The following is a 50,741-nucleotide window of genomic DNA, read 5'->3' as shown; positions in this document are numbered from 1 at the left end:
CGCGCGTTGACAAGCTCCGTCGGCCGCACCCAAGATCAGCCATCGCGTCCCCTCGAGCTCCATACGCCTCGGCCCTGCTCCTCCTCGCCCTCTGCGCGCTCCCTGCGTGCGGCAAGCGCGACGAGCGCGTCGACCTCACCGAGTGGATCTGGATCGACCCCGGCCCGGCGGTGGTTCGCCTGCCCGGCCCCAAGGCCTCCGTGCGCGTCCTGGTGCGCAACCTGCGCGAGCAGCCGCTGCACCACCTGCGGCTCGCGGTGGAGAGCCCCGCGTGCGAGGCGGTAGTCCATCCCGCGGCCCTCCCCCTCCTCGGCCCCGGGGACCGCACGACCTTCGCGCTGGAGCTCACGCGACGCCCGAAGCTCGCGGAGCCCCGCTACCCCTTCGAGCTCACGCTTCGCGCCGACGAGCTCCCGGTGGCGGCAGGGCTGGACCTCTCGGTGGACCTCACGCAGGCCAAGGACGAGGGCTGGATCGAGGTCGGCCAGGTGAAGATCGTCAACCGCTCCGGGGCCAAGTCGGTCCCGTACCTGCTGGCCGCGCTCCCGCTGGCGGTACTCGCGGGCTGGCTCCTCTATCGCGTGACGCGGCGCCGCCGGGAACGGAAGCCGCGCTAGCACCACGCGCGATCGAAGGGCCCCGCGCCTCATTGCGCCAGCATCTCGAGGAAGGCCTCGACGCGGTTCTGCAGCACCCCGGAGTCCTCCTCGCTGTATTCGGTGTAGACGTTGAGCAGGGGCAAGGCCGCCCCCTTCAAGGCCGCCGCCACCGTCGGCAGCTCCAGGTCGTAGAGCTGGCAGAGGTGGAGCGTGTGGTGCACGACCCCCCGCGCGGCGCTCTGCCGGGCGAGCTCGAGGAGCCGCGTGATCCGGTCGTCGCTCGAGACGAAGCAGGGGCAGGTGCAGGGGAGCAGGGTGCGCTCGGCCGCCGCGCGCAGCAGCCCGTCCACCGTCCCCTCGTCCGTCACCGTCGGATGGTAGAGCCGCTCGGTCCCCGAGCAGAGCTCGTCGGCGATCACCACCGCCCCCGCCTCCTCGACGACGTGCAGGAGCTGAAAGTCGGGGAAGTAGATCGGCGAGCCGGTGAGCAAGACGCGCGTGGGCTCGGCACCGCCTGCGGGGTGCGCGCTCCGCGCCTCGAGCTCGGCCAGGAGCGCCTCCACCTTCTGCACCCACCACGCCACGTCGGCGAGGAAGCTCGCCTGCATCACGAGGAAGGTGTCCCGGCCCGAGAGGGCGTGCGGGTCCTTCCACCTGAGCGCGTTCAGGCGCCGCACGAGCGCGCTCCGCCGGTTGTACTGCGCGACCGCATCGCGTAGCGGCCCGCGCTTCAGCTTTCGCCCGGTGAGCCCCTCCACCTCGCGCACCAGCTCCCGGATCCGCTCGACCCAGAGCGCGCGAACGCGTCGGTCGCGCTTGCCCTGCGGCAGCTCGAGGGGCACGACCCGTCGCCCTCCGAGGAGCCCCGCGAGCTTCTTGCGCCCGTCGCACGAGGTGGGCACGACCAGGAGCTTGGCCAGCCGGTAGAGCGGCATCCCCGCCACGTGGGCCCCCACGACCGACTTGATCTCGGGGCAGACGTCCACCGGCAGGCGCCGCGCGCCCACCTCCATGGCCTGCTGCTGGCCGAGGTCGAGCCGGAGCGGCACCGCCCCCGCGGCGACGATCAGCTCCTCCGGCACGAAGTTGCAGAGGAGCCCGACGACCGGCCGGTCGCCGCGCTCGAGCTCCTCGACCCGCCAGCCCTCGCGAAAGAGGCTCTCGAACGGCTCGAGCGCCCGCGGCCTGCCCGGTTGCCGGCCGAGCCGGTCGAGCGCCCGCAGCACCGCGGCGTGGTAGGCCGCCTCGAGGCCGTCGTCCTGGCAGGGCGCGATCGTCCCCCCGTAGCGACCGCAGCTCCCGCACGCGGCCTGGCGCGAGTCCTCCATCAGGAGCTCACCACCTTCCGCCCCGCGAAGGTGAACTCGAGGCAGCCCGGCTCGGGGCAGGCCTCGACGCAGCGCAGGCACATCACGCACTCGCAGGCGGCCACGGAGCCCGTATCGGGCCGCTCCTCGACGGTCAGGTTGTCCACCGGGCAGACCCGCGAGCAGGCTCCGCACTGCGTGCACTTCTCGGCCACCTTGAAGAGCCCCACGAGGCCGTAGCGGTTGAAAGGCGCGGTGAGCCCGCCGATCGGGCAGATGCGGCAGTAAAGCCGTCGCACGAAGAAGCCGAGGAAGAAGAGCGCGAGCGCCGAGAGGCCGAGCACGGTGAGCGTGGCCTGGATCGGGTTCGCGAAGTTGGTCCAGCAGACCTGCGCGCCGGTGAGGAGCGGCGAGGCGTAGCGCCCCAGACAGACCTGGCAGAAGGGCAGGAACAGATCCGGCCGGGAGCCGGCCAGCGCGGGGACCGCGGCCAGGATCGAGACCAGGAGGCTCGCCCCGAGCAGCGCGTACTTGGTCACCACGAGCCCGTCGCGCCAGCGCCTCGAGACGCGGAGGTGGTCGAGGCCCACAAGCTTGCGCAGCCCGATCAAGAGATCGCTCAGAAAGCCGAAGGGACAGACCCACCCGCACCAGAGGCGCCCACCGACGAACATGAGACTCAGGAGCAGGAGGAGCTGCGGCACGAGGTACGAAAAGGGGGTCAGCCAGCTCAGGTGCTCCGAGACGAAGGCCAGGCTGCAGGCGGCGAAGAAGCCCTTGTGCTGGTAGGTGCAGGAGGTCGCCGGGAGGTAGGCGTCCACCCGCACCTTCTCCCGCTCGACGAGCCGCACCCCTTTGCCCCGCTCGAACTTGCCGGAGAAGCCGGTCTCGTCGACGAACTCGCCGCGCCCGAGCTCGAGAACCTGCCCGACGGCGAACCCACCGTAGACGACGAACGCGAAGCAGAGGACCTGCACCGCGCGCCGGACGAGACTGATACGTCGCACGCAAGGTCAGTATACACGGGGCGTAAGCGCAGGGCCCGGAGAGACTCCGGGGTCTCGCAGTCGCGGCGCCCTTCTCCCGCTTCGTTATCAATCGACACGGGAAGACGCTGCGCTACACTGCCTGCGCATGCGGAACGCCTACATCGCCAACCAGAAGTCCGCCCACGGTCGCAAGGCCCTGGCCGTCCTGCCGATCCATTACCCAAAGGAGCTCCTCACGGCGCTCGACATCCTGGCCGTGGAGCTCTGGGGCCCGCCCGGCCCTCCGCGCGGACCCGACGCGGGACGGGTGCAGACGTACGTCTGCTCCATCGTGCGCAACGCCCTGGCCTTCATGGCCGCGGGCGGGGCCGACGCCGCCGACGGAGTGCTCTTCCCGCACACCTGCGATTCGATCCAGGGGCTGGCCACGGTCGCCCCCGACATGGGTGGCTGGACCAAGCCCGCGTTCACCTTCCAGCACCCGAAGGGCTCTTCGCGCCCGAGCGCGCGCACCTTCGTCGCGGCGGAGCTCCGGTCGCTGGCCGAGGAGCTCGCCGCTTTCGCCGGCCGCTCGCTCGAACCGGAGCGGTTGTGGGCGGCTCTCCGGCTGCACCGCGAGATCGACCGCCTGCGCGCCGAGCTGCTCGACGGCCGCACCCGCCTGCCGATGACCGACCCCGAGCTCTACCGCCTCCTCCGGCGCGGCGAGTTCCTCTGGCCCGAGGAGCACCTCGCCGAGCTCCGCACCGCGCGCGACGCGCTCGGTGACGACGCGGCCCAGAGCGGCGTGCCGGTGATGATCACGGGCTACGTCCCCGAGCCGCTCTCGCTCCTCGAGGCGCTGAACGACGCCGGGGCCTACGTCTGCGGCGACGACTACGCCGCCGTCGGTCGCCGCGTGCAGCGCGCGCTCCTCGGTACCGCCGGAGACCCGCTGGCCGAGCTCTCGCGCCAGTACTTCCTCGCCTCCCCCTGCTCCACGCGGTCGGCCGACCAGTCGGCGCGCCTGCGCTACCTGACCGACCTCTTCGACCGCAGCGGCGCCCGCGGGGTGATCGTGCACGTCCTCAAGTTCTGCGAGCCGGAGCTCTTCGACATCCCGGCCATCCGGCGCACCTTCGCCGCCCGGAAGGTGCCCGTGCTGGTCGTCGAAGGCGAGCTCGAGCCGGAGATCTCGGGGCAGCTCGTCACGCGGCTCGAAGCCTTCGTGGAGCTCCTCGGCCAGACCCGGAGGGCCGCATGATCACCCGTCGCCGCCTGGAGTACGAGCTCGTGAAGCACGTCGTGGGGCCCGCCACCCTGCGCTTCGACACGCTCCGAGGAGAGCTCAAGCGACGCAAGAAGAAGCCGCGCCCGGACAGCCCCTTCGGCCCGCCCCTCGAGGCGGCGCACAAGCTGAAGGAGCTGATGAGCCTGCACTACCTCGCCGGGCGCTACGCCGACGGCGCGGTGCCGGTGGCCTGGGTCACGAGCGGCTTCCCCGTCGAGTTCCTCCGCCCCTTCGGCTTCCACGCCGTCTACCCCGAGAACCACGCCGCGCTCTGCAGCGCGCAGAAGCAGGTCCCCGAGCTCGCCAGCGCCGCCGAGGCGGAGGGCTACGCGACGGACCTCTGCAGCTACGCCCGCTGCGACCTCGGGAGCGCGTTCACGGGGAAGACCCCCGTCGGGCGCTTGCCCAAGCCGGACCTCCTCTGCTGCTGCACCAACATCTGCCAGACCCTCCTCTACTGGTACCGGGCGCTCGCGACGCACTTCAACGTACCGCTCGTGCTGATCGACCCGCCCTTCGTCTACGGCAAGGCCAAGCCGCACCACCATCAGTACATCCTCGACCAGATGGAGGAGCTGCTGGCCGAAGCGGCGCGCGTGTCGAGAAAGCAGGTCTCGCTGGCCGAGCTGGTGGAGGTGATGCACCTCGCCCGCGAGGGGACGGCCCTGTGGGGGGAGTGCCTCGACGCCAGCCGCAACCGCCCCGCCCCGTGGACCGGCTTCGACGGCTTCGTGCATATCGGCCCCATCGTCGCGCTGCGCGGGACGAAGGAGTGCAACGCCTACTACCGCCTCCTGCGCGACGAGCTCCACGATCGCGTGAAGAAGGGGATCGGCGGCATCAAGAACGAACGTCACCGCCTGATGTGGGACAACCTGCCGATCTGGTACGGGCTGCGCGAGCTCTCGACCCTGCTCGCGGAGCGCGGCTTCAACTTCGTCTGCACGAGCTACACGAACGCCTGGGCCGAAGGAGGCGCGCTGGTGGATCCCAGCCAGCCGATGGCCTCCATGGCCCGGGCCTACAGCCACGTGCTGCTCAACCAGGACCTGAAGAACCGGCTCTCCGTGCTGGAGCGCCTCGCCCGGACCTACGAGGTGGAGGGCGCGGTGCTGCACAGCGACCGCTCGTGCAAGCCCTACTCCGTCGGACAGATCGACCTCAAGGATCGGCTGCAGAAGGCGCTCGGGATCCGGGTGCTGCTCTTCGAGGCCGACCACGCCGACCCGCGCGCCTACGCCAAGGAGCCGGCGGAGAACCGGCTGACCGCCTTTCTGGAGAGCTTCGCGTGAGCCGTCCCGTAGCCATCGGTATCGACGTCGGAAGCACCACGACCAAGGGGGTGCTCCTCGGGGACGACGGGGCGTTGCTCGAGTGTGTGCTCGAGCCGACCGCCCCGCGCATCGACGAACAGAGCCGCGAGGTGGTGGCGCGCCTGAAGCAGAAGGGGGGCGAGCTTCCCGTCGGAGCCACGGGCTACGGGCGCAAGCGGGTCCCCACGGCCCGCGCCGTCACCGAGATCACCTGCCACGCGAAGGGGGCCTTCTTCCGCCTGAAGCGGCAAGGGCTCCTGGTGGACATCGGTGGGCAGGACACGAAGGTCATCCACCTGGGCGCGCAAGGGGACGTGCAGGACTTCTCGATGAACGACAAGTGCGCTGCGGGCACGGGTCGGTTTCTCGAGGTCATCCTGGGCCGCCTGAACGTGCCGCTCGCCGAGGTCTCGGCCTACGCCGCCCGCGCGCCGCGCGTGGTCTCGATCTCCAGCACGTGCACCGTCTTCGCCGAGAGCGAGGTGGTCTCGCTGATCGCGGAAGGAGAGCCCGTCGAAGGGATCGTGAAGGGCCTGCACGCCTCGCTCGCCTCGCGCGTGCGGGCCCAGGCGGGCACGCTCTCTCCCTCGGCCGAGATCTTCATGAGCGGCGGCGTGGCGCTGAACCAGGCCATGGTCGCCGCGCTCGCGCAGGCCATGGGACGCGCCATCACGGTCCTCCCCGAGCCGCAGCTCATCGGGGCCCTCGGCGCCGCGCTCTCCGTCGCCGGCTGACCCGCGGCGCTGTTCGACGACCGGACGCCCCCCTTCGAAAGACAGAGATGTCCGGGGACGGGCAGCACGGCCCGGCCGCGATATCGCGGCGCATTTCCTCGCCGACCCACGCCCGGCGCACGGCACGCGCCTTGCTCTGCCGAGCTGGACCTCGAGGAGAGCGATCCGATGAAAGCTGCCATCGCAGGACTGGCCGTGCTGTTCGGAGCGTCCGCCGCGCACGCGCGGGAGAAGCACGTGCAGGTGACCAACCAGGCCTGGATCGACAAGGTGGGGATCTCCCCCGGCTCTCACGGGCTGCGCTACGTGAAGCCCTACCTCAAGGTGCAGGTCGCGCTGCTCGACGGACCGATCGCCGAGGTCGGCTTTCGCAACCGCGAGACCGGTGAGAACCAGGGTCAGCGACCCTACCTGCGCGACTGGCACAACCAGCGCGCCACCAAGCAGTACGGCGGGGACTATTTCGGCTTCGAGCTCGGGGTCTCGAGCGACTTCCACCAGGGTAGCTTCACGGGGCCCTTCTACGTCAAGACCACGAAGGGCACCTACTACTGGGTGAAAGCGCCAGGGGGCAAGGATTTCGTCATCGACCGCACCGCCTACGACAACGCCGCGTCGCTCCGCCGCCCCGGGTCGGCCGACTGGGATCCCGCGACGGCCATCCCCACCCAGCGCCGCGACGGCTTCGGCGGGTACTACAACCCGTTCCAGCTACGGTAGAGTACGGGCCTGCCGCTGGCGGCAAAGGAGGCTCTTCCATGTCCCGCTTCGCGCGGCGCCTCGGCGCCCTGGTCGCCTTCACCCTCGCTGCCGGCTGCGGTAGCTCCAGCACCACGCCCTCCGCCGACGGCCGCGTGACCGGCGACGCGCCGCACGCGCGCGCCGACGCGGGACTGAACGTGGCCGAGAAGGAGGCCGCCGAGCGCTTCTACGGCGGCCTGGTGGACGCCATCTGCGAGAACATCCTGCGCTGCTGCAACGCCGACGAGCTAACCTACGTCTACAAGAAGAACGTCTCCGACCTGGCCACCTGCAAGGCGCGGATCGGCCTCAGCTACGTCAGCTCCCGGTACAGTCTGGGTCGCCTCGCCGCGGTGGGGCGGCTCAAGGTCCAGCCGGACAAGGCCGAGGCCTGCCTGAGCGGGCTGAAGACAGCCACCTGCGCGACGCCGACGACCTCCAGCTCCTCGACCCCGCTGCCGCCCCTGCCCAAGGCCTGCGAGACGCGCCAGGCCTTCAAGGGCCTCGTTGCGCTCGGCGAACCCTGCACCTCGCCCAACGAGTGTGCCGCCGACGCCCGCTGCTCCTCGAGCCTGGGGGCCGGTGTCTGCATCCCGCTCTTCAAGGATGGGGAGCCCTGCGGCTTCTCCTCCGAGTGCCTCGACGAGCTGACCTGCACCAACGGGAAGACCGGGCCGATGGTCTGCCGGCCTCCCGCCAAGGAGGGTCAGTCCTGCGCGGAGGTCGGGTGCGACCCGGACGACCCCGCGATCTTCTGCGAATCGCAGCTCACGAGCACCGACAGCCCGGCCTGCGTGAAGCGGCGCGCCGTGGGCGGGAACTGCAAGGGGTCCTCGCACTGCGAGCCGGGGCTCTACTGCGACCTCACCGACCCCAAGGCCGGGCGCTGCGTCGAGAAGGGAAAGCTCGGCGGCCCCTGCCTCACCAAGGACAGCGCGCAGTGCGAGGCGGGGCTCTATTGCGATGCCCGCACGGATCCGACCAAGCCCGTCTGCGCGGCCAAGAAGAAGGAAAACGACCCCTGTGCCGGCTATACGGAGTGCCTTTCCGGCTCCTGCCAGGCGCCGGCCGCCGGGGGGGCCAACGTCTGCACCGGAAAGCCGGTACCGCCGGCGCCGATCTGCGACGGCAAGTAAACCGGGTCGCCTCGCCCGCGAGCCATCTCGCGGGGCTTCCTCGCGCGCTCCGGTGCTCGACGCGTCCGCACGAGGAGCGCCGCGAGCAGCGCCAGCATCCAGCTCGTCCGCCCGCCATCGTCCGCGGACGCGGCTAGCCGACAGGCGCACCCGCCCGTGTCGAAGGGCGGAGGCACGACCGCCGCCGTCGCCGCGTCCGACGGCCCCGCGTCTCGCCGCGCCGCCGAGCCGAGATCCCGCGGACCCGCGCTCCGCGCGTCCGTCGGCGCGTTCGGTCCGAGAACCTGCGCGATGAGCTCCACCTTCGCCCCCCCGGAGCCGCGATTGAAGGGGAGCACGAAGTAGCTCGCGCCCGGCACGAGCGGCGCGTCGGCATCGTCCACGCTGAGCGTCACTCCGGTCGCTCCCGGCGTCAGGGTTCGCACCAGCTCGAGCGGCGGCAGCGTCCCCCGGTAGAGCACGGGCCCCGCCCGCCGCAACCAGAAGCCGCAGGTCCCCGCCGGCCGCAGCACCACCCGCAGCGCCGGCGCGTCGCGCGGCACGTCGATCCGGTACTGCGCGAGGCCCGGCACCTCGGCAAACGACGACGGGAGGACCGACCGACCCGGGAGCTCGGTAGTCTGGATACTGTCGAGCGGCAGCGGCAGCACGCGCGAGCAGCCCTCGCCGAAGCCGCGGGCCTGGAGCGCCGCCTCGAGCAGGGGCGCCGCGCGCGGAGCCTCCCGGCCTACGAGGCCCTTGAGGAGCATCGTGGCGTCCACGAAGCCCGCGTGCTTCGGTAGCGAGACCATGAAGAGGTAGAGCGCGTCGTCGAGATCGCGCGGTCCCTTGAGCCGGACGCGCACCTCCCAGGCCGCCTGCATGAGCCCCAGCGCCCCGATGTGCGACTCGAGCGCGCGGTGGCTGGAGCAGGTGGCCGACCCGGCGAGCGAACGGTAGAACGGCTTATCTCCCGCGGCGTACTCGGCGATGTTCGGGTCGCCCGTGAAGATCGCCGCCCACAGGTCGGCGAAGCCCTCGTTCAGCGCCAGCGGATCTCCGTTGTAGCCGAGGGCGTCGATGGTGGGCTGGAGGTGCGAGGTGACGTCCACGACGCCGTGCGTGTACTCGTGGAAGATCACGTCGGCGTCGTAGGCCTTGTCCCGCGCGTCGCTCTGCATCAGCACGACATCTCGCTCGCCGTCCTGGTCCAGGTCCCCGTAATACGAGGACCCCGCGGCGGGACCTTTGGCGGTCTCCTCGTGCATGTTCACGAAGACGCCGAGCGGCAGGTCGCCGTCCCCGCGGCGAAAGCCGAACCGCTCCCCGAGCCACCGCCGGTAGCGGTCTACCTGGTAGTAGGCCTGCACCTCGGCGAAGGGGTCCTCGTAGCTCGGCTCCGTGGGGGAATACAGGAAGTCGCCGTTCGCGTCCGGCCGCGCGAAGCGGCTGCAGGAGAGGGCGCCGCCGAGGAGGCGCTTGCAGCTCGCCACGTCGGCGTAGCGACCGGAGAGACCACCCCCCTCCACCAGGCCGGGGAGCTCCACCTCGGCCAGGGCGCCGACCACCGGGTTCGTCGAGTAGACCTTGCCCCGCGCGCCCACCCAGCCCGGCTCCGCGCGGAGAGGCTGCCCGTCGTCACCCACCACCACGCGAGGCGAGCCGAGGGGCGAGCCGGGGACGAGGTCGAGGGCCCAGGCCCAGCGCGGCAGCCCCGGACCCGCCAGCACCCCGAGCTCCGCCGGTCGCCGCAGCCTCGCACCGGGAAGGCGCCGCAGCGCCTCGCCCTCGACGCGGCGCGTGCTCTCCGTCGGGGCGGGGCCGAGCGCGGTAAGCGGGACGAGCGAGCCGCTCACCGCGACCACCTGCCCGTCCAGCACGAGCACGCTCACCTCGGTATCGTGTACCGGATGGCCGTCCACGATCTGCGCAAAGCGCACCACCGCCCCTCGGGGCACCGGCGTGACGCGCTCCAGCCGCAGCGTCGCGTGGGGCTCGCCGAGCTCGCGTCGAAGAGAGAGCGCCGCGCGGGTCGCGCCTTCGACCGCCAAGGGTGCCGGCAGCTTCAAGCCCGTGACCGTGCGGGCCGCCGCGAGAGGGGAGTGAAGGAAGACGACCACGGCGAGGGAGGCGATCCACGAGACCGACCGAGCCGCAGCACTGCCTCTCGAAGTCACCTCCCGATCATATCACGCCGGCGCTCCGGGCCGTCGTCGGCGCGGGGCCCTCAGGCCGGATCGAGCAGCATCAGCGAAACCAGAGCGCTCCAGATGTAGTTCGGGTGCGAGGAGTTCTCTGCCGCCGGGTCGTCGGGGTGATAGAGCTCCATGAGCTGGTGCCGCAGCGAGAGCTGCTTCTTGACGCAGGCCACGGTCTTGTCCCGGAGCTCCCGGGCCAGCTCCGTGCGACCGGCCTCTCTGAGCGGGCGCAGAAAGAGGTATTGCCACTGCAGCCAGACCGGCCCGTCCCACCGGCTCGTCCCCGCCACGGTCGAATACGACGGATCCGCGGCCGACAGACTGGGCACGCCGCAGGCCCGCCAGAAGCGCTTCGGGTCGGTCAGCTTTCGGAGCAGCGCGTCGAGGCGGTCCGGCGGCACGATCCCCGCCCAGAGCGGCAGAAACCCCCACTGCTCCTCGCGCTTGAGGTCGTTCTCCTTGGCGAAGGTGAAGGTCTCGGTCTCCCGCTTCACGTTGTAGTAGAAGCCCGTCTCCGCGTCCCACATCACCTCGTTCACCCGCTTCGCGCGCTGGCGAGCGACCTCTTCCCACCGCAGAGCCTCCGCCGCACGTCCGAGCGCCGTGGCCATGGCCGCCAGGGACTTCTCCTCGCGCACCAGCATGGAGTTCAGGGCCACGCTCTCCACGGCATCCGGAGGCGCGACCTCTTTCCATACGATGTCGGTGGAGTCCGGCACCGGTTCGATCTGGGTCCAGCCCCCCCATTCGGCGAGGCCATCGCGGTCCGTATCCCGCTCGCGCTCCCAGAAGGCGTGCACGCGCGCGCCGGCCTCGTACGCCTCGCGCAGAAAGACGGGATCCTTCGTTATGCGGTAAACTTCTATAGCCGTATAGGCGAGCAGGGGTGCCGAAGCGGTCCGCAGCATCGTGACGGTGCTCTTCGGTCCGATGTTGTAGGGCAGGTATCCGTCCGGCTCTACCCGACGGAGAAAGACGCGCAGGGAATCCATAGCCAGGGTCGGCATCGCGTGCGCGAGCAGGATCAGGGATAGCCCCTCCTGGATATGCTGCCCGATGCGCGAGAAGTAGAAGAGTGGCTCGCGCGAGAAGAGGAAATACGGGGTCTCCAGCTTCCCCTCGGGAGGCATGACGAGCTGGTCCACGAGCGCCAGCCCGGCCCGATAGACCAGCCGGTCCTCGCGGCCTCTCCCGCGCAGCTCGGGCCAGGCGGCCAGCCGACGCTGCCCCTCCTCGAAGAGGGGGACGAGCTCCTGCCGTGCGACCGTGCCGAGCTCCGCCGTCAGGGCCTCGCCCTCCCCTGCGCCGTGGACGCCTCGGAGCACGCGCACCAGCGCTTCCTTTCGCGGCGGCAGCGCGACGGAGGTGCGTCCGACGACGACGGCCGCCTCGGAGGGAACGGCAGCCGCGGCAGCCAGCCGGCCCAGATCCTCGGAGAGCGAGCCGCCACAGGCCTCGGCTCCCGCGTAGCTCACCTCGACCGGAGACGGACTACCGTCGACCCGCAGCTCGTCGACGAAGGCCTCCAGAAACGACCCCGGGGCCGTGATCCGCGTGAGCGCGTCCACCGCCGAGGGGTGCGCGAAGCGAAGCGCGGGCCCCGCGACCTGAAGCTGCCGGTACGGTCCGCCGCAGCGGCGCACCCAGGGTAGGAGCTCGACGGTCCGGGACCCCTCGCCCGTGTTTCGCAGCACCACGTCGAGCCGCGCCACGCGCGAGGAGACCACGGCGAAACGCAGCTCGAGATCGAGCCCGGGGCCCAACCGGACCTGCGCCACGGCTCCGTCGCTCGCGAGGTAGCGAAGGCGCGTCTCGGCGTCCTTCGGGACGAGGAGGCGACCTCCTTCGCGCGCGGCGACTCCCCACGTCCCGCCCTGGTCGCTCTCGAAGGCCAGGGCGCCCGAGGCCTCGCGCACCAGGGCGTAACCCTCGTCGGGGAGGTAGCTGCTCCGCGGCCGGGCGGCGGCGAAGGTCAGGTAGACCGGATCGTCGAGCGTCGCGTCGAGCGAGGCCCCGAGCTCGAGCGGCGCCACCGGGGGCCCATCGGACCCGTCTGCCGTGCACCCCTGGCACAGGGCCAGCGCGAGCGGAAGCGCCAGGTGCGCGCGAACGCGCCGCAGCAGGTCAGAGCCCGTCGGGACCATCCGTTTCTCCCTGGGCGGCGGGCCAGGCCCCCCGCCTCGCCAGTCCGCTGGGGCTACGTGTCCCCACCGCGCCGTCGCAGGCTACCGTAACATCAACCGCGAGCCGGTGGCACGGTGCGTGCTTCGGCTGCATACCGGTGGTTGGGAGGCAGCGTCACATGGGCCGGTCGACACGTCGCACCCCCGCTCTCGCCGTCGCCCTCGTGGTCGGCTTGCCGGCCCTCGCCGGCGCCAAGCAGCCCGATCATCTGGCCCAGCAGGCGGGACGCCCCGTGCTGCAGGTGCAGCCGAAGGTCCGCGCGCCGCTCGGGGCCGCGTTCGGTCTGGCGAACCCGATCCTGACCTATCGCGCGGACTACGCCACACGACAACCCGCCGCGCGCCTCGAGGCGCCCTTCGCGCTCGCTTTCTGGGACGGCCCCTCCACGGTGGGAGCCATCTGCTCGGCGCTCGCGGGGATGAAGCAGGCGCTCGCCTTCGGGGCGCCGCTCGACGCCGGCGGGCACTTCCCCGTGCACCACACGGTCCAGCTCGCCCTCCCCGCGACGGCAGACGGCGGCCTCTGTCGCCTGAACGTCACCGTCGGCCCGACCCCGAAGCTCCTCGGGGGCCTCTTCCCCGACCACTTCGAGGTGCGCACCTGGCTCAACGTGGCCGCCCCCGGCCTCGCGCGAGGGACGATGGAGATCGCCGGCCCCACGATCAGCGGACGTCTGACCGGCGTCGCGTTCCAGGAGCACGTGGGCGGCATGATGGACCTCGTGCGGCAGCGCCTCGAGGCTTCGGGCCTCAAGGGGACGCGCCTCGACACCCTCCTCGGACAGAGCGTCGAGCTCTCGCCGCAGGGCTCCGCGAAGTCCACCGTCCGCCTCCACTGATCCGGTCCTCGCCCCTTGCTCCCTCCCCCTCGAGGCGGTTACAACTCCGCTCGCCGGGGCACCTCTTCCCCCCCGGCGCCGAGCGAGTCCTCCACCTCATGAGCTTCCTCCGCCGCGCGCGCATTCCGCTCATCATCTACTTCGTCTGCCTCGCCGCCTACGCGGGCACGAGCGCCGGCTTCCTCAAGCAGCACAGCCAGGACAATCACTATGTCTACCTGGCCGACAGCTTCCTGCACGGGCAGCTCTCGCTGCGCACCGAGCCGCCGCACCAGAACGACTGGGCCCTGGTCCACGAGCTCCAGCTTCGCGACGGCCGGAAGGTCCGCGGCACTTTCTTGCAGGTGGGCGGCCACGGAGACGACTTCAAGACCACCAAGGGCCAGCGGCTCGTCATCACGCCCGACATGATCACGTCGCGGCGGCACGCGTACTACGTCTCGTTCCCCTGGTTCCCGGCCGTCCTGATGATGCCCTTCGTGGCCCTCTTCGGCATGGGCATGAACGACGTGCTCTTCACCGTGCTCCTCGCGGCGTTCAATCCGGTGCTGGTCTACTTCCTCCTCCGGCGGCTGGCGGCGCTCGGGCTCAGTCAGCGGCGCCTCTCCGAAGACCTCTGGCTGGTAGCCCTCTTCGCCTTCGGTACGGTGCACTACTTCGTCTCGGTGAGCGGCCAGGTCTGGTTCACGGCCCACGTCGTGGGGGTGGGCCTGACGGCCTGCTACGCCATCGCCGCGCTCGAGGGGAAGCACCCGGTGCTCGCCGGTCTCTGCCTCGGGCTCGGCTTCGTCACCCGCACTCCGATCCCCTTCGCCTTCCCGCTCGTCGTGGGAGAGATCCTCCGGCGCAACCTCGCGCCGACCGCCGCGGACGCGCCGGCCCCCGACCCCTGCCACCGCCCCGAGCTCGTCCCCTGGCTCCGCGCGCTTTGGCCACGCCTGCAGAAGGGGCCCGCGACGAGGCAGCTCGGTCTGGCCGCGCTTCCCGCCGTGGCCGTGGCCGGCGTGGCCGGGATCCTCAACTTCCTCCGCTTCGATCGTTTCGGCGAATTCGGCCACTACTACCTGAATGTCCGCTGGGCCGAGCGCATCCAGCGCTGGGGGCTCTTCAACTACCACTACATCCCACGCAACCTGGCCGCGCTACTCACGCTGCTGCCTCGCATCTCGGCCCAGAAGCCCTTCGTGCAGGTGAGCATGCACGGCCTCTCGCTCTTCGTGACCACCCCGATGTTCGGCTTCCTCTTCTGGCCGCGGCGCCGGAGTGGCGTGCAGCCCTGGCTCTACCTCTCCTGCCTGCTGCCGATGATCGCCCACCTCATGTATCAGCACACGGGGTGGCAGCAGTTCGGCTTCCGCTTCAGCCTCGACTACACCGTTTTCCTGGTGGCGCTCCTGGCCGTCGGCGGGTATCGTATCGGGAAGCTAGCCAAGATCTTGATCCTCTTCGGCATTGCTGTGAACACCTTCGGCGCTGTCACCTATTACCGGATGTGGGACTTCTACTGGGACGGCATGTTTCCCGTGGAGTAGCCCCCCGAGGCAACCATCCTCTAGCGAGAGGTCACATCGTGAGCACGGGCACGCATACGAACGGGATGCTCTACACGGACGGCGACACGGGATCTCTGAAGGTCCGCCGCTGGGTCCTGCGCGTGATCGGGGGCCCCGACACGGGGCTCGAGCGGCCTCTCGACGCGGGCACGATCCTGATGGGCACGCACGAGAACAACGACGTGACCCTCAAGGACAACACCGTCTCGCGCTACCACCTGGAGATCCAGGTGCGCGCGGAGGGGGTGAAGGTCACCGACCAGGACAGCACGAACGGCACCTATCTCGGCAAGACGCGGCTCGGCAGCGTGATCCTCAACGCGCGCGCGAAGCTCAAGGTGGGCGGCGAGACGGAGATCGAGATCATCCCCGCCGACGAATCGGTCGAGGTCACCCCGTTCGCACAGCACCGCCTCGGCAAGGCCTACGGGGCGAGCCCGGCGATGCACGAGGTCTTCGCGCTGCTGAATCAGGTGGCCCCGACGGACAGCACGGTGCTCCTGCTCGGCGAGACGGGGACCGGCAAGGACCTGCTCGCGGAGGCTCTGCACGAGGCCAGCCAGCGGCGGAACAAGCCCTTCGTGGTAGTGGACTGCGGCGCGCTGCCGCGCGAGCTGATGGCCGCCGAGCTCTTCGGGCACACCAAGGGAGCCTTCACCGGCGCCACCGAGGCCAAGCGCGGCCTGGCCGACGAGGCCAGCGGGGGTACGCTCTTCTTCGACGAGATCGGGGAGCTGCCACTCGACCTCCAGCCCCAGCTCCTGCGGCTGCTCGAGAAGAAGGAAGTCCGGCCGATCGGCGAGACGCGCCCTCATACGGTGGACGTACGCGTCGTGGCCGCCACGAACAAGGACCTCTCGAAGCTGGTCAAGGCGGGCAAGTTCCGCGAGGACCTCTACTTCCGCCTGGCCGTGGTGAAGGTGCTCGTCCCCCCGCTGCGCAAGCGCCTGGAGGACATCCCGGCGCTCGTGCGCCTCTTCCTCGAGCAGCTCGGCAAGGTGGACTTCGACGTCCCCGACGTGATCATGCGCCAGCTCCTCGACCACGACTGGCCGGGGAACGTGCGCGAGCTCAGGAACGTGGTGGAGCGGGGCCTCTCCCTCGCCACGGCGCGCATCGCCAGCGACGACGACGACCTCCGGGACGACGACGAGCCGCTGGCCGCCGCGAGCTCGAGCATCTCCGGCGACATGATGGACATGCCCTTCAAGGAGGCCAAGGGGCTGCTCACCGAGGCCTTCGAGCGCGAGTACCTGACGCAGCTCCTGAACCGGCACAAGGGGAACATCTCGCGCGCGGCCATCGAGGCCGGGATCGATCGCAACTACATCCACCGGCTGGTGAAGAAGTACAACCTCGACGTGCAGCGGTAGCCTTCGCACAGAGGCGACGCCGCCTGCCGGGATGGATCGCAAGCCGACTTACGGGAGCTGGATGATCCCCGGCTCCAGATTCCCCCTGGGCGCCGACCTCTGACCGAGCAGCACCGCCGCGGCGGTGGCACCGCCGGCAGCGGCGACACCGAGCGCCGTCCAGAACCACCACCGTTTGTAGACCGGGCGTCGTACCTCGCCGGCGCCGAGGCCCCGCGCCTGGACCACCAGCGGACGCTGCGGCTCGCCCACGCGGGCCAGCACCACGCCGTCCTTGCCACGCACCTCGACGTAGTACTCCACGGTGTAGGCCGACTCGTCCTCGGGGAGGAGGAAGGCGCCGGTGAGCCGGCGCGCGTCGAGGGCCAGCCGGAGCTCGGCGTAGGCCCCGCCCCCCACCCGCCGCCACCAGAGCACGCCCCCCTTCACCTGCGAGAGCCCGCGCCCCACGCGCACCACGAACTCGACGGGCCGCCCGGCCGCGGCACCTGCCGGCGCCGCGTGGTCCACCTCGACCGGGGCCCCCCGCCGGTAGTCGGGGACGAGCGTCTCCTTCACCTGCTCGAAGAACTGGCGCAGCTTGGGGGACCCGCTCGGGTCCCGCAGGATGTGCGCCGGGTCGAGCCGAAGGAGCCGCTCGAAGGCCACCTTCGCGCGGTCGGCATCGCCGAGGATGAGGTGCGACAGACCCTCGAGCTCGAGTGCGTCCGTCTTCTGGCTCGAGGTCGCCGCGGGGCTCTGCACGATGCGCGTGACGAGCTGGATCGCCGCCTCGTACTCCTGGCGCGAATACTGGCGCTTGGCCTCGGCGAGCTGCTCGTCGAGCCCACCGCCGCGCGCGAACGCCGAGGACGACACGGCGATGGCGGTGACGCACACCGCGGCGCGCAGAACGAAGGTCGTCATCGGGGCTTCTGCTGCAGCCAGAAGGCGCCCTGGGGCTCACCCCCGAGCAGCACGTCGATCACCCCGTCTCCGTCCACGTCCGCCGCGGCGACGTTCGTCCCCCCCGGGGGATCTCCCGGCCCCCCCTCGAGCTCGACGAGCGACTCGGCAAACCGACCCGTGCCGTCGTTGATCAGGATGCGTGCGCCGCCGGGCCGCGGTCGCGCCAGCACCAGATCCGGCGCGCAATCGGCGTTCAGGTCCTGCGCGAGGATGTCCTTCGCGTCCGGGATGCCGAAGGTGTCGTGCCGCTCGAAGGCGTTCGTCCGCCCGTTCTTCACCAACACCACCGTGGCGTCGTCCTGACCGAGCACGAGGTCCGTCAAGCCGTCGCGGTTGAAGTCCGCCGCGGCCACGGAAGGAGTGGGGCGCTCGGGCGCCGCGGAGAGCGTCACGGCGCGGAAAGTGGGGTTCGGCTTCCCGTCGGAGAGCAACAGCACCGGCTTCTTCCCGACGGTCCCTTGCCCCAGCACGAGATCCGGCGCGCCGTCCCCGTCGAAGAAACCCGCGGCCACCGAGGTAGGCTCGCTCAGCGTCCCGGCGGCGAGCCCGAGCGACAGCTCCTCGAAGCTGCCTCCGCCCCGGTTCAGCAGCACGGCCAGCCCCTCCGTCGGAGAGACCAGCGCCAGGTCGACGCGTCCGTCGCCATTCAGGTCCGCCGCCGCGGCCGCCGAGTACTCCTTGCCGGTGATCGGCGCCGGCGCCGCGTCGAAGGTGCCGTCCCCGCGATGCCGCCAGATGAGCGGTCCGCTGCCGCGCAGAAGCAGAATGTCCAGGTGGCACTCGCCCCCTTCGCCGGCGGCGTGCAGGTCGAAGACCAGTACGCGGTGCAGGGCCCCCGCGGCACCGAGGACGGGGAGCCCCTCGGGGTGCCTCTCGATACGCCGGTTCGCGAGCGAATAGGCCAGGCGCACGGAGCCCTCCACCGACGGGACCACGAGCTCGGTGGGCGCGAAGGGGACGGGGATCGGCGCCACCGCGCCTTGCTTGTCGTGGAGCCGCCCGGCGAGCCGGAATCGGCCCGACCCGAGCACGCCGCTGCAGCGGGACGCCCCGCCGTCGGTGGGCTGCGTCGGGCCCACGTCGAGGTCTCGCCGCTCGACCGAATTGCTCGCAAACGCGATCTTCTCGCGCAGCCACGACACCTGTCGGCCAGCGCGCTCGCCGCGAAGAAGAACCTCGAAGTCCGTACCGTACTCCTGTCCAGGGAGCACGGTGAGCGTCTGGGCCTTGCCCACGCGGTCGGCCCCCATGGCGTACCGCCTGGAGAAGAGCGACTTCGCCCCCGAGGTGAGCTGCAGGCAGAGGGCGTCCAGCTCGTCAGGCACCCGCAGGTTGAGATGCACGACCAGCTCGACGGAGGTTTCAGCGCATCCTGTCCAGAACAGACAGAAAAGGAGGCTCAGGGCGGGAGATGAACGCAGCGTCAAGGTCCGTAGGCTCCCAGTGCGTGAGCTCCGCGCGAGTCCAGGTCGAGGCGCCCAGAAAGCGTGGGGACTCTACCACAGTGGACCGTCGGGAAGGGCCCGCCGGGGGGGCCGCGCTCTTCGCGCCGGGTGTCTCGCGAAACACGAAGTGTGGTATGTTGTGTGCATACGCCAGGGTGCAGCCGTGCGGCCGAACCGCCCGAGGCTGCAGCGAGGGGGCGTGCGGCCCTCGGGCGGACGTGCTGGTGCGGGACCGCCCGTTCCAGGCTGAGGAGCCATGAGTAGCGGGATCCCCTTCGGCAACTATCGCCTGCTGCGCCGGATCGCCCGCGGAGGGATGGCCGAGGTCTTCCTCGCCGCGCAGCGGGGCCCCGAGGGCTTCGAGCGCACGGTCGCGGTGAAGCGGATCCTGCCGCACCTGGCCGACCAGACCCAGTTCGTGGACATGTTCATGGACGAGGCGCGACTGGCGGCGCGGCTCAGCCACCCGAACATCGCCCACATCTACGAGTGGGGCCGCGTCGAGGACGCGTACTTCATCGCCATGGAGTACATCGACGGCATCGACCTCTCCGCCGTGATCCTCGACACCAAGACGCTGATCCCGCTCGAGCACGCGGCGCGGGTCGCCGCCGACGTCTGCGGCGGCCTGCACTACGCGCACGCCCAGAAGGCCCCCGACGGGACCCCGCTCGGGCTCGTGCACCGCGACATCAGCCCGCAGAACATCCTCGTCTCGTTCGACGGCGTGGTGAAGGTGGTGGACTTCGGCATCGCGCAGGCCGCTTTCCACATCAACCGCACCCAGCCGGGCGTGGTGCGGGGCAAGTACACGTACATGTCCCCCGAACAGGTGGAGGGGAAGCCGCTCGACGGACGCTCGGACATCTTCTGCCTCGGGATCGTGCTCTACGAGATGTGCACGGGCGACGCGCTCTTCCCGCGCACCGACGCGCTGAAGGCCATGCGCCAGATCCGCGCCGGCCAGATCCCTCCGCCCAAGCGAGGCGACCGACCGCTGCCGCCGGGGCTCGAACGCATTCTGCGCAAGGCACTCGCCAAGAAGCCGGACGATCGCTATCGGACCGCCGGCGAGATGCAGATGGACCTGGAAGAGTACCTGCGCTCCACGACGCTCATCTCGACCTCGATCCGCCTCGGCGAATACATCACCGAGCGCTACCGCAAGTACCGCCCCGAGGTGCTCATCACGCCCCCGTCTCCGGAGCGCAAGGCGCCCGGCACGGTGCAGGTGGACTTCCCCAAGACGCCGGGGGGGACGCGCCCCGTGGCCCCGAGTCCGCCGACCCCCTCGCAGCCCTCCGCCCCCGGAGGAACGCCCTCCGACCCGCTGGCGGAGCCGTTCCATTCGAGCGACGAGCGGACTCTCGGCCCGATGGATCTGCTCCAGCCGGAGAGCGCCGAGCGCTCGGTCCCCACCCAGGTGTCGGGGGTCATTCAAGGGCGGCTTCCGCCCCGGCCCGCCACCGATCGGCCGATGCGGGTTCCGCTCGCCTCGGGACCTACGGGGATGCCGGCGCTGCCCGCGTCGGCGCTCGAGGCGATCAGCGGCTCGAGCACGGTGGTGGACGAACATCCTCCGCTCTCGCTGGACCGGGGGATGGGCCCGATCGCCGACGTCGAATCGCTCGACACGGTGGTCGAGCCGCGCGGCGAGGCCGAGACCGAGGACGGGAACCTGGAGCTGACGCTGCACCACGAACGCTCCGACCCGGCGCCGCAACCGGCCCGAGGAGTGCGCACCGGTCGCGCCCCGCGCCCCGCGCTCGAGGACGAAGAGGAGGAGGCCGAGACGCGAATGCCCGTCGCGCGCCACCTGCACTCGGCCTACACCGCGGCGCGCACCCCCGGTGCCCCGACGGAGACCCGTCGCCCCCGCGGACAGAAGGTCGCGATCATCGGCACGGCGCTCGGGGTGCTGGCGATCGGCGGCGTCCTCGCCGGGTACTGGCTCGCGGCCCCCTCGGAGCCGGCGCCGACCGCGGGCGGCACGGCGGACACGGGACCCAAGGCCTCGAGCGGGCCACGCCCCGGAACCGGCCGCTCGGGGAGCGAGCTCGCAGCCATCGCGCCGCGGCCGACGGGCAGGCAGGCCGACGCCGCCGCCGCTCGCAAGGGAACGCCGATCGCGCCGCCGCGCCCCGCCCCCGAACCCACGCGCGGGGCCCTGCGCATCCACTCCACACCGCTCGGCGCGCGCATCACCGTCGACGGGAACGAGCTGCCGGGCTCGTCGCCCCTTCGGTACCCGGTCCGCCCCGGCACGCACAGCGTGCTGGCCGAGCTGAAGGGATACGAATCGAAGGAGCAGCAGGTGACGGTGCTCGCCGGGCAGGTGCTGCCCGTGCACCTCGTCCTCGAGCGCGCGGTGGACAACGAGCCGGTGATCTCGCCCGTCAAGCGCAGCGCCACCAACGGGACGGCGAAGAAGAAGCGGCGCAAGCCGCGCAAGACCACCAAGGTCGCGATCCGCGGCATGCCCCCGGCCGAGTCGCTCGAGCCCGAACCCGCGCGCCCGCCCCCACCGAAGATGGTCGAGACCGGCTTTCTCTCGGTCACGACCATCCCCTGGTCGCGTGTCTCCGTGGACGGCAAGGTCATCGGCGACACGCCGCTCGCCAACGTAAAGATCCCCGCCGGCCGCCACGTCGTGAAGCTGACGAACCCAGAGCGCGGTACGGTCTCGCGGGTGGTGCACATTCAGCCCGGACAGACGACCAAGCTCCGCCTGAATCTCTGACCCATTCGGCCAGCGCGCCGCACCTCCCGTCACCAGACCTTCGATTCTCAGTCGACCGCCTTTCGTCGGCGCCGAATTCCGCACGGCCAGCGCCCGCCATCTGACCGACTTGCCGTCGGAGAGCCCGCGGCACGAATCGTGCTGACTCGACCGCCGTCACTACATCACCAAGGCGGTTTGAACTCCCCAACTAAGATGGAGGAAGCAATGCTTCGTGCAGGACTGATGGGTATGGTGTTGGCTGCGGCGATGATGCTCACGGGGTTCGGTACGGCACACGCCACGGGTCGCCTGTCGAATAATCCGCAGCGGACGGCGAAGGCCGCTGCGCTCAAGGGCGCGGCCTTCTACCTGAACCACTTCGCGCTTGGCGGCGATCTCCGCGACTACTTCGGCCGCTCGATCGGCTCGAAGCAGCTCTGGAGCGTGAAGGTGCTCAGCACCTCCGCCACCGGCGTGCAGCGCTGGCTCGTCGCCACGCGCAAGCAGATCAAGATGCAGGGGGGCGAGAAGGCCGCCCTCGCCACCGTGAAGGTCAGCGTCAAGCAGCTCCCGAACGGCAAGTGGTCGGCCTACACCGGCGGCTCGGGCAACGGGAACATGACCCTCATCGTGCCGATGTCCGAGCTGGTGAACAGCCTTTAGAGCGCCGAACGGTTTCACCTCGGTTGTGAAATCGCCGATGTGCGTCGCATCGCTGCGTTGCTCCTCAGTCACATATTCCCGATATGCTCCCTCGTCGCGCCTTGCGCTGCTCGCATCTCGACGATTTCACTCGGTCGGCCAAACCGATCGGCGCTCTGGCGGACTTCACGCCGGCGCGCTCTCCACGACCTTGCGGAGCGCCGCCGGCAGCCGTCGCAGCTGCCCCTTCTCGTCGATGCAGGCGTGCGTGGTGTGCCCCTCTGCGAGGAGGTGCCCGTCGCTCTCTCGCACGACGCGGTAGGTGAACGAGAGGCGCACGGGCCCCGCCTCCTTGAGCGACGTCCACACCACGAGCTGGTCGTCGTAGGTCGCGGGAGACCTATAGCGCACGTAGGCCTCGACGACGGGCATGAAGATCCCCTCTCCCTCGAGCTCCTTGTACGAACGTCCACGCGCGCGGAGGTACTCCGCCCGACCCACCTCGAACCAGCGCAGGTAGTTGGCGTAGTAGACGATGCCCAGCTTGTCCGTCTCTCCGTAGCTCACGCGCAGGCGGGCGGGGGTCTCGCTCGCGGGGGGTGTGCTCTTTCTGGTCAAGGGAAGGGCTCCTTCGGCGGAGGCGCGTCGATGAGCTCCACCACGTCGCTGTCGTCCTCTTCGGTCTCGGGCGTGAACAGGTCCATCTCCGGCAGCGGAAGCTCTCCGCCCCCGCCGAGCAGCTCACCGAGAGCCGAAGCCCCCTCCTCGTCGTCGAGACCCAGGAGGTCCACGTCTACATCCACATCTACATCCACGTCGTCGGACGGAACCTCGGCAGCGACCTCACCCCCGGCCTCCATCTCCAGCTCCATTTCTGTCCCGGCCCCGGCCTCCATCTCCAGCTCGCCCTCGGCCTGCGCTTCGCCCACGGGGCCCTCCTCGGCCACGGCCTCCGCGGCGGGCTCGGCGGGCCCCCCCCGCACGAGCTCCAGCGCCTCGGGCTCGGGAAGGGCGATCCGCTCGCCGCAGCCGCGGCAGCGCGGTGGACGCGCGAGCGTTCCACAGGCCGGGCAGCGCACCTGGCGCTCGTCGTCGTCCGATCCCTGCGCCGAGACCGAGGGCGCCGCGAACTGCTGCACCGACATGCCGCACGCGTCGCAGAAGCGTCCGCTCCCCGGCGGCTGTTCCGCGCCGCAGTGAGGACAAAGCATGGATCGGCCTACGCCGGGCGTCGCCGAGCGAAGGCGCCCCACCCGCCGTAGATCGCGCTGTCGCCGAGCTCCTCGCTGATGCGCAGGAGCTGGTTGTACTTGGCCACCCGATCGGAGCGCGAGGCGGAGCCCGTCTTGATCTGCCCGGCGGCGGTCGCCACCGCGAGATCGGCGATGAAGGCGTCCTCCGTCTCGCCGCTGCGGTGCGAGATGATCGCCGTCCATCCGGCGCGCTGGGTCATCTGCACGGCCTCGAGCGTCTCCGTCAGGCTGCCGATCTGGTTCACCTTGATCAGCACGGAGTTCGCCGCCTGCCGCTCGATCCCCTGGGCGATGCGCGTGGTGTTCGTCACGAAGAGGTCGTCCCCGACGATCTGGACGCGGTCGCCGATCCGCTTGGTCAGCGCGATGAAGCCGTCCCAATCGTCCTCGTAGAGGCCGTCTTCCAAGCTCACGATGGGGTACTTGTCCGCCAGCCGGGCCCAGTAGTCCACGAACTCGGCCGAGGTCAGCTCCTTCTTCTCCCCCTCGAGGAGGTACTTGCGCCGGTCCTTGTCCCAGAGCTCGCTCGCCGCGGCGTCGATGGCGATGCCGATCTGCTCGCCGGGCTTGTAGCCGGCCTTCTGGATCGCCTCCATCAGCGCCACGATGGCGGCCTCGTTGGTCTCGAGGTTCGGCGCGAAGCCCCCCTCGTCCCCCACGGCGGTGTTGAGGCCGCGCCCCTTGAGCACCTGCTTGAGGCGGTGAAAGACCTCGGTCCCCGCGCGAAGCGCGTCCTCGAAGGACGAGAAGCCGGCGGGGACGAGCATGAACTCCTGCACGTCGAGAGAGTTGTCGGCGTGCGCGCCGCCGTTCAGCACGTTCATGAGGGGCACCGGCAGACGTCGCGCGTTCACGCCCCCGAGGTACCGATAGAGCGGCAGGCCCACCGTCTCGGCCGCCGCGCGCGCCACGGCGAGCGACACGCCGAGGATGGCGTTCGCACCCAGACTGGACTTGTTGGGCGTGCCGTCGAGTTCGAGCATCGCCTGGTCCACACCGGACTGGTCGAGCGTGTCGTAGCCCACCACGACCGGGGCGATGCGCTCGGTGACGTTCTCGACCGCCTTGCGGACCCCCTTGCCGAGATAGCGACCGGCGTCCCCGTCACGCAGCTCGAGGGCCTCGTGCTCCCCCGTCGAAGCGCCCGAAGGGACGGCCGCGCGCCCGACGGACCCGGCCGCGGTGGCGACCTCCACCTCGATGGTGGGGTTTCCGCGCGAGTCCAGGATCTCGCGGGCAGAGATCTCGACGATTTCGGTCATGGGCCTCTCCTTCGATCGTGTGCACCCGGGCGTACCAGAGCCGCCCACCGCGGTCAATCGCGGGGGGCCTCGCGTGCCTATCTCCGGATAACCGCAGTAATTTGACCCGCGGCGGATGCCACGGCTACTCTGGGGCCATGCCCCTGGGTTCGGGCAAGTATCAGGTGGTGTCGCGTCTGGCGGCGGCCGAGGTGGCCGAGGTCTATCGGGCGCGGCTTGCCAGCGCCGGGGGAGCGGGCGGCGAGCTGCTCCTCAAGCGACTGATGCCCGCGCTGGCTCGCCAGCCCCACGTCGCGAAGCTCTTTCTCGAGGAGCTGGCCGTCGCAGCCCGGCTCTCGCACCCGGGGCTCGTGCGCGTGCTCGGCGCCGAATGCGACGGCGACGACGTGCTGGCGGTGCTCGAATACGTGCCCGGTCGAGACCTCGAGGCGCTGCAGGAGCTCGGCGCGACGCAGGGCGCACCTATGCCCTTCGGTCTGGCGACCTTCGTGGTCGGCTCCGTCTGCCAAGCGCTGCACTACGTGCACACGGCCACCGACGACGAGGGAAAGCCCCTCGGCCTGGTGCACGCGTCGGTGACGCCGCGCAACGTGCTCGTCACGAGTGCGGGCGAGGTGAAGCTCGCGGACTTCGGCATGACCCGGCTGGCCAAGGCCGCGGCCCAGAACCAGGCCGGGATGCTGCGCTCCAAGTACGCCTATATGTCCCCCGAGCAATGCCGGGGCGATGCCCTCGACGCCCGGAGCGACGTCTTCTCGGCCGGCATCCTGCTCTACGAGCTCGTCTGCCACCGACGGCTCTTCCGGCGGCAATCGGACTTCGCCACGACCCGGGCGGTGCTCCAGGATCCGATTCCGCCCCCGTCCGCGGTGAGCGAGGACGTTCCCGACGCGCTCGAGGAGATCACGCTGCGGGCCCTCGCGCGCGACCGCGAGCAGCGGTACGCGTCGGCCCTGGAGATGCATGAGGCGCTGGTAGACGCGATCCACGAGGGGCGCTGGGCCACCGGGGCCCCCGAGCTGGCCCGCTACGTGACGAGCCTCGTCGGGCACGGCGAGGACGAGCTCGTGCCGGACGAGCACGCGGAGGCCACGCAGCCCGGTGCGGCGACGGGCGCCGAGCCCTCGCGACTCCCGCTCCCGGACGTGGCGCTCCCCGAGCTCGACGACGTCATCGACGACGCCATCCCGCTGTTCGTGCAGGACGCGGCCACCCGCCCGGGGGGGGCCCCGACCCGGACGGCCTCCGCGGTGCCGGGCCCTCGCCCCGAGCCCGCGAGCGGCGACGCACGACCTCTCGTCGCCGACGACTTCTTCAGCCGGCTCGAAGGCCCTGCCCCCGAGGACGCGACCGGTCCGATGCAGCTTCCGCGCAGCCTGGAGGAGTCGGCACGCGTCGCGGGAGCTAGCGCAGCGGTTTCAGCGGGCGCCGCGCCCTCCGCGGGCTCGCCCGAGGCGCCGGTCGCCGCGCCGGGGAAGAGTCCGGAACCGCCTCCGCGCGCCCTCCCTCGCGCCCTGCTCGTCGTAGGAGGGCTCCTCGTGGCCCTCGGCGTCGGAGCGCTCGTGTTCGCTCTCACGCGCGAGAAGAAGCTCGTCCAGAAGCCGGCGCAGGTCGAGCTCGTCTCCGAACCGGCCGGCGCGACGATCTACGTCAACGGACAGGAGCGCTTCGGCACGACGCCGCTGACGCTCTACGACATCTCCCCGGGCCAGGCCCACCGCATCGTGCTCATGCTCGCGGGCTACGAGGAGTGGAAGTACGAGCTGCGCGCGGAGCCAGGCAGCCGGCAGACCTTGAGCGCGCGGCTCAAGCGCGTGGGCGCCGGAGCTGCCGACGCCGTGCTCGTGGTGCAGAGCGAGCCCGAGGGGGCTGCGGTCTACCTCAACAACGAGCGCCGGGGCGACGCGCCGACGATCATCGAAGCGGTGACGAGCGGCGTGCCCAATACGCTCATCCTGCGCAAACCGGGCTACCAGGAGGCCGCGCTCGCCGTGGACCCCCTGAGGTCGAGAGAACGGCGAACCGTCTCGGTGCGTCTCGTCCGCGCCCCCACCAAGGCCCCGGCGAAGAAGAAGCCTGCACCGACCAAGGGCGGCGCGAAGGCTGGCCCGGCCGCCTCCGGCACGCAGCCGTCGGGCAAGCCGTCGGCCACCGGCATCCACGTGCCCCACACCAAGGGGCGGGTGCTGGGCGGCAGCAAGGTCGGCGAGCGCCTTCCGAAGCGCTGAGGGCTGCGCGAGGCGCGGTCACTCCCCCGAGACGAGCGGTCCGAAGGTCCAGAGCGACAGCACGACGAAGAGCAGGTCGAAGACCGAGACCAGCTTGAGCCAGACGAAGACGGTGGGGAGGTCCGCCGGCGAGGCGAGGAGGGCCGCGGTCCCCTTGGCCCCCGCCACGAGCAGCGGCATGGCGATGGGATAGGTCAGGATGCCGAGGAGCACCTCGCGTCCCCCCGAGCGCATCAGGCTCCCCGCGAAGAGGGTCCCCACGATCGCGTAGCCGAGGGTCCCGCCGAGCAGCAGCGCGGCGAAGAGGCCGAGGCTCGGCAGCTCCAGGTTGAAGAGCACGGCGATGAGCGGCACGGTGACGAGCTCGGTCAGCGCGAGATAGACGAGCACCCCGAGGAGCTTGCCGACGTAGAGCGAGCCCCGCGGTAGCGGGCTGAGGAGGAGGGCCTGCAAGGTGTCGGACTCGCGCTCGCGCTCGAAGACCCGACCGAGGCCGAGGGTCCCCGCGAAGGCGATGGCGATCCAGAGCAGGCCGCCCGCCACCTCGGTGAGCGGCTGCCCCTCGCGCGAGAGGGCGAAGGAGAAGACGGCCACCATGAGGACGGAGAAGAGCCCCATGGTGTAGACGATCTCGCGAGACCGCCACTCCACGCGCAGGTCCTTGAGCAACACGTCCAGGATCGCCCGCAGCGGGGACGGAGCATACGCGGGCGACGCGGAGGCCGCGCGCGCGTCGGGCGGATGGGGTTCCGAGGCCGCTCCCGGCGCGACCTGGACGGGGTCGTCGGCGCTCTCGGGCAAAGCGCTCTCGGGCGAAGCGCTCTCCGCCGCGGGCGCGTTGGCCCCGAGCAGCCCGGCCGAACGCAGGGCGCCGCGATAGCGACGGTCCAGCTCTCCGGCCGAGAGACCCGGGGAGCGGTGCTCGGCCACCAGGCGTCCTTTGACCAGCACGAGCACGTGGTCGGCCAGACCGTCCATCGCCTCGAGGTCGTGCGTGACGACCACGACGATCTTCCCCGCCGCGCGCGCCTCCCGGAGCTGATCGCGGAGCACCTCCACGGCGGTGAAGTCGAGACCGGTGAACGGCTCGTCGAGCAGCAGGAGCGACGGGTTGGAGAGCAGCGCCCGCGCGACCGAAATGCGCTGGGTCATGCCGCGCGAGAGGTGCCGCACCGGGCGGTCCGCCGCCTCCGTCATGCCGAGGCGCGCGAGCCACTCGTCGGCCACCCGCGCGGGGTCGGGAACGCCGTAGATGCGGGCGAAGAAGATCAGGTTCTCGCGGCACGAGAGGTCCCGGTAGAGCAGGGCCGCGTGGGCCACGAGGCCCACCTGCGAGCGCAGCTCCCCGCCGAACTCCACCGCGTCGTGCTCGCCGAAGCGCAGCGTCCCTCCGGAGGGGCGCCGGAGCGTGCTCAGCAGGCCGAGCAGGGTGGACTTGCCCGCCCCGTTCGGGCCCATGAGGACGGTGATCTCGCCCGCCCGCAGCCCGCAGCTCACGCCGGAGAGGGCCACGTGGCGGCCGTAGACCTTGCGCACTGCCGAAAGCTCCACGCGGGCGAATTCGAGTCTCTCATCCACGCTCCATCCCTACCCCTTTCCCGAGGGGTAGCGCCAGTGCTTTCGCCTCGGTTGACACATTGCGCCACGCGTGGAAGGATGCGCCCGTTCCACTCTACGAACGGGAGCGGCAGGAGAGGACCATGATGGACAAGCTCAAGCAAGAAGCGATGCGGCGGGGGATGAAGCTCATGACCAACCCGCGGGTGATGAAGTTGATGGCGGACCCCCGGTTCATGAACGCCATCAGCCAGGGATTCGCCCTGAAGGGGCGCATCCAGAGCGAGATCGACGCGCGCCTGCGCACGGTGGCCGGCGCGCTGCACCTCGCGACCAAGGACGACGTGGAGACCTTGCAGCGCACGGTCCGTCAGATGGAATCGTCGATGAACAGCCTCGAGAAGAAGGTGACCGGCTAGCGAGAGATCGCCGTGCGCCGGACCAGCACGCCACCGCCTCCATGACCTCTGCGGTCCAGCTTCGACACGACCGCACGCTCACCCTGCCCGAGATCTCGGCCGTCGGCCGGGGCACCGCTCGGATCTCGCTCGCTCCCGAGACCGTCGCGCTCCTCGCGCAACGACGCGCCGAGGTGGTGCAAGCCGTCCTGGCGCAGGAAGAACCGGCCTACGGCTTCAACCGCGGCTTCGGCCACAACGTGAACCTGCGGGTGGCCGGGCGCCCCGAGCTCCTCGAGGAGCTGCAGCTCAACCTCATCCGCTCTCACTCCCTCGGCGTGGGCGAGCCCGCCGAACCAGAGGTGGTGCGCGTCGCGATGGTCTTGCGGGCGCAGTCGCTGGCGCGCGGCTACTCGGCCGTGCGACCGGTGGTCGTCGAGACCTTGCTCGCGGCGCTGAACGCGGACCTGGTCCCCGTCGTGCCGTCGCACGGCTCGGTCAGCGCGAGCGGCGACCTGGCCCCGCTCTCGCACATGGCGCTCGCGCTGCTCGGCGAAGGCGAGGTCTACCTCCGCGGGGCGCGGGTCCCCGCGGCGACCGCGCTCGCCGAGGCCGGCATCGCCCCTCTGCACCTCGAGATGAAGGAGGGGCTCGCGCTGAACAATGGCGCGCAGTACCTCACCGCCCTCGGACTCGTCGCGGCCGAGCGGGCCATGGAGCTCCTGCGCACGGCCACCATCGCCGCGTCCCTGTCCACACAGGTCATGCTCGGGTCGAGCGCTCCCTTCCGCGAGGACCTGCACGCGCTGAGGCCGCACCCGGGGGCGCTGACCGTGGCGCGCTGGCTCCGCAACCTGCTCCACGACTCGCCGATCCAGCGGGTTCACGAGGACAAGCGCCTCGACGGCGAGGTGCAGGACCCCTACAACCTGCGCTGCGCCCCGCAGATCCTCGGCACCTGCCACGACCTGATCACCGACGCGCAGAGGACCTTCGCGCTCGAGGCGGGGAGCGTCACCGACAACCCGCTCATCCTGCGGGACGGCGAGGGACGCCACACGGACGTGGTCTCGGGCGGGCACTTCCACGGCATGCCCGTGGCCGTAAAGGTCTACAACCTCGTGCAGGCGGCGGCGATCATGGCCAGCCTCTCGAGCGCGCGCTGCGCCCGCTACGTGGACGAGCAGCGCAACAAGGGGCTCGGCTCGGGGCTCGTCTGGCCCGGCCTCTCCCCGCAGGAGCGCCCGACCTGCTCGGGGCTGATGATCGCCGAGTACACCGCCGCCTCGCTGACCAACTTCATCTGGGGCCAGACCACGCCGAGCCATCTCTTCAACATCTCCACCGACGCGGGGCAAGAAGACCACGTGAGCATGGGCGCCCCCATGGCGCTGCGCCTCTTCGCCATCCTGCCCCGCCTCGCCGAGGTCCTGGCCCTGGAACTCGCCTTCGCGGCCCAGGCCGCCGCGATCCGGAAGGAGCTCGATCACTTCCCGTCGCGGGCCGAGCTGCCGCACCACGCGAAGGAGCTGCAGGACCGCCTGGTCGAGGAGCTTCGGCAGGCGGTATCGGCCGAGGAGGGGCGCGCGGTCGAGGTGGAGCTCTCGATCCGCAAGCTCTACCCGTGGCGCCGCGAGGAGCGGCTACTCTCCCCCGCGGGCGAGGCGGTCCTCGCGCGCATCGCCCAGGTCCTGCCCCCCGTGGAGCGCGACCGGACCCTGGCCGGAGAGATCGCCGCGCTCGCCGAGCTGGTGCTGCGCGGCGAGCTCACCGCCGCGGCCCAGGCACACGCGGAGCTGACGTAAGAGGGCAGGTAAGCACCCGCCTCCGCTCTTGCACGCGCCCGAGAAGCACCTATGATCCGGCCTCAACGGCGGCAGGCCGCCGCGCGACCTCCCGCGGCGATGCACGAAACGAAGGCACCATGAGCCAAGGCCCACGCTCCACCCAAGCTCCCGCGAACCTGGTCGTGGTCATCATGGCCGGCGGCGCGGGGACGCGTTTCTGGCCGCTCTCGACGGAGAAGCGCCCCAAGCAGTTCCTCACGCTCCTCGGGGAGCGCACGCTCTTGCAGCAGAGCTACGACCGGGCCCGCGGGCTCGTGCCGCCCGAGCGGATCCTGGTGCTCACGAACGACCGCTTCGTGCCGCTCGTGCGCGAGCAGCTGCCGGAGCTCCCGGAGCGGAACACCATCGGCGAGCCGTGCCGCCGCGACACCGCCGCGGCAGTGGCCCTCGCCGCGCTCCTGGCGCAGCAGCGCTTCGGCGCCGCGGTGATGGCCGTCCTCACCGCCGACCACCTGATCCAGCCGGTCGAGGCGCTCCAGGAGACGATCCGCTCCGCCGCGCGCGCCGCCGCGTCGAGCGACACGGCCCTCTACACCTTCGGCATCACGCCGGCGTACCCCGCGACCGGCTACGGCTACCTGCACCGCGGCAAGCTCCTCGAGCAGGACGGCCCGGTCGGTCACTACGAGCTCGAGCAGTTCCGAGAGAAGCCGGACCTCGCCACCGCCGAGGCCTACGTCGCCTCCGGCGAGTACTCGTGGAACAGCGGCATGTTCGTCTGGAGCACGACCGCGATTCTGGCCGAGCTCGCGCGGCACGTGCCCGACCACCTGACCCACCTGCGGCCGGTAGCCACCGCCGACGGGACGCCGGGCTTCGCGGACGCGCTGCGAGCTGGCTTCGAGCCCCTCCGATCCATCTCCATCGACTTCGCCGTGATGGAGAAGGCCGCGGACGTGCGGTGCGCGGTCGCCCGCTTCGACTGGAGCGACGTCGGCGGCTGGCTCGCCCTCGAGGAATTCCTCGAGAAGGACGCGAGCGAAAACGCCCACCGCGGCGCGATCCACACCGAAGAGGCGGGCCGCAACCTCGTCTTCTGCGAGGACCCGACCGAGCACGTGGCGCTCGTCGGCGTCCGGGACCTGGTGGTGGTGCGCACCGGCGACCGCACCCTGATCGTGCACCGCGACCAGACCGAGCTCGTGAAGACGCTCGTGAAGAAGCTCGACGAGAACCTGCGGTGACCAAAGGGCCCGGGCGCCAAGCGTCCGCGGCGGCCAGGAGGAAACGATGAGCGCGCCAACCAGACTCGAGTGCTTCAAGGCCTACGACATCCGAGGACGCGTCCCCTCGCAGCTCAGCGAGGAGCTGGCGATGAAGATCGGCCAGGCCTACGCCGCGGTGGTCGGGGCGAAGCGCGTGGTGATCGGTCACGACATCCGCCGCTCGAGCCAGGCGATGGTGGCCGCGCTGGTGGACGGCCTCACCTCCTCGGGGGTGGACGTGGCGCTGATCGGCCTCTGCGGCACCGAGGAGGTCTACTTCGCGACGGCGCACCTGCAGGCGAGCGGCGGCATCATGGTCACCGCCAGCCACAACCCGGCCGACTACAACGGCATGAAGCTCGTGCGCGAAGGGTCGCGCCCGATCAGCGGCGACACGGGGCTGAAGGAGATCGAGGCGGCCGTGCTGGCGGGGGTGACCCCTCCCGCGGGAGCACGCGGCAAGACCGAGGAGGTCTCGGTCCGCGAGGCGTACGTGAAGCACCTGCTCACCTACGTGGACCGGGCCGCGCTCAAGCCGCTCACGATCGTGGCCAACGCGGGCAACGGCTGCGCCGGTCCGACGCTCGACGCCATCGCGCCGCACCTCCCTTTCTCCTTCGTGCGGCTCTACCACGATCCCGACGGGAGCTTTCCGAACGGAGTGCCGAACCCGCTCCTCGTCGAGAACCGCACCGCCACGCGGGAGGCCGTGCTCGCGGCCCACGCGAATTTCGGCGTGGCGTGGGACGGGGACTTCGACCGCTGCTTCCTCTTCGACGAGCAGGGGAACTTCATCGAGGGCTACTACATCGTCGGGCTCCTCGCGCAGCAGCTCCTCGCGCGCAGCCCCGGCGGCAAGGTGATCCACGACCCGCGCCTGACCTGGAACACCCTCGACCTCGTGAAAGCGGCGGGCGGGACCCCCGTGCTCTGCAAGAGCGGCCACGCCTTCATCAAGGAGCGCATGCGGGCGGAAGATGCGATCTACGGCGGCGAGATGAGCGCCCACCACTATTTTCGCGACTTCTCGTACTGCGACAGTGGCATGATCCCCTGGCTCCTCGTGGCGCAGGCCGTGAGCCAGCTGGGTCCGCTCTCGGCCCTCGTCGAGAACCGCATGGCGCGCTTTCCCGCCAGCGGCGAGATCAACCGGCGCATCCCCGATGGGAAACAGGCCATCGCCGCGATCCGCGCGCGGTACGAGCCCGCCGCCAAGAACGTGGACCAGACCGACGGGATCAGCCTCGAGTACGACCGCTGGCGCTTCAACCTGCGCATCTCCAACACCGAGCCCCTCATCCGCCTGAACGTGGAGGCCCGCGGCGATGAGACGCTCATGCGCGAGAAAACCGAGGAGATATTGAGCCTCTTGGCCGAGCTGGGGGCGACGGAGGAGAGCCACTGAAGCGGGCTTCTTGGGGGCCGTCCCTCCCTCGCGGGCCCGCGTCAGATCGATCTAGCAACCTCCCTCGATCCTTGGGTATGGTCCCCCCCGTCGAGATGAGCGGCCACGTCGCCCACGCTGAAGCTCCACGCCGGCCCCGGCTGGCCATCGCCATCGGGCTCCTTCTCGGCCTGGCCATCGCCTCCAACCTGTACCTCACGCAGCTCTACGTGCGGGTCCACGCGAACCCGGGCGCCAAGGTGGACAGCTTCTGCGCCGTGAGCGAGAAGGTGAACTGCGTCACCGTCGCCCAGAGTCGCTACTCGGCGCTCTCCGGCGTGCCCATGGCCGTCCTCGGGGCCGAGTTCTTCGCGCTGGCGCTCCTGGCGCTCGTCGCCTCCGCCTGGGGACGCTGGAGGGTCCGGCACTGGGACTCGGTCCTCTTCGCCCAGCTGCTCCTCGGGCTCCCCATCTCGATGGCCATGGCGCACCTCTCGGCCTTCCAGATCCAGTCGGTCTGCCTCCTCTGCGTCACAGTGTACGGCTCGCACTTCCTCGCGCTGGCCATCCTCATCGTGGTGCGGCGGCAGCCGCTGAAGGAGTTCGTGCGCCTCGGCCCACGCGAGCTCAAGAAATGGCTCGGCACCGGGGCGGCCAAGGGCTTCGTGACCCTCGTGCTGGCCGTCGGCCTCTCGCAGTTCCTCTGGGCGCCCAAGGTCTTCGGCGTGCGGGCGAGCGACGCCGATCCCGTCAGCGGCGACCCCTTCGCCGGCCTGATCCAGGGCCCCATGACCCTCGGACCACCCGACGCGCCGATCAAGATCGAGGAGTTCTCGGACTACGAGTGCCCCATCTGCGCGCGCGGCCACGAGGTGCTGGTGCAGGTCCTCAAGCGCAACCCGAAGGTCGTGCACTTCCGGCACCGCGACTACCCGCTGGACCAGGCCTGCAACCGCAAGATGCAGGGTCCCCTGCACCAGCACGCCTGCCGCGCCGCCGACTACGCGCGCTGCGCCGCCGAGCAGAAGAAGTTCTGGCCGTTCGTGGCGCTCCTCTTTCACCGCCAGGACGCCCTCGCCCCCGAGGAGCTGCGGGCCCACGCCAAGACCGTGGGGCTCGACCTGAAGGCGCTCGAGCAGTGCGTCGGCACCGCCGAGACCCGTCAAGCGGTCCTCGACGACGTCGAGGAAGGGATCAAGCGCGACGTGAAGGGGACCCCGACCTACGTGATCAACGGAGAGACGATCGTCGGCCCGCACGATGTGGAATTCTGGGAGACGAAGATCGCCGAGCTCCTGAAGAAGAAATAGAAAGGACCCGCTCCATGGCCCTCGCCGCCGCCAAGGCCCGCCTCGCCGCGCTCCGCACCGAGATGCAGCGACACGGCCTTCACGCCTACTTCGTTCCGAGCATCGACCCGCACCAGAGCGAATACGTCCCCGAGTGCTGGCAGCGGCGCAAGTGGCTGAGCGGCTTCAGCGGCTCCGTCGGCGACATCGTGGTGACGCAGAAGCACGCGGGGCTGTGGACCGACGGGCGCTACCACCTGCAGGCCGAGCGCGAGCTCGCCGGCACCGGCTTCCAGCTCTTCAAGCAGGGACTTCGGGAGGTGCCGAGCCTGCCGGAGTGGGTGAGCCGGACGCTCGGGCGTGACGAGGTCCTCGGCGTCGATCCGAACGTGCTCTCTCGCCCGCTCGCGGAGGCGCTCGAGGCCGCCGCGACCAAGGCGGGGGGACGCCTCAAGCTCCTCGAGACCAACCTGGTGGACCACATCTGGCAGGACCGCCCGCCGCTCCCCGCCGGACCCGTGCAGCCGCTCAGCCTCGAGTACGCGGGAGAGCCGACCTCGGAGAAGCTCCGGCGCGTGCGCGAGGCGATGCGGCGCAGCGGCGCCGAGGCGCTCGTGCTCACGGCCCTCGACGCCATCGCGTGGCTCTACAACATCCGAGGCCGGGACGTGGACCACAACCCGGTGGTCATCAGCTACGGCCTGGTCACGTCGAAGGAGGCCACGCTCTTCGTCGCCGAGGAGAAGGTCACCCCCGCGCTGCGCAAGGCGCTGGGCAAGAAGGTGCGGCTCTGCCCCTACGAGGAGATGGGGCCCGCGCTCGCTCGCCTCGGCAAGGCCAAGGCGAGCGTCTTCGTGGACAGCCTGAGCGTGAACCAGTGGGTGCTCGGCAAGCTGAAGGGGGCCAAGCTCACCATCGAGCTCTCGCCGATCTGGCGCCTCAAGGCGCGCAAGAACCCGACCGAGCTGAACGGCATCCGGCGCGCGCACGTGCGGGACGGCGTGGCGGTCGTGCGCTTTCTCCACTGGCTCGAGGGAGCCGTCCGGAAGGGCGGCGTGACGGAGATGACCGCGTCGGCGCACCTCACGGCCCTGCGCGCGGAGGGCGACCGCTATCAGGCCGACAGCTTCGAGGCCATCTCGGGCTATGGCCCGCACGGCGCGATCATTCATTATCGCGTCACGCCCGACCAGGACGTGCCGCTCCGCCCGGAGGGGATCTACCTCATCGACTCGGGGGGGCAGTACCTGGACGGGACGACCGACATCACGCGCACCGTGCTCCTCGGTGGCGAGGCGACCGCCGAGCAGAAGGACCGCTTCACGCGCGTGCTGCAGGGGATGATCGCGCTTTCCCGCTCCCGTTTCCCGGCGGGCACCGCGGGCCGCCAGCTCGACGCCTTCGCCCGCCACGCCCTCTGGGAGGCGGGACTCGACTACGCGCACGGCACGGGGCACGGGGTGGGCTGCTACCTGAACGTCCACGAGGGCCCGCAGGCGATCAGCGCCACGCGCTGCATCGGCATCCCCCTCGAGGAGGGGAACGTGCTCTCGAACGAGCCCGGCTTCTATCTCCCCGGTGCCTACGGCATTCGCCTCGAGAACCTGATGGCCGTGGTCCCCGACGAAGCGCTCGCGGGGCGCGAGCCGCCGTTCTTCCGCTTCGAGACCCTGACCCTGTGCCCCATCGAGCGGCGGCTCGTGGACCGGGGCTTGCTCTCGATCGAGGAGCGCGCCTGGCTCGACGAGTACCACGCCCGCGTGCGGCAGACGCTCACCCCCCTCCTCTCCAAGGACGCAGCCAAATGGCTCGCGCAGGCCACACGGCCGGTGTAGGTCGCCGGCACGTCGCGACACTCCTGCTCTCCTCTCTCGCCGTCGCCGGGTCCCTCGGCTGCGACGGCAGTGGCGGTGGGCTCCCCGACGCAATCGCCCCGGGCCCGGATCGCGGGACCCCGTCGCGAGACGCCGGCCCCGACGGCTGCGTCCCGGGGCAAGGCTGCGACGGCGGCACCTCCGTCGGCGCTCCGCTCTGCGCGCCGCTGCTCTGCAGCTCCGACGAGCAGTGCGGAGGTCCGAAAGACGATTGCCTCGTCTCCGAGGGAGGCCTTCCCTTCTGCGCGCGGGCCTGCGACGCGCAAGAGCCCTGCCCGCCGGGCTACGCCTGCAAGGGCCCGGGGGGGGTGGCCGCAACGCGCGGGCAGTGCGTACCGCAAAGCGGACGTTGCGACCGGACGGGGGAGAGCTGCGGCGCGGACCGGCCCTGCACGGGACCCGAGAGCCTCTGCGCCACGATGGGCGGCGCCGCGCGCTGCACGCGGGCCTGCGCGAGCGCGGCCGACTGTCCCCAAGGCTTCAAGGCCTGCCTCCCCGACGACGGCGGGCGAAAGGTTTGCCAGCCCCTCCCCGACCCCAGCTCGGCCAGCTGCGGTGTGCGCGCCTCCGACGATGGGCTCGGCGCGGCGTGCGCCACCGCGGGCTGCCCGTCGAGCGCGAGCGTCTGCGCCCCCGCGGGAAACCGGCTCGGCGTGGCGTTCTGCACCCGTGGCTGCGACAGCGACCTCGCGTGCGGGCCGGAGGCCTTCTGCGCCCCGCTGCCCCCGCTCGGCGGCACGCACTGCGTCCCGTATCGCTGCGCCTGCGCCGCGGAGCCCACCCCCCTCGGCGCGTCGCTCGGCAAGGCGCTCGCCCAGGTCAAGCGTACGAGCTGCGACGTGGGCCACCGCTACGGGGACCTGCGGAAGGTCTACGCCGCGTCGCTCACCGACGATCCCTTCCGGCTCTCGAGCTACAACCGCCTCTACTACGCCCCGCTCGCCGTCCCTGCCTTTCGCGCACGCCTGCTCGACCGCGTCCGGGCGGCGAAGGCGAGTCCCGAGCCCGTGGGGTCGCTGCTGCGCCTCGCCGCGGAGCTCTGGGACGAGCCCCTCCCCGACCCGCTGCCTGCCACCGCTTCGAGCCCCACCTTCGAGGAGGCCGTCGTGGAACTTCACGCGGGAGACGGCCGGCCCCGAGGCGAGCTGCTCGCGGAGCTCGCGCCGAAGGCGAAGGAGCTACCGCTCGTGCTGAAGGCGAAGCTCGTCCCCTTGCTCGTGGCGCTCCGTCGCGCCATCGCGCTCCGGCACGAGGCCCTCGCGGCGCTCCTGCCCGACGAGGGGCAGCTCCTGCGCTTCTTCTCGAACCTCCCCGGCATCTACTACCGGATCAAGCCCGGCGCGATGGTCGGTGGGCCAATCGACCTCGCGAAGGAGCTCGACCGCACCGTGCTCGAGCGCCAGCTCCGCTACGCCAAGCTGGCCGAGGCCGCGGCGGTGCTGGCGCGAGCCGTGGAGACGAGCGGCCTGCGCGAGCTGACCGTCACGGGGACGTTCTCCTTCAACCACCTGACCCCCGTCGGGCGCCTCGTGATCGGCGACGGCCGCGACCAGGTCTATCGCGCCGACGATCCCGCCTTTGCGGGAGACCTGGCTCTGCTCGTCGACGTCGGGGGCGACGACCGCTACGAGCTCGCGGTGGGGGCGAACCGCTCCGTGCGAAACCCGATCTCCCTGGCCATCGACCTCGGCGGCCGCGACCGGTACGGCTACGCAGCCGTCCCCGGCCCCTACGACGGAACCACGCGTCCGGTCTCCGACGCCGACGGTCGCGCCGCGCCGCCGGAGCCGCCGCAGAGCCAGTCGATGGAGGCGCGTCAGGGAGCGGGCCGGCTCGGCGTGGGGATGCTCTTCGACTACGGCAAGGGCGACGATCGCTACGAGAGTCTGCGCTTCAGCCAGGGCTTCGGAGAGCTCGGCGTCGGCGTCCTCTTCGACGACGGCGGGAACGACCTCTACCGCGCGGAGGCCGGCGCGCAGGGCTCGGCGCTCTTCGGCCTGGGCCTGCTCGTGGACCTCGGAGGCGACGACGAGCACCAGGGCTACACGCTCGTGCAGGGCGCCTCCCTGGTGAAGGGGGTGGGGCTCCTCGCCGACCTGGAGGGAGACGACACCTATCGCACCGAGCCCGGCAACACCTACATCCGCAAGAGCCAGCGTCGGAAGCAGGACGACTATCTCTATTCCGCGAGCCTGAGCCAGGGCGCCGCCGAGGGGCGCCGCGGCGACTTTCCGCCCGACGGGATCGCGAACCAGGTGCACTCGTCGGGCGGGCTCGGACTGCTCGTGGATCTGGCCGGCGCCGACCGCTACACCTGCGGCGCCTTCTGCCAGGGAGCGGGCTACTGGTTCGGCCTGGGTGTGCTCCTCGACGCGGAGGGGAACGACCGCTACGACGGGCGCGTCTACTGCCTCGGCGCGGGGGCGCACTTCGGGCTCGGGCTCTTTCACGACGCGCGCGGCGACGACTCCTACGGCGCGACGCTGCCGCTCGTCGGGCTGAGCCTCGGCTTCGGGCACGACTTCAGCTTCGCGTGGCACCAGGACGACGGCGGCGCCGACGACTACCACGGGGCGTGGGCCACCTTCGGTCAGGGCTCCACCAGCAGCACCGCACTCTTTGTCAACGTGGGCGGAGACGACGTCTACTCCAGCTCGCACTATTCGGGCTTCGGCGGCACCGCGGCGGGCGAGGACTACCAGAGCCCCACGCACCCGCGCCACCGCCTTCGCGTGACGGGGATCTTCCTCGACCTCGGGGGAGGCAAGGACAGCTACAGCCGCAAACCCTTCTTCTCGCCGGACCCCCTCGGCAACGACGCGGCCTGGGTCCACCCGCTGCTCCAGGGCTACACGGGTCCCGACGGAGAGCCCACCTGGTCCAAGCGCGCACCGGACCTGCCGAACAGCTTCGGCGTGGGGCTCGACGGCCCCTAAACGTCGCGACGCGCCGGCTCCTCGAAGGCCCGCTCGATCCGGCGCAGTTTTCTCGGCCCGACCCGCGGCTCGTAGCGGGCGAACTCCAGCTCCGGCACGCGCGCACCGAGCCCCTGAGCCACACGCTCCACCGCCGCGCGCACCACCGCCTCCACCTCCGCGCGCCGCGGCTCGTCGAAGACGCGGAGCTCTACGCGCAGCCGCGTCGGAGAGAGCTGGAGCACGTGGTACTCGAGGATCTCCCCCGAGGCGCGGGTGAGGAGCCGCGCCATCACGTCGGGGAAGAGGCGCACCAGCGCCCTCCCCGTCTCGCCCGCCGGCTCGAGGAGCAGCACGTCCCCCGCGCGCCCCTCGACGCGCTCGAGCGCCGTGTAGACCGAGCCGCACGGGCAGGGGACGCGCCGTTCGATCAGCACGTCGTCCAGCCGGTAGCGCAGGAGGGGCTGCGTGGTACGGACGAAGTCGGTCAGGATGGGGACGAAGCGCCCGCTGGCCTCGTCAATCCACTCCTTCTGCACCACCACGAGATCCTCGTTCAGGTGGAGCGTCCCCTCCGCGCAGGTCACGCCGAGGAAGCCCTCGGTGCACTGGTAGAGCTGGTGCACGCGCTGCGCGAAGGCCCGCGCGATGAACGCCTCGTCGAGCGGCTCGAGCACCTCGGCCACCGAAAAGACCCGGCGTGGCGAGAGCGCGAGCTTCCCGTCCACCTGGAGCTCGGCCAGGGCCCGCAGCACCGAGGCGGGAGCCACGAGCAGCGTGGGCTGCAAAGTCTGGAGTCGCGCGAGGTGCGCCTCGAGCGGCTCGAAGAGGTCGAAGTAGTCGAAGGTCAGGCGGCCCCGCCCCGTGGCGCGGTAGACGTTGCTGTTCGCGCGTAGGAAGAGCGCCACGCGGTGCCTCTCCCGCAGCGACCCCGGCAGGACGCGCGCGAGGAGTGTCCCGACGTAGAGGTCCCGCTCGCGCGCCGAGACCAGCGCCAGCCCACGCTGCCCGCTCGTCCCGCTGGAGAGGATCACGTCCACCCCGCGCAGCTCCGCGCGGAAGTCGCGCGTCTCCTCGGAGCGCAGGGCCAGCGCCTCCGCCTCGGCGCGGCCGATCCCGACGGTGTTCAGCGTGTCGAACCCCGCCAGCATGCGCGCCTTGTCGATGGTGGGGAGCGTCCCCCAGCTCCCGAGCTCCCGGCCGGCGTAGAGCGCGCGGTAGAAGGCCGAGCGGCGCAGCACCCAGGGGAGCAGGCGGCGCACCCGGCGATCCTGCCAGCGCTCGAGCGCCTCCCGACTGCGGAAGCGTCGCCACCACCGCACGCGGAGGTACTCGAGGAGGATCCTCAGGCGGCTCAGGCGACCTGCTCCCGCGAGGACCACTTCGGCAGGCCGGCGTAGGCCTCGCTGCAATGGCAGGGCACGAGCCGCGTCGCCGGGTGCGTGGCGGCGAAGTCGCGCAGGCGCGCCTGCGTCTCGGCGTAGCGCGTGCGGCTATCCAGGAAGAGCGAGGTCACGCGGTTCGGCAGCCGGGCCTCGCGCAGCCCCTTCGACAGCCAGCACGCGTCCCCGACGAGAAAGTACTCGACGCCGTCCTCGGCGCGAACGAGGGCCCCGGTGTGTCCCCTGGCGTGCCCGGGGAGGTCCACCAGCACCACGCTTCCATCCCCGAGCAGGTCGTGGCCGCCGCCGAACGCGCTCGGCGCGGCGAACGAGGCGAACGCCTCGCGAGTGACGGGGAGCGAACGCGCCTCGAAGTCCCCCGGCAGAAAGGCCGGGATGAAGCCCACACGCACGCCGGAGAAGCCGCGCAGACGGCGCACCGCCTCCCACGCGGACCGCTGGTAGACGAAGCGGGCGCGCGGAAAGTCCCGCGTCCCGCCCACGTGGTCCACGTGGAAGTGCGACAGGATCACGGTTCGCACCTCCGACGGCGCGACCCCCCGCTCCGCGAGCTGCTCGACGGCCGTGGCTCCGGGGGGCAGGTGCATGGGCATGGCGAGCGCGTAGAGCCGCTCGGGAAAGCGACGCGTCTCCTCGACGAAGCGCGCCGAGTACCCCGTATCGAAGAGCACCACGCCGGCGGTCGGGTGCTCGATCACCGCCACCGCCGAGGCGAAGCGCACGGGTCTGAGCGATCCCCCGGCCATGACGGTGAACTCAGGATGCCGACAGCTCCCTGCCTCGAGAAACCAGACTCTAGGACGCGGCACGTTCCTGCTCCTTCCACCAGGCCACGAAGCGCTCCACCCCCTCGTCGACCGACACCGCCGGACGGTAGCCGAGCTCGCTCTGCGCGCGCGAGATATCGAGGGTGCGGCTCCGGCCGAGCACGCATACGGCGTACTGCGTGAGGAGCGGCTCGCGCGCCGGGAGGAACGCGCGGTGCACGGCCTCGAGCGCGCCGGCGGCCGTCCAGGCCACCCCGAAGGGGATCCGCCGCCGCCGACAGGCCATCCCGAGCGAGCGCAAGACCCGCTCGATGAGCTCGTAGAGCCTCACCGGCGCGCCGTTCGTGACGTTGTAGGTGCGGCCGATTGCGCCCGCCTTCTCGCCCGCGAGCAACAGGGCGTCCACCACGTTCTCCACGTAGGTCAGGTCCATCCAGGTCTGCCCGTCCCCGATCACGGGGAAGACGCCGCGGCGTGCCACCCGCAGCGCGCGGGGAAAGATCGCGCGGTCTCCGGGGCCGATGATCCCCTGCGGCCGGAGCACGACGGCGCGCAGGCCCTCGCGGGCCGCCTCGGCCACCTCCACCTCGGAGAGGCGCTTCGTCTCGGCGTAGTCGTTGATCCCGCAGGCGGGGAACGGGTCGTCCTCGCGGATCCCCAGGTGGTGCTCCTGGTCGATGTAGATGCTCGGGCTCGAGACGTGCACGAGCCGGGCCCCCGCCTCCCTCGCGGCCCTCGCCACGACGCGCGTCCCCACGACGTTCGACCGCACGAACTCCGCAGTCGGGCCCCAGGCCGAGGAGAGCGCCGCGCAGTGGTAGACCACCGACGCGGAGGCGCACGCCCGCGAGACCGTTGCCGCGTCGTCGATCTCCGAACGCACGAACTCCACCCCGGCCGCCACGAGCCGCGCGCCCTCCACGGGGTCGCGACCGAGCCCGACGACCCGCCACCCCTCGGCCACGAGGCGCCGCGCGAGCGCACCGCCCAGGAAACCCGTCGCCCCGGTGACTGTCGCGTGCATCTCGCGCGCTCCCACGGTCAATAATCGAAGGCCAGGGCCGAGGCCGAGAAGCCGGCGGCCGTGGCGAGCAAGAGGACCCGGTCACCGCGCTCGAGCCTCCCCTCGCGCACGCACTCGTCGAGCGCAAGCGGAATCGACGCGGCGATCGTGTTGCCGTACTTGTGCAAGGTCTGCACCCAGCGCGAGAGGGGGATCTCCAGACGCCGCCGCATCAGCTCCATCGCGGCGGAGCTGGCCTGATGCGGAATCACGAGGTCGAAGTCCTCCACGTCCAGGCCGCCCGCGTCGGCGAGCACCCGCTCGAGGAGGGGGGGCAGGGTGCGCGCCGCCATGCGAAACGCGTGCGAGCCCTCCATGTGAAAGAGGAAGTCGGCCCGGCGCTCCGCCGTGTACTGATGCGCGGGGAGCGCGCTGCCGCCGCCGCGGATCTCCGTGAACGAGGAACCCTCGGCCCACGTTCCGCAACGCGCGGCGAGGATGCGCGACGGACGGCGCGCGAGCGGGTCGTCCTCCTCGACGCGCCCGACGACGGCTGCGGCCGCGGCGTCGCCGAAGAGCATCGCCGCCTCGGGCTGGTCGTGGTTCAGCCCGCAGCTCGCCACGTCGGCAGCCACGATCAGCGCCCGCCCGTACCGCCGCGCCGCGAGCAAGACCGACGCCAGATCGAGCGCGACGAGAAAGCTCATGCAGGTGGCGCCCAGGTCGAAGGCCGCCTTTCCCGCCCACTCCGGGCCAAGGCGCTTCAGCATCAACGCCGCGTTCGACGGGATCGGCTGCTCGGGAGTCCCGCAGGCGGCGATCAGCACGTCGATGTCGCCGGCGTCGAGGCCCGCGCTCTCGAGCGCCCGCTGCGCTGCGGCCGCCCCCATCTCGGAGGCCGTCTCCCCGTCCGCGTAGTAGCGCCCTTGCACGCCAGAGAGCTGGGCGCTCGTACCCACGGGGAGTCCGAGCCAGCCGTCCACCGTCTCGGACGGGACGTGCTTGCGGGGAAGATACCGCCCGGTGGAGACGATGCGCACGGGGAGGGGTCGCGACGCCACGGTCACTCTCCTCCGCGCGGAGCGCGGCCGCCGACGTCGAGCATGCCGAGGAGGAGCGCGACCAGGTCACCGACCACGAGACACCCACCGTACTCCGCGCGGCTGACGTGCAGCCCCAGCTCCTCCTCGAGGGCCAGCTCGAGCTCGAGGAGCTTGAGCGAGTCCGGACCCAGCGCGTCGAGCTGCACCTCGGGACGAAGCGCCTCTTCCGGTCGCTCGAAGAGCTGCGCGAGCCGCTGGCGGACGTAGGTCGAGACGCGCTCCGCCCGGGCGGCCGGGCTCGCCGCGGCGAGCTCCTCCCGCGTGGGCACCGCCACCGCAATGACCGAGGGGCGCGAGGCACTCTCGCCGACGAGGGCGAGCTCTCCGGCGAGGTACGCAGCGCGCGCTGCCCCCCGCTGGACCTTGCCGCTCGAGGTCTTCGGCAGCTCTCCGGGGCGGAGGAGCACGACCGCGTGCACCGCCACGTCGCAGGCCGCGGCCACGCGCTCGCGCACGGCAGAGGCCACGTACTCCACCGCCTCTACCTGGGTGTCGCTCGCCACCTCGGCCAGGACCGCCAGCGCCTCCATCCCCCCCCGCTCGACGGCCACCGCCGCGACGCACCCCGCTCGCAGCGCCGGGTGCGCCGCCTCCACCGCGTGCTCCACGTCCTCGGGGTGAAGGTTGCGCCCGCGCACGATCACCACGTCCTTGCGCCGGCCCACGAGGTAGAGCTCGCCGTCGCGGAGGAAACCGAGGTCACCGGTGCGCAGGTACCGCGTCTGACCGTCGCCCGCGAGCGTGGCGCCGAAGACCCGCTCGCTCTCGGCGGCGCGCCCGAAGTACCCCTGGGCCACGCTCGGGCCCGCGAGCCAGAGCTCTCCGACGGTGTCGGCGGGCGCCGGCCGCGAGCTGTCGGGGTCCACGATCACGAGCCGCTGGTCGGGAAGCGAGCGCCCGCAGCCGACCAGCGCGCGCGTCTCGGGCCCGGCCACCTCCTGGGGATCGATGCGGTGTCGCTGGAGCGCCGCCCGGCGCACGTGCAGAACGCGCGGTGCCGCCCCCCGCGCCCCCCCCGTGACGAGCAGGGTGGCCTCGGCCAGCCCGTAGGCCGGATAGTGCACCTCGGCGCGGAAGCCCGACGGTGCGAACGCCTCGGTGAAACGCTCGAGCGACTCGGCACGCACCGGCTCGGCACCGTTGCAGGCCAGCTTCCAGCTCGACAGGTCGAGCTCTCGCCGCTCCTCCTTGGGGATCTTGCGCACGCAGAGGTCGAGCGCGAAGTTCGGAAAGGGGCTCGTGGTCCCGCGGTAGCGCTGGATGGCCCGGAGCCAGCGCGAGGGCTTCTTGAGGAATGCCATCGGGGACAGGAGCACCCCGAGAAGTCCCCCCCAGATGGGCTGCAGGATCCCGCCGATGAGCCCCATGTCGTGATAGTTGGGCAGCCAGCAAACGTACACGCTCTCCGGCGTGTGCTCTGCGAGGGTGTGGATCGCCGCCGAGTTGTGGAGCAGGTTGCCGTGGCTGACCATCACGCCGCGCGGCGCGGCCGTGGAGCCCGAGGTGTACTGGAGAAAGGCGAGGGAGTCGGTCCCGACGGAGGGCGCGGTCCACGCCTCGGCGTCGGAGGTCCCGAGCTCGTCGGCCACCACCTGTTCGAGAGCCGCGAGCTCGGGCGCCACGGTGGCGAAGGCGGCGCGCATCGTCGCCACCTCGGCGGTCGTCAGGAGGAACCGAGCCCGCGCGTCGGCGGCGATGCCGAGGAAGCGCGGCAACGTGCGCGCGAGGCGGGCCGGGTCGGGGGGCCAGACGGGCACCGCTACCGCCCCGGCGTAGAGACACCCGAAGAACCCGACCACGAAGTCGAGGCCCGGCGGATAGAGCAGGATCACCCGCTCTCCCGTCGCCCCCGCGCGCACGAGGCCCGCGCCCACCGCCCGCGCCCGGAGGTCGAGCTCCCCGTACGAAAGGTGCCGCTCGCGCTCCTCCCCATCCTCGAGATAGGTGAAGGCCCGGCGCTCGGGCTCGAGGCGTGCGCGCGCGCGCAGCACCTCCACGAAGGAGGCGCAGGTGAACGTGGTCGCCGGAGGCGCGAAAGGCCCCTCGGGCGGAAGTCGCATCGCCGTCACTCCACCCCCCGCCTCGATCGGTCCATGATACCAAGGATAGCGCGCCCCCAACGACTCGACCTCGCCATCATGAGGCGCCCGGCTCCGCCACGAGGAGGCGGCGAGCGACCCGGCAGACTCCGTCGAAGGTCGGCCGCGCCATCATCGGCCGGACCTGGTGCATGAAGGCCGCCTCGCGCTCGAGGCCGACCACCCGCCGCGCGACCTCGGCCAGCATGGCGACCACGCCGAGCGAATCGCCTCCGAGCGCGTAGAAATCCGCCCGGGCGTCCAGGCGCGCCGCATCCAGCGACAGGGCGCGCGCCCAGATCTCCACCACGGCCGCCTCCACGGCATCGCGGCGGGTCGGGTCGCGGACCTCCGCCGAAGCGGGCAACGCGGGGTCCGGCAAGGCCGCCAGGTCCACCTTGCCGTTGACGGTGAGCGGGAGCGTCTCGAGCCGCACGAAGCAGCCGGGAAGCATCGCCGGGGGCAGCCGCTCCGCGAGCCACACGCGCAGCGCCTCGTCGGAGGTCGGCTCCCGCAGCACGACCCAGGCGCAGAGCGCGACCTCCGGCCCGCGGGGCCTCCCGCGCACGACCGCCCGCTCGACGGCGGGATACGCCTCGAGCGCGGCCTCGATCTCCGCGGGCTCGATGCGGTAGCCGCGGAGCTTCACCTGCTCGTCCACACGCCCGAGGTACTCGAAGCCGCGCTCCTCGGACCAGCGTGCCAGGTCCCCCGAACGGTAGGCGCGCGCCCCGTCCGAGAGCGTCACGAAACGCGCCCGGTCCGCCTCCGCCGCGTTCACGTACCCGCGGGCCAGGCCGCGGCCGGCCAGAACCAGCTCTCCGCACGCCTCCCGCGACACCGGAGCGCCGTCCGCGTCGAGAAGCGCGACCTGCGTGTTGGCGATCGGGCGACCGATCGGCACGCTCTCGCCCCCCGCGTCCTTCTCGGCGTCGAAGCGATGGACGAGGCAGCCCACCGTGGCCTCGGTGGGACCGTACTCGTTCAGGATCCGACAGGCCGCGCCGAAGCGGGCCTGCGCTCGCACCGCCAGGCCCGACGTGAACGCCTCACCCCCGACCACGAGCGTGTCGATCCCGCGCGGCCTGAGGTCGAGCTGCTCGATGAGTGAGAGGTGCGTCGGCGTGAGCTTCAGCGCGGTGGCCCCCGCGCGCGCGACCACGTCCTCGAGCAGCCGATGATCGAGCTCGCCCGGAAAGAGCGCCACGCTCCCCCCCGCCACGAGCGGCACGAACAGCGACGTGATGGACAGATCGAAGGCCAGCGAAGTGAAGAGCGCGAACCGCGTACGGTCGGTCGCCTGGTACGCACCGCGGGCCCACCCGACGTAGTTGGCGAGGCTCTCGTGCTCGAGCTCGACCCCCTTCGGCCGCCCGGTCGAGCCGGAGGTGTAGATGAGGTACGCGCGGTCCGAAAGGCGCGGAGCTTCTGGCCAGGGTCCTCCGACGGACGCAGGCTGCGGCGCGCCCTCCGCGTCACCGAGGCTCTCGAGCGGGAGCACCACGCCAGGTAACGCGACCCCCTCGAGGCGACGCGCCTGCTCGGCGCCCACCAGGCAGAGCGCGGCTCCCGAGTCCGCGAGCAGATACCGGAGGCGCTCGACCGGCTGCCGGGGCTCGAGCGGAAGCCACGCCGCACCGCTCTTCAGGATGCCTAAGATGGCCGAGACCCCCTCGAGCGTGCGGTCCGCGAGCAGCCCCACCACGCTGCCGCGACCCACTCCCTGGCGAGCGAGGGCGCGCGCGATCCGCTCCGCGTCGCGGTCCAGCGCGCCGTGCGTGAGACGCCGCTCTCCCTCGACGAGCGCCGTGGCCTCTGGACAGGCCCGCGCCACCGTAGCCAGCTGCTCCACCACCGTGCCCTCGCGAGCGAAGTCCACCGTTGGACCCGCGACGCGCGCTACCGAACGATCGAGCGCGGCCGCCAGTCGCTCGAGGAGCGCGTCGGCCCGCGCCTCCTGCCCCTCGCCGCGCGGCGCCGCCAGGGTGAGCTCCAGGTGCCGGTCGTTTTCCACGGTCACCAGCGTGAGCGGTGAGAGCGGCGCGTGAACCGGTAGCGAGTAGACCGCGCGCGCGGCGAAGCCGGGGCACGAGCAGGCGGCGAGCTCGACCCGCCCGAGGTGCGACAGGATAGCTGAGCCCAGGTAGCGCCCCCTGCGTCGCTGCTTCGCGAGCAGGCGCCGGAGGGCCACGAGGAGGAGCCCGGTGGGCAGGGCCGAGACAACCCCCTCGGTGCCGTCTGCGGCCAGCTCGGCCTTGGCCGCGAGGGCCGCGACGAGCCGCTCCTGCAGCGTCTCCCAGCTCTCGCCGCGCTTCGCCTCGAGAAAGATGGGCAGGCTCAGGTTGGCCGTGGAGGGGGGGCCCTCGTCGTGGCGGCGCAGGTCCACGGGCACCATGTAGCGCCCGCGCCCGTCGTCCAGCTCGGCGGCGAGGCGCGCCGCCAGCCGCGCCACGAGCGCGGGGTGCCTCCCCGGTACCGTCCTTCGCCGCCAGAAGAAGGCCGTGTCGTCGACGCCCGCCCCGGCGAGCGGTGAGACGCAGTCGAAGTCCACGCGAGGGCGCCGCGCCGGTCTTCCCGTGGCCCGCAGGAGGGAGTGGTCGGTCTGCCCCGATCCGGCCTTCTCCGGCTCCTCACCGCGGAGCACGCGAAAGACGTCCTTCAGCCAGAGGAGCACGCCTTGCCCGTCCATCACCCCGTGGAAGGCCCGGAAGACCAGGCGCGGCGGCGTGCCGCGAAGCAGGAGCACCTCGCAGGTCGGCCCCTTCTTCGGGTCGAGCGGCTCTCGCGTGAACGCCGCCCGCTCGAAGTCGTACCCGTCGAAGCCGGCCTCCTCCAGCTCGCGCACCGCCGGGGCCTGCCCGCTGTCTACCCACCAGCGCCCCCGGCGCACGAGACGCGCTCCGGGGCAGGCCGCGGAGGCGCGCTCCACCGCGTGGCGCAGCTGCTCCGCCTCGATGGCGCCCTCCCCCTCCACGAAGACCTGCAGGGCGAAGGGGGGCGAGAGCCGCAAGCCCGCGAGGTAGAGCCGCTCGCTCGGGGAGATCCGCCGGCGAAAGCCGGGTCGCGGGTCACCAGACATGGGGTGCATGACTCGCGCGGCACGCTCCGCCAGTCAATTCGTTCTTGACCTGCTCGGATGTTCAGTCATGCTCAGGACACGTCGCCGGCTGACCCGGCGCAACCTTCAGAGCTGACGATGAGCGACCCTACCCGAACCCGGGCCGACGGCCCGCCACGCTATTGGCTCCGCCAGGGTGACGCCGTGGAGTGGCTGCGCGGCCTCGCCGACCGCTCGGTAGAGCTCGCGATCTCGGATCCGCCCTACGAGTCCCTATATGTTCTCCGACGCCGAGACGATGTTCGTGGCCAAGCCGATCGCCGAGCGCTGCGGCTTCAAATTCTGGAAGCCTCTCGTGTGGGACAAGCAGAAGATCGGCATGGGATATCACTACCGCTCGCGCTACGAGTTCATCCTCTTCTTCGAGAAGGGCAAGCGCAAGCTCCAGGACCTCTCGATCCCGGACGTCATCGCGGCGCCACGCATCCACAAGGGCTACCCGACGGAGAAGCCCGCCGAGGTGAGCGAGGTGCTCGTGCACCAGAGCGCGAGTCCGGGAGGCATCGTGGCCGACCCCTTCGTAGGAGCGGGCAGCACGGGCGTGGCCGCAGTTCGCGCGGGCTGCGCCTTCTGGGGCTGCGACGTGAACCCCGAGGCGCTGACGATCACCGAGTCCCGACTGCGGGAGCTCGGTGCGCTCGCCGAGAGCTCGCCCCCCGCGCCGCGCCGAAGCGTCCCGACGCAGCTTCGTCTGGCCGGCGGCACCGCGCTCGAGTAAGGTGGGGCCCCCACGCGACGAGGGACGCCCGTGTGTCTGGTCTACGCGGGCGAGGGTTTCTCACCCGGCATCCTGCACATGCTCGCCGCGACGCCCATCGCCGCGTACTGCCTCCCCTCCGACGTCACGCTCATGATCCCGCCGGAGGCGGTCGCGAGGTCGGCCGCCAGGACCTGAGGATGCCAGGCGGGCGGTAATCACCGATCTCCGCGCCCATCCACGGCCCCTGGAACCGCGCTCGTAGGAATCAGTCCTCGTAGCTTCCAGCCCGTCTTCAAGAGCCAGGTCCGCGGCTCGAGCACCGGCGGGTCTCCGTCGGGCGGCACTGGCACGAGGTCCTTCCAGCCATTGAAGAAGCGGGCCGAGCTGCATGCGTCCAGGTCGCGCCGCGGCACCCACTTGCCCCGGGCACGTTCGTGCTTCCGACGATTTTTAAGCACAAACACGTCACAATGCGCGTCGTACCGAGGTGCGGGTCGTCCACTATCGGTGGCATCCGCTGCACGGCCGCGAGGTTCTGGTCTGCGTCGACGAGCGCTTCCCCGGTGCGCTTCGCTGCTTCGTTGCCGATGATCCTGATCGGTATTGTTTGGTTCCCTCCTGGATGTTCGACGCGTCGGTCTGCGCTCGCATGCGACTCGCCCCCGAAGCCCATGTCAGCTGGCAAGCGCTTGCCGATCTGAAATGTCTCGTCGAGGAAGCGGGGCCGAATACAGCGCTGGACGAGCGGTTGACGTCGGGGCGACATGCGGCCCATGAGACGACAAACTCGACCCCATCAGCTGGTGCTGGGATCCGCGCGTCCGACGCTGCCGACCTGGAGGTCGCTGCCCGGCGAGTGTCGCGACGAGGTCATGCAGTTGCTGGCGCGCATGATCAAGGAACAGGTCCGGTGCGAGCGCGCCGCCGCAAGCGCTCCGGAGGTGGACGATGAGTGACAAGGTCGGCGAACGCCATCTGCGACGGAAGGCCATCCTGTACGTGCGGCAATCGACGGCTCAGCAGCTCAGGCACAACGAGGAGAGTCGGCGGCTACAGTACGCGATGCGGGATCGTCTCGGCACGCTCGGCTGGCAGGAGGCCGAGGTTATCGACGAGGACCTCGGACGGTCTGCCGGGGGTCTGGTCGAGCGTGCCGGGTTTCAGCGGTTGGTCACGCAGGTGACCCTGGGCGAGGTAGGCGCGGTAGCGGCACGCGAGCTGTCGCGCTTCGCCCGCAACAGCCGGGACTGGCAGAAGCTGATCGAGGTCTGTCGTTACGTGGATACGCTCTTGGTCGACCAGGATGCGGTCTATGACGCGCGACAGAGCAACGACCGACTGCTGCTCGGGCTCAAGGGCAGCCTCAACGAGTATGAGCTCGACCTG

The 50,741-nt window shown here is 71.3% G+C and carries 39 protein-coding genes and 1 pseudogene; 23 read left to right on the top strand and 17 right to left on the bottom strand.

Annotated features, from left to right (window positions below; all coding sequences use genetic code 11):
• On the top strand, positions 1–617 hold a 617-nt coding region (locus IT371_06870), incomplete at its 5' end, for a hypothetical protein (GenBank protein ID MCC6747363.1).
• A gap of 29 nt (positions 618–646) precedes the next feature.
• On the opposite strand, the gene IT371_06865 is transcribed toward IT371_06870, so the two are convergent.
• Together IT371_06865 and IT371_06860 are read right to left on the bottom strand one after the other, a co-directional pair.
• Complete coding sequence (locus tag IT371_06865; GenBank protein MCC6747362.1) at positions 647–1,927, bottom strand: 2-hydroxyacyl-CoA dehydratase; 1,281 nt, start codon at positions 1,925–1,927, stop codon at positions 647–649.
• A complete protein-coding gene (locus IT371_06860; GenBank protein ID MCC6747361.1) occupies positions 1,927–2,913 on the bottom strand; it encodes a 4Fe-4S binding protein in 987 nt (328 codons plus the stop codon). The genes IT371_06865 and IT371_06860 overlap by 1 nt, the downstream gene beginning before the upstream one ends.
• A gap of 127 nt (positions 2,914–3,040) precedes the next feature.
• Here IT371_06860 and IT371_06855 point away from each other — a divergent pair, with 127 nt between their 5' ends.
• The 5 genes from IT371_06855 to IT371_06835 all read left to right on the top strand — a co-directional run bounded on the left by IT371_06855 (position 3,041) and on the right by IT371_06835 (position 8,089).
• The gene (locus IT371_06855; GenBank protein MCC6747360.1) at positions 3,041–4,138 is read left to right on the top strand and encodes a 2-hydroxyacyl-CoA dehydratase; all 1,098 of its coding nucleotides are present in this window, start codon (positions 3,041–3,043) and stop codon (positions 4,136–4,138) included.
• Complete coding sequence (locus IT371_06850) at positions 4,135–5,457, top strand: 2-hydroxyacyl-CoA dehydratase (GenBank protein MCC6747359.1); 1,323 nt, start codon at positions 4,135–4,137, stop codon at positions 5,455–5,457. The genes IT371_06855 and IT371_06850 overlap by 4 nt, the downstream gene beginning before the upstream one ends.
• Positions 5,458–5,471: 14 nt before the next feature.
• Entirely contained in the window at positions 5,472–6,212 is a 741-nt protein-coding gene (locus tag IT371_06845) for a 2-hydroxyglutaryl-CoA dehydratase (GenBank protein ID MCC6747358.1), read from the top strand.
• 168 nt (positions 6,213–6,380) lie between these two features.
• Entirely contained in the window at positions 6,381–6,932 is a 552-nt protein-coding gene (locus IT371_06840; protein ID MCC6747357.1) for a hypothetical protein, read from the top strand.
• Between the two features lie 38 nt (positions 6,933–6,970).
• The gene (locus IT371_06835) at positions 6,971–8,089 is read left to right on the top strand and encodes a hypothetical protein (protein MCC6747356.1); all 1,119 of its coding nucleotides are present in this window, start codon (positions 6,971–6,973) and stop codon (positions 8,087–8,089) included.
• Here IT371_06835 and IT371_06830 read toward each other — a convergent pair.
• On the bottom strand, positions 7,984–10,245 hold the full coding sequence (locus IT371_06830) for a hypothetical protein (GenBank protein MCC6747355.1): 2,262 nt from the start codon (positions 10,243–10,245) through the stop codon (positions 7,984–7,986). The two genes, IT371_06835 and IT371_06830, sit on opposite strands and share 106 nt — an antisense overlap.
• A 50-nt stretch (positions 10,246–10,295) precedes the next feature.
• The gene (locus IT371_06825) at positions 10,296–12,410 is read right to left on the bottom strand and encodes a hypothetical protein (protein MCC6747354.1); all 2,115 of its coding nucleotides are present in this window, start codon (positions 12,408–12,410) and stop codon (positions 10,296–10,298) included.
• Between the two features lie 158 nt (positions 12,411–12,568).
• On the opposite strand from IT371_06825, the gene IT371_06820 reads away from it, so the two are divergent.
• From IT371_06820 to IT371_06810, 3 genes are all read left to right on the top strand, one after another.
• Positions 12,569–13,288, top strand: a complete 720-nt coding sequence (locus IT371_06820; GenBank protein MCC6747353.1) for a hypothetical protein — start codon at positions 12,569–12,571, stop codon at positions 13,286–13,288.
• A gap of 98 nt (positions 13,289–13,386) precedes the next feature.
• Entirely contained in the window at positions 13,387–14,820 is a 1,434-nt protein-coding gene (locus IT371_06815) for a hypothetical protein (protein MCC6747352.1), read from the top strand.
• Positions 14,821–14,858: 38 nt separating this feature from the next.
• Positions 14,859–16,214 carry a sigma 54-dependent Fis family transcriptional regulator gene (locus IT371_06810; protein MCC6747351.1) on the top strand — a complete coding sequence of 452 codons (1,356 nt, stop codon included), beginning with the start codon at positions 14,859–14,861 and terminating at the stop codon, positions 16,212–16,214.
• 48 nt (positions 16,215–16,262) lie between these two features.
• Here IT371_06810 and IT371_06805 read toward each other — a convergent pair whose 3' ends face one another.
• Positions 16,263–17,120, bottom strand: a complete 858-nt coding sequence (locus tag IT371_06805; protein ID MCC6747350.1) for a hypothetical protein — start codon at positions 17,118–17,120, stop codon at positions 16,263–16,265.
• The gene (locus IT371_06800; GenBank protein ID MCC6747349.1) at positions 17,117–18,505 is read right to left on the bottom strand and encodes a VCBS repeat-containing protein; all 1,389 of its coding nucleotides are present in this window, start codon (positions 18,503–18,505) and stop codon (positions 17,117–17,119) included. Before IT371_06800 ends, IT371_06805 begins: the two co-directional genes overlap by 4 nt.
• Positions 18,506–18,863: 358 nt before the next feature.
• Here IT371_06800 and IT371_06795 point away from each other — a divergent pair, with 358 nt between their 5' ends.
• Both IT371_06795 and IT371_06790 read left to right on the top strand, forming a co-directional pair.
• On the top strand, positions 18,864–21,347 hold the full coding sequence (locus IT371_06795; protein MCC6747348.1) for a protein kinase: 2,484 nt from the start codon (positions 18,864–18,866) through the stop codon (positions 21,345–21,347).
• A 207-nt stretch (positions 21,348–21,554) separates the two neighbouring features.
• Positions 21,555–21,992 carry a hypothetical protein gene (locus tag IT371_06790; GenBank protein ID MCC6747347.1) on the top strand — a complete coding sequence of 146 codons (438 nt, stop codon included), beginning with the start codon at positions 21,555–21,557 and terminating at the stop codon, positions 21,990–21,992.
• A 165-nt stretch (positions 21,993–22,157) separates the two neighbouring features.
• On the opposite strand, the gene IT371_06785 is transcribed toward IT371_06790, so the two are convergent.
• The 3 genes from IT371_06785 to eno are packed head-to-tail and all read right to left on the bottom strand — an operon-like array spanning position 22,158 to position 24,486.
• Positions 22,158–22,589: an acyl-CoA thioesterase gene (locus IT371_06785; protein ID MCC6747346.1), complete on the bottom strand. Its 432-nt coding sequence runs from the start codon at positions 22,587–22,589 to the stop codon at positions 22,158–22,160.
• On the bottom strand, positions 22,586–23,182 hold the full coding sequence (locus tag IT371_06780) for a zinc ribbon domain-containing protein (GenBank protein ID MCC6747345.1): 597 nt from the start codon (positions 23,180–23,182) through the stop codon (positions 22,586–22,588). The genes IT371_06785 and IT371_06780 overlap by 4 nt, the downstream gene beginning before the upstream one ends.
• 8 nt (positions 23,183–23,190) lie before the next feature.
• Positions 23,191–24,486 carry a phosphopyruvate hydratase gene (gene eno / locus IT371_06775; protein ID MCC6747344.1) on the bottom strand — a complete coding sequence of 432 codons (1,296 nt, stop codon included), beginning with the start codon at positions 24,484–24,486 and terminating at the stop codon, positions 23,191–23,193.
• A 137-nt stretch (positions 24,487–24,623) separates the two neighbouring features.
• Between eno and IT371_06770 the strand changes: the two genes are divergently transcribed.
• Positions 24,624–26,714 carry a protein kinase gene (locus tag IT371_06770; protein MCC6747343.1) on the top strand — a complete coding sequence of 697 codons (2,091 nt, stop codon included), beginning with the start codon at positions 24,624–24,626 and terminating at the stop codon, positions 26,712–26,714.
• 18 nt (positions 26,715–26,732) lie between these two features.
• On the opposite strand, the gene IT371_06765 is transcribed toward IT371_06770, so the two are convergent.
• Positions 26,733–28,292 carry a heme exporter protein CcmB gene (locus IT371_06765; GenBank protein ID MCC6747342.1) on the bottom strand — a complete coding sequence of 520 codons (1,560 nt, stop codon included), beginning with the start codon at positions 28,290–28,292 and terminating at the stop codon, positions 26,733–26,735.
• A gap of 122 nt (positions 28,293–28,414) precedes the next feature.
• Between IT371_06765 and IT371_06760 the strand changes: the two genes are divergently transcribed.
• The 7 genes from IT371_06760 (at position 28,415) to IT371_06730 (ending at position 39,204) form a co-directional block, all read left to right on the top strand.
• Positions 28,415–28,690, top strand: coding sequence for a hypothetical protein (locus IT371_06760; protein MCC6747341.1), 276 nt, complete (start codon positions 28,415–28,417; stop codon positions 28,688–28,690).
• Positions 28,691–28,731: 41 nt separating this feature from the next.
• Positions 28,732–30,474 (top strand): aromatic amino acid lyase, encoded by a 1,743-nt coding sequence (locus IT371_06755; GenBank protein MCC6747340.1) that lies wholly within the window; start codon positions 28,732–28,734, stop codon positions 30,472–30,474.
• Between the two features lie 119 nt (positions 30,475–30,593).
• Positions 30,594–31,700, top strand: a complete 1,107-nt coding sequence (locus IT371_06750) for a mannose-1-phosphate guanylyltransferase (GenBank protein MCC6747339.1) — start codon at positions 30,594–30,596, stop codon at positions 31,698–31,700.
• A 46-nt stretch (positions 31,701–31,746) separates the two neighbouring features.
• Complete coding sequence (locus IT371_06745) at positions 31,747–33,126, top strand: phosphomannomutase (protein MCC6747338.1); 1,380 nt, start codon at positions 31,747–31,749, stop codon at positions 33,124–33,126.
• 95 nt (positions 33,127–33,221) lie between these two features.
• Positions 33,222–34,415, top strand: coding sequence for a thioredoxin domain-containing protein (locus IT371_06740; protein MCC6747337.1), 1,194 nt, complete (start codon positions 33,222–33,224; stop codon positions 34,413–34,415).
• Between the two features lie 14 nt (positions 34,416–34,429).
• A complete protein-coding gene (locus tag IT371_06735) occupies positions 34,430–36,229 on the top strand; it encodes an aminopeptidase P family protein (GenBank protein MCC6747336.1) in 1,800 nt (599 codons plus the stop codon).
• Complete coding sequence (locus IT371_06730; protein MCC6747335.1) at positions 36,199–39,204, top strand: hypothetical protein; 3,006 nt, start codon at positions 36,199–36,201, stop codon at positions 39,202–39,204. Before IT371_06735 ends, IT371_06730 begins: the two co-directional genes overlap by 31 nt.
• Here the strand turns inward: IT371_06730 and IT371_06725 are convergent.
• The 6 genes from IT371_06725 to IT371_06700 form a co-directional block, all read right to left on the bottom strand.
• Entirely contained in the window at positions 39,201–40,541 is a 1,341-nt protein-coding gene (locus IT371_06725) for an adenylate cyclase (GenBank protein ID MCC6747334.1), read from the bottom strand. The two genes, IT371_06730 and IT371_06725, sit on opposite strands and share 4 nt — an antisense overlap.
• On the bottom strand, positions 40,538–41,395 hold the full coding sequence (locus IT371_06720; protein ID MCC6747333.1) for an MBL fold metallo-hydrolase: 858 nt from the start codon (positions 41,393–41,395) through the stop codon (positions 40,538–40,540). Before IT371_06720 ends, IT371_06725 begins: the two co-directional genes overlap by 4 nt.
• Entirely contained in the window at positions 41,382–42,377 is a 996-nt protein-coding gene (locus IT371_06715; GenBank protein MCC6747332.1) for an NAD-dependent epimerase/dehydratase family protein, read from the bottom strand. The genes IT371_06720 and IT371_06715 overlap by 14 nt, the downstream gene beginning before the upstream one ends.
• A 17-nt stretch (positions 42,378–42,394) precedes the next feature.
• The gene (locus IT371_06710; protein ID MCC6747331.1) at positions 42,395–43,417 is read right to left on the bottom strand and encodes a beta-ketoacyl-ACP synthase III; all 1,023 of its coding nucleotides are present in this window, start codon (positions 43,415–43,417) and stop codon (positions 42,395–42,397) included.
• Between the two features lie 2 nt (positions 43,418–43,419).
• Positions 43,420–45,519 (bottom strand): fatty acyl-AMP ligase, encoded by a 2,100-nt coding sequence (locus IT371_06705; GenBank protein ID MCC6747330.1) that lies wholly within the window; start codon positions 45,517–45,519, stop codon positions 43,420–43,422.
• 76 nt (positions 45,520–45,595) lie between these two features.
• The gene (locus IT371_06700; protein MCC6747329.1) at positions 45,596–48,625 is read right to left on the bottom strand and encodes a non-ribosomal peptide synthetase; all 3,030 of its coding nucleotides are present in this window, start codon (positions 48,623–48,625) and stop codon (positions 45,596–45,598) included.
• Between the two features lie 108 nt (positions 48,626–48,733).
• On the opposite strand from IT371_06700, the pseudogene IT371_06695 reads away from it, so the two are divergent.
• Positions 48,734–49,373, top strand: a pseudogene (locus IT371_06695) (site-specific DNA-methyltransferase).
• Between the two features lie 30 nt (positions 49,374–49,403).
• Positions 49,404–49,550, top strand: coding sequence for a hypothetical protein (locus IT371_06690; GenBank protein MCC6747328.1), 147 nt, complete (start codon positions 49,404–49,406; stop codon positions 49,548–49,550).
• Positions 49,551–49,570: 20 nt separating this feature from the next.
• Here the strand turns inward: IT371_06690 and IT371_06685 are convergent, their stop codons facing one another.
• A complete protein-coding gene (locus tag IT371_06685) occupies positions 49,571–49,819 on the bottom strand; it encodes a hypothetical protein (GenBank protein ID MCC6747327.1) in 249 nt (82 codons plus the stop codon).
• Between the two features lie 309 nt (positions 49,820–50,128).
• On the opposite strand from IT371_06685, the gene IT371_06680 reads away from it, so the two are divergent.
• Positions 50,129–50,311, top strand: a complete 183-nt coding sequence (locus IT371_06680; GenBank protein ID MCC6747326.1) for a hypothetical protein — start codon at positions 50,129–50,131, stop codon at positions 50,309–50,311.
• Positions 50,304–50,741, top strand: a 438-nt coding sequence (locus IT371_06675) for a recombinase family protein (GenBank protein ID MCC6747325.1), incomplete at its 3' end; no start/stop codon positions are given. The genes IT371_06680 and IT371_06675, both read left to right, overlap by 8 nt.

The organism is Deltaproteobacteria bacterium (assembly GCA_020848905.1).
Taxonomy (GTDB): Bacteria; Myxococcota_A; Polyangia.
This window is presented reverse-complemented; position numbering and strand designations above follow the sequence as displayed.

Excerpts from the sequence above, each read along its gene's own strand:
- IT371_06730 (MCC6747335.1), top strand. The coding sequence starts at position 36,199 with ATGGCTCGCGCAGGCCACACGGCCGGTGTAGGTCGCCGGCACGTCGCG.
- eno (MCC6747344.1), bottom strand. The coding sequence starts at position 24,486 with ATGACCGAAATCGTCGAGATCTCTGCCCGCGAGATCCTGGACTCGCGC.
- IT371_06805 (MCC6747350.1), bottom strand. The coding sequence starts at position 17,120 with ATGACGACCTTCGTTCTGCGCGCCGCGGTGTGCGTCACCGCCATCGCC.
- IT371_06815 (MCC6747352.1), top strand. The coding sequence starts at position 13,387 with ATGAGCTTCCTCCGCCGCGCGCGCATTCCGCTCATCATCTACTTCGTC.
- IT371_06700 (MCC6747329.1), bottom strand. The coding sequence starts at position 48,625 with ATGCACCCCATGTCTGGTGACCCGCGACCCGGCTTTCGCCGGCGGATC.
- IT371_06865 (MCC6747362.1), bottom strand. The coding sequence starts at position 1,927 with ATGGAGGACTCGCGCCAGGCCGCGTGCGGGAGCTGCGGTCGCTACGGG.
- IT371_06760 (MCC6747341.1), top strand. The coding sequence starts at position 28,415 with ATGATGGACAAGCTCAAGCAAGAAGCGATGCGGCGGGGGATGAAGCTC.
- IT371_06715 (MCC6747332.1), bottom strand. The coding sequence starts at position 42,377 with ATGCACGCGACAGTCACCGGGGCGACGGGTTTCCTGGGCGGTGCGCTC.
- IT371_06855 (MCC6747360.1), top strand. The coding sequence starts at position 3,041 with ATGCGGAACGCCTACATCGCCAACCAGAAGTCCGCCCACGGTCGCAAG.
- IT371_06850 (MCC6747359.1), top strand. The coding sequence starts at position 4,135 with ATGATCACCCGTCGCCGCCTGGAGTACGAGCTCGTGAAGCACGTCGTG.
- IT371_06745 (MCC6747338.1), top strand. The coding sequence starts at position 31,747 with ATGAGCGCGCCAACCAGACTCGAGTGCTTCAAGGCCTACGACATCCGA.
- IT371_06705 (MCC6747330.1), bottom strand. The coding sequence starts at position 45,519 with ATGCGACTTCCGCCCGAGGGGCCTTTCGCGCCTCCGGCGACCACGTTC.
- IT371_06735 (MCC6747336.1), top strand. The coding sequence starts at position 34,430 with ATGGCCCTCGCCGCCGCCAAGGCCCGCCTCGCCGCGCTCCGCACCGAG.
- IT371_06825 (MCC6747354.1), bottom strand. The coding sequence starts at position 12,410 with ATGGTCCCGACGGGCTCTGACCTGCTGCGGCGCGTTCGCGCGCACCTG.
- IT371_06680 (MCC6747326.1), top strand. The coding sequence starts at position 50,129 with ATGAGACGACAAACTCGACCCCATCAGCTGGTGCTGGGATCCGCGCGT.
- IT371_06840 (MCC6747357.1), top strand. The coding sequence starts at position 6,381 with ATGAAAGCTGCCATCGCAGGACTGGCCGTGCTGTTCGGAGCGTCCGCC.
- IT371_06770 (MCC6747343.1), top strand. The coding sequence starts at position 24,624 with ATGCCCCTGGGTTCGGGCAAGTATCAGGTGGTGTCGCGTCTGGCGGCG.
- IT371_06835 (MCC6747356.1), top strand. The coding sequence starts at position 6,971 with ATGTCCCGCTTCGCGCGGCGCCTCGGCGCCCTGGTCGCCTTCACCCTC.
- IT371_06790 (MCC6747347.1), top strand. The coding sequence starts at position 21,555 with ATGCTTCGTGCAGGACTGATGGGTATGGTGTTGGCTGCGGCGATGATG.
- IT371_06740 (MCC6747337.1), top strand. The coding sequence starts at position 33,222 with ATGAGCGGCCACGTCGCCCACGCTGAAGCTCCACGCCGGCCCCGGCTG.
- IT371_06750 (MCC6747339.1), top strand. The coding sequence starts at position 30,594 with ATGAGCCAAGGCCCACGCTCCACCCAAGCTCCCGCGAACCTGGTCGTG.
- IT371_06780 (MCC6747345.1), bottom strand. The coding sequence starts at position 23,182 with ATGCTTTGTCCTCACTGCGGCGCGGAACAGCCGCCGGGGAGCGGACGC.
- IT371_06755 (MCC6747340.1), top strand. The coding sequence starts at position 28,732 with ATGACCTCTGCGGTCCAGCTTCGACACGACCGCACGCTCACCCTGCCC.
- IT371_06795 (MCC6747348.1), top strand. The coding sequence starts at position 18,864 with ATGAGTAGCGGGATCCCCTTCGGCAACTATCGCCTGCTGCGCCGGATC.
- IT371_06820 (MCC6747353.1), top strand. The coding sequence starts at position 12,569 with ATGGGCCGGTCGACACGTCGCACCCCCGCTCTCGCCGTCGCCCTCGTG.